Annotated in this window: 49 protein-coding genes and 1 pseudogene (2 of these 50 running past the window's edge); 28 read left to right on the top strand and 22 right to left on the bottom strand. The window is 68.1% G+C overall.

Annotated features, from left to right (window positions below; genetic code table 11):
* From C1737_RS25005 to C1737_RS24975, 7 genes are all read left to right on the top strand, one after another.
* Window positions 1-88, top strand: the 3' end of a protein-coding gene (locus C1737_RS25005) for an acyclic terpene utilization AtuA family protein (RefSeq protein ID WP_068098764.1). It extends 1,622 nt beyond the left edge of the window; only the last 88 of its 1,710 coding nucleotides appear in the window; its start codon lies off the left edge, out of view; it ends in the stop codon at window positions 86-88.
* The gene (locus C1737_RS25000; RefSeq protein WP_068098766.1) at window positions 85-1,233 is read left to right on the top strand and encodes an acyl-CoA dehydrogenase family protein; all 1,149 of its coding nucleotides are present in this window, start codon (window positions 85-87) and stop codon (window positions 1,231-1,233) included. The genes C1737_RS25005 and C1737_RS25000 overlap by 4 nt, the downstream gene beginning before the upstream one ends.
* Window positions 1,230-2,825, top strand: a complete 1,596-nt coding sequence (locus tag C1737_RS24995; RefSeq protein ID WP_102419718.1) for an acyl-CoA carboxylase subunit beta — start codon at window positions 1,230-1,232, stop codon at window positions 2,823-2,825. The genes C1737_RS25000 and C1737_RS24995 overlap by 4 nt, the downstream gene beginning before the upstream one ends.
* Window positions 2,826-2,830: 5 nt before the next feature.
* Complete coding sequence (locus C1737_RS24990; protein ID WP_102419717.1) at window positions 2,831-4,819, top strand: biotin carboxylase N-terminal domain-containing protein; 1,989 nt, start codon at window positions 2,831-2,833, stop codon at window positions 4,817-4,819.
* The gene (locus C1737_RS24985) at window positions 4,819-5,985 is read left to right on the top strand and encodes an acyl-CoA dehydrogenase family protein (RefSeq protein ID WP_067921423.1); all 1,167 of its coding nucleotides are present in this window, start codon (window positions 4,819-4,821) and stop codon (window positions 5,983-5,985) included. The genes C1737_RS24990 and C1737_RS24985 overlap by 1 nt, the downstream gene beginning before the upstream one ends.
* A 10-nt stretch (window positions 5,986-5,995) precedes the next feature.
* Complete coding sequence (locus C1737_RS24980; RefSeq protein WP_067921425.1) at window positions 5,996-6,775, top strand: enoyl-CoA hydratase family protein; 780 nt, start codon at window positions 5,996-5,998, stop codon at window positions 6,773-6,775.
* Window positions 6,776-6,881: 106 nt separating this feature from the next.
* Complete coding sequence (locus C1737_RS24975; protein WP_067921427.1) at window positions 6,882-7,484, top strand: DUF1707 domain-containing protein; 603 nt, start codon at window positions 6,882-6,884, stop codon at window positions 7,482-7,484.
* 2 nt (window positions 7,485-7,486) lie between these two features.
* Here the strand turns inward: C1737_RS24975 and C1737_RS24970 are convergent, their stop codons facing one another.
* The 7 genes from C1737_RS24970 to C1737_RS24940 all read right to left on the bottom strand — a co-directional run bounded on the left by C1737_RS24970 (window position 7,487) and on the right by C1737_RS24940 (window position 16,513).
* Complete coding sequence (locus C1737_RS24970) at window positions 7,487-8,335, bottom strand: aldo/keto reductase (RefSeq protein WP_102419716.1); 849 nt, start codon at window positions 8,333-8,335, stop codon at window positions 7,487-7,489.
* Between the two features lie 194 nt (window positions 8,336-8,529).
* Window positions 8,530-10,518, bottom strand: coding sequence for a VWA domain-containing protein (locus tag C1737_RS24965; RefSeq protein ID WP_067921431.1), 1,989 nt, complete (start codon window positions 10,516-10,518; stop codon window positions 8,530-8,532).
* Window positions 10,511-11,896, bottom strand: coding sequence for an ATP-binding protein (locus C1737_RS24960; protein WP_068098781.1), 1,386 nt, complete (start codon window positions 11,894-11,896; stop codon window positions 10,511-10,513). Before C1737_RS24960 ends, C1737_RS24965 begins: the two co-directional genes overlap by 8 nt.
* A 41-nt stretch (window positions 11,897-11,937) precedes the next feature.
* Complete coding sequence (gene purH / locus C1737_RS24955) at window positions 11,938-13,542, bottom strand: bifunctional phosphoribosylaminoimidazolecarboxamide formyltransferase/IMP cyclohydrolase (RefSeq protein WP_068098782.1); 1,605 nt, start codon at window positions 13,540-13,542, stop codon at window positions 11,938-11,940.
* Window positions 13,539-14,186: a phosphoribosylglycinamide formyltransferase gene (gene purN, locus C1737_RS24950; protein WP_102419715.1), complete on the bottom strand. Its 648-nt coding sequence runs from the start codon at window positions 14,184-14,186 to the stop codon at window positions 13,539-13,541. The genes purH and purN overlap by 4 nt, the downstream gene beginning before the upstream one ends.
* Window positions 14,187-14,197: 11 nt before the next feature.
* Window positions 14,198-15,580 (bottom strand): DUF6350 family protein, encoded by a 1,383-nt coding sequence (locus C1737_RS24945; RefSeq protein WP_102419714.1) that lies wholly within the window; start codon window positions 15,578-15,580, stop codon window positions 14,198-14,200.
* 48 nt (window positions 15,581-15,628) lie between these two features.
* Window positions 15,629-16,513 carry a DUF5336 domain-containing protein gene (locus C1737_RS24940; protein WP_067919646.1) on the bottom strand — a complete coding sequence of 295 codons (885 nt, stop codon included), beginning with the start codon at window positions 16,511-16,513 and terminating at the stop codon, window positions 15,629-15,631.
* A gap of 257 nt (window positions 16,514-16,770) precedes the next feature.
* On the opposite strand from C1737_RS24940, the gene C1737_RS24935 reads away from it, so the two are divergent.
* The 3 genes from C1737_RS24935 (at window position 16,771) to C1737_RS27580 (ending at window position 19,477) form a co-directional block, all read left to right on the top strand.
* The gene (locus tag C1737_RS24935) at window positions 16,771-17,619 is read left to right on the top strand and encodes an LLM class F420-dependent oxidoreductase (protein ID WP_102419713.1); all 849 of its coding nucleotides are present in this window, start codon (window positions 16,771-16,773) and stop codon (window positions 17,617-17,619) included.
* Window positions 17,620-17,894: 275 nt separating this feature from the next.
* Window positions 17,895-19,151, top strand: coding sequence for a PPE family protein (locus C1737_RS27455; RefSeq protein ID WP_199182927.1), 1,257 nt, complete (start codon window positions 17,895-17,897; stop codon window positions 19,149-19,151).
* Complete coding sequence (locus tag C1737_RS27580) at window positions 19,148-19,477, top strand: PE/PPE C-terminal domain-containing protein (protein WP_082975010.1); 330 nt, start codon at window positions 19,148-19,150, stop codon at window positions 19,475-19,477. Before C1737_RS27455 ends, C1737_RS27580 begins: the two co-directional genes overlap by 4 nt.
* 102 nt (window positions 19,478-19,579) lie before the next feature.
* On the opposite strand, the gene C1737_RS24920 is transcribed toward C1737_RS27580, so the two are convergent.
* From C1737_RS24920 to sucC, 3 genes are all read right to left on the bottom strand, one after another.
* Window positions 19,580-21,106, bottom strand: coding sequence for an acetyl-CoA acetyltransferase (locus tag C1737_RS24920; RefSeq protein ID WP_102419712.1), 1,527 nt, complete (start codon window positions 21,104-21,106; stop codon window positions 19,580-19,582).
* Window positions 21,107-21,217: 111 nt separating this feature from the next.
* Complete coding sequence (gene sucD, locus C1737_RS24915) at window positions 21,218-22,120, bottom strand: succinate--CoA ligase subunit alpha (protein WP_067921437.1); 903 nt, start codon at window positions 22,118-22,120, stop codon at window positions 21,218-21,220.
* Window positions 22,121-22,132: 12 nt separating this feature from the next.
* A complete protein-coding gene (gene sucC / locus C1737_RS24910; protein WP_102419711.1) occupies window positions 22,133-23,296 on the bottom strand; it encodes an ADP-forming succinate--CoA ligase subunit beta in 1,164 nt (387 codons plus the stop codon).
* 323 nt (window positions 23,297-23,619) lie between these two features.
* On the opposite strand from sucC, the gene C1737_RS24905 reads away from it, so the two are divergent.
* Both C1737_RS24905 and C1737_RS24900 read left to right on the top strand, forming a co-directional pair.
* Window positions 23,620-24,663: a M23 family metallopeptidase gene (locus C1737_RS24905; protein ID WP_067919403.1), complete on the top strand. Its 1,044-nt coding sequence runs from the start codon at window positions 23,620-23,622 to the stop codon at window positions 24,661-24,663.
* A 1-nt stretch (window position 24,664) separates the two neighbouring features.
* Window positions 24,665-25,243 (top strand): hypothetical protein, encoded by a 579-nt coding sequence (locus tag C1737_RS24900; RefSeq protein ID WP_067919401.1) that lies wholly within the window; start codon window positions 24,665-24,667, stop codon window positions 25,241-25,243.
* 126 nt (window positions 25,244-25,369) lie between these two features.
* Here the strand turns inward: C1737_RS24900 and pcrA are convergent, their stop codons facing one another.
* Window positions 25,370-27,703: a DNA helicase PcrA gene (gene pcrA / locus C1737_RS24895; protein ID WP_068097768.1), complete on the bottom strand. Its 2,334-nt coding sequence runs from the start codon at window positions 27,701-27,703 to the stop codon at window positions 25,370-25,372.
* Window positions 27,704-28,256: 553 nt separating this feature from the next.
* Here pcrA and C1737_RS24890 point away from each other — a divergent pair.
* Both C1737_RS24890 and pgi read left to right on the top strand, forming a co-directional pair.
* A complete protein-coding gene (locus C1737_RS24890) occupies window positions 28,257-28,583 on the top strand; it encodes a chorismate mutase (RefSeq protein WP_082973022.1) in 327 nt (108 codons plus the stop codon).
* Between the two features lie 62 nt (window positions 28,584-28,645).
* Window positions 28,646-30,310 carry a glucose-6-phosphate isomerase gene (pgi, locus tag C1737_RS24885; protein WP_102419710.1) on the top strand — a complete coding sequence of 555 codons (1,665 nt, stop codon included), beginning with the start codon at window positions 28,646-28,648 and terminating at the stop codon, window positions 30,308-30,310.
* 83 nt (window positions 30,311-30,393) lie between these two features.
* Here the strand turns inward: pgi and C1737_RS24880 are convergent, their stop codons facing one another.
* The 4 genes and pseudogenes from C1737_RS24880 to cobF form a co-directional block, all read right to left on the bottom strand.
* Window positions 30,394-31,143 carry an SDR family oxidoreductase gene (locus C1737_RS24880; RefSeq protein ID WP_068097763.1) on the bottom strand — a complete coding sequence of 250 codons (750 nt, stop codon included), beginning with the start codon at window positions 31,141-31,143 and terminating at the stop codon, window positions 30,394-30,396.
* A gap of 52 nt (window positions 31,144-31,195) precedes the next feature.
* Entirely contained in the window at window positions 31,196-31,663 is a 468-nt protein-coding gene (locus tag C1737_RS27340) for a zinc finger domain-containing protein (RefSeq protein ID WP_233214858.1), read from the bottom strand.
* A gap of 201 nt (window positions 31,664-31,864) precedes the next feature.
* Window positions 31,865-32,059, bottom strand: a pseudogene (locus tag C1737_RS27335) (DNA-formamidopyrimidine glycosylase family protein); the annotation flags it as partial.
* Window positions 32,060-32,064: 5 nt separating this feature from the next.
* Window positions 32,065-32,820: a precorrin-6A synthase (deacetylating) gene (gene cobF, locus C1737_RS24870; RefSeq protein ID WP_102419708.1), complete on the bottom strand. Its 756-nt coding sequence runs from the start codon at window positions 32,818-32,820 to the stop codon at window positions 32,065-32,067.
* 118 nt (window positions 32,821-32,938) lie between these two features.
* Here cobF and C1737_RS24865 point away from each other — a divergent pair, with 118 nt between their 5' ends.
* The 4 genes from C1737_RS24865 (at window position 32,939) to C1737_RS24850 (ending at window position 37,243) form a co-directional block, all read left to right on the top strand.
* Complete coding sequence (locus C1737_RS24865; RefSeq protein ID WP_068097756.1) at window positions 32,939-33,847, top strand: diiron oxygenase; 909 nt, start codon at window positions 32,939-32,941, stop codon at window positions 33,845-33,847.
* Window positions 33,848-34,089: 242 nt separating this feature from the next.
* A complete protein-coding gene (locus C1737_RS24860) occupies window positions 34,090-35,076 on the top strand; it encodes a DUF4873 domain-containing protein (protein WP_233214857.1) in 987 nt (328 codons plus the stop codon).
* 446 nt (window positions 35,077-35,522) lie between these two features.
* Window positions 35,523-36,287 (top strand): STAS domain-containing protein, encoded by a 765-nt coding sequence (locus C1737_RS24855; protein WP_102419707.1) that lies wholly within the window; start codon window positions 35,523-35,525, stop codon window positions 36,285-36,287.
* An 89-nt stretch (window positions 36,288-36,376) separates the two neighbouring features.
* Window positions 36,377-37,243 carry an LLM class flavin-dependent oxidoreductase gene (locus C1737_RS24850; RefSeq protein WP_068097750.1) on the top strand — a complete coding sequence of 289 codons (867 nt, stop codon included), beginning with the start codon at window positions 36,377-36,379 and terminating at the stop codon, window positions 37,241-37,243.
* Window positions 37,244-37,256: 13 nt separating this feature from the next.
* Here the strand turns inward: C1737_RS24850 and C1737_RS24845 are convergent, their stop codons facing one another.
* The gene (locus C1737_RS24845; protein ID WP_068097748.1) at window positions 37,257-38,063 is read right to left on the bottom strand and encodes an enoyl-CoA hydratase/isomerase family protein; all 807 of its coding nucleotides are present in this window, start codon (window positions 38,061-38,063) and stop codon (window positions 37,257-37,259) included.
* Window positions 38,064-38,138: 75 nt separating this feature from the next.
* Here C1737_RS24845 and C1737_RS24840 point away from each other — a divergent pair, with 75 nt between their 5' ends.
* Both C1737_RS24840 and C1737_RS24835 read left to right on the top strand, forming a co-directional pair.
* Window positions 38,139-39,056, top strand: a complete 918-nt coding sequence (locus C1737_RS24840) for an SAM-dependent methyltransferase (protein WP_068097746.1) — start codon at window positions 38,139-38,141, stop codon at window positions 39,054-39,056.
* Window positions 39,057-39,296: 240 nt separating this feature from the next.
* Window positions 39,297-40,091: a DUF4436 domain-containing protein gene (locus C1737_RS24835; RefSeq protein WP_067919052.1), complete on the top strand. Its 795-nt coding sequence runs from the start codon at window positions 39,297-39,299 to the stop codon at window positions 40,089-40,091.
* Between the two features lie 148 nt (window positions 40,092-40,239).
* Here C1737_RS24835 and C1737_RS24830 read toward each other — a convergent pair whose 3' ends face one another.
* Window positions 40,240-42,177 carry a fumarylacetoacetate hydrolase family protein gene (locus tag C1737_RS24830; RefSeq protein WP_102419706.1) on the bottom strand — a complete coding sequence of 646 codons (1,938 nt, stop codon included), beginning with the start codon at window positions 42,175-42,177 and terminating at the stop codon, window positions 40,240-40,242.
* Complete coding sequence (locus C1737_RS24825; RefSeq protein WP_233214816.1) at window positions 42,174-44,444, bottom strand: ATP-dependent DNA ligase; 2,271 nt, start codon at window positions 44,442-44,444, stop codon at window positions 42,174-42,176. The genes C1737_RS24830 and C1737_RS24825 overlap by 4 nt, the downstream gene beginning before the upstream one ends.
* Before the next feature lie 127 nt (window positions 44,445-44,571).
* On the opposite strand from C1737_RS24825, the gene C1737_RS24820 reads away from it, so the two are divergent.
* The 5 genes from C1737_RS24820 to C1737_RS24800 all read left to right on the top strand — a co-directional run bounded on the left by C1737_RS24820 (window position 44,572) and on the right by C1737_RS24800 (window position 50,418).
* Entirely contained in the window at window positions 44,572-46,089 is a 1,518-nt protein-coding gene (locus C1737_RS24820; RefSeq protein ID WP_068097736.1) for a mannitol dehydrogenase family protein, read from the top strand.
* Complete coding sequence (locus tag C1737_RS24815; protein WP_068097733.1) at window positions 46,086-46,952, top strand: HAD family phosphatase; 867 nt, start codon at window positions 46,086-46,088, stop codon at window positions 46,950-46,952. Before C1737_RS24820 ends, C1737_RS24815 begins: the two co-directional genes overlap by 4 nt.
* Before the next feature lie 110 nt (window positions 46,953-47,062).
* Window positions 47,063-48,475, top strand: coding sequence for a mannitol dehydrogenase family protein (locus C1737_RS24810; RefSeq protein ID WP_102419704.1), 1,413 nt, complete (start codon window positions 47,063-47,065; stop codon window positions 48,473-48,475).
* Window positions 48,472-49,398 (top strand): carbohydrate kinase, encoded by a 927-nt coding sequence (locus C1737_RS24805; protein WP_102419703.1) that lies wholly within the window; start codon window positions 48,472-48,474, stop codon window positions 49,396-49,398. Before C1737_RS24810 ends, C1737_RS24805 begins: the two co-directional genes overlap by 4 nt.
* A gap of 111 nt (window positions 49,399-49,509) precedes the next feature.
* Window positions 49,510-50,418, top strand: coding sequence for a Ku protein (locus C1737_RS24800; RefSeq protein ID WP_102420116.1), 909 nt, complete (start codon window positions 49,510-49,512; stop codon window positions 50,416-50,418).
* Between the two features lie 18 nt (window positions 50,419-50,436).
* Here the strand turns inward: C1737_RS24800 and pstA are convergent, their stop codons facing one another.
* The 4 genes from pstA to pstS (C1737_RS24780) all read right to left on the bottom strand — a co-directional run bounded on the left by pstA (window position 50,437) and on the right by pstS (C1737_RS24780) (window position 54,752).
* Window positions 50,437-51,345: a phosphate ABC transporter permease PstA gene (gene pstA / locus C1737_RS24795; protein ID WP_067919033.1), complete on the bottom strand. Its 909-nt coding sequence runs from the start codon at window positions 51,343-51,345 to the stop codon at window positions 50,437-50,439.
* Window positions 51,342-52,286, bottom strand: coding sequence for a phosphate ABC transporter permease subunit PstC (pstC, locus tag C1737_RS24790; protein WP_197516399.1), 945 nt, complete (start codon window positions 52,284-52,286; stop codon window positions 51,342-51,344). The genes pstA and pstC overlap by 4 nt, the downstream gene beginning before the upstream one ends.
* 57 nt (window positions 52,287-52,343) lie before the next feature.
* A complete protein-coding gene (gene pstS, locus C1737_RS24785) occupies window positions 52,344-53,456 on the bottom strand; it encodes a phosphate ABC transporter substrate-binding protein PstS (RefSeq protein ID WP_102419702.1) in 1,113 nt (370 codons plus the stop codon).
* 183 nt (window positions 53,457-53,639) lie between these two features.
* Window positions 53,640-54,752, bottom strand: coding sequence for a phosphate ABC transporter substrate-binding protein PstS (gene pstS / locus C1737_RS24780; protein WP_067919030.1), 1,113 nt, complete (start codon window positions 54,750-54,752; stop codon window positions 53,640-53,642).
* Between the two features lie 255 nt (window positions 54,753-55,007).
* On the opposite strand from pstS (C1737_RS24780), the gene C1737_RS24775 reads away from it, so the two are divergent.
* The 3 genes in view from C1737_RS24775 to C1737_RS24765 are tightly spaced (at most 40 nt apart) and all read left to right on the top strand, a layout consistent with a single transcriptional unit that may run on beyond the window.
* Window positions 55,008-55,799 (top strand): SDR family oxidoreductase, encoded by a 792-nt coding sequence (locus C1737_RS24775; RefSeq protein WP_067919029.1) that lies wholly within the window; start codon window positions 55,008-55,010, stop codon window positions 55,797-55,799.
* Window positions 55,800-55,822: 23 nt separating this feature from the next.
* Entirely contained in the window at window positions 55,823-56,899 is a 1,077-nt protein-coding gene (locus tag C1737_RS24770) for a diacylglycerol kinase (RefSeq protein ID WP_102419701.1), read from the top strand.
* A gap of 40 nt (window positions 56,900-56,939) precedes the next feature.
* Window positions 56,940-57,671: the 5' portion of an Nramp family divalent metal transporter gene (locus C1737_RS24765; protein ID WP_174813947.1), read on the top strand. 525 nt of this gene lie beyond the right edge of the window; the window shows 732 of its 1,257 coding nt (coding positions 1-732); the start codon lies at window positions 56,940-56,942; its stop codon lies beyond the right edge, outside the window.

Below are 57,671 nucleotides of genomic sequence, written 5' to 3'. Positions count from 1 at the left end.
CTACCAGGCGCGGTTCGATCCGCAGGCCAAGGGGCTGGGCGAATGGCTGCGCGGCCGGCACGTCGACATCCCCGAAAGGCTGTTATGAATCTCTGGACGACCCCCGAGCGCGAAGCGTTGCGAAAGACCGTGCGCTCCTTCACCGAACGCGAGATCCTGCCGCACGCCGACGAGTGGGAGGGCAGCGGCGAGCTGCCGCGCGACCTGCACCGCCGGGCCGGGGACGCCGGCCTGCTGGGCGCGGGCTTTCCCGAGGCGGTCGGCGGGGGCGGCGGCGACGGCGCGGACGCGGTGATCATCTGCGAAGAGGTGCATCAGGCCGGCGCACCGGGTGGGGTTTTCGCGTCGCTGTTCACCTGCGGCATCGCGGTGCCGCACATGATCGCCTCCGGCGATCAGCGGCTGATCGAAGAGTTCGTCCGCCCGACGCTGGCCGGCGACAAGATCGGCGCGCTGGCCATCACCGAACCCGGCGGCGGCTCGGACGTGGGACACCTACGGACCTCGGCGGTGCTAGACGGCGACCACTATGTGGTCAACGGCGCCAAGACCTACATCACCTCCGGGGTGCGCGCCGACTACGTCGTCACCGCGGTGCGCACCGGCGGTCCCGGCGCGGCGGGCGTCTCGCTGCTGGTGGTCGAGAAGGGCACGCCGGGTTTCGAGGTGAGCCGCAAGCTGGCGAAGATGGGATGGCGGTCCTCGGACACCGCCGAGCTGTCCTTCGTCGACGCCCGTGTGCCGGCGGCCAACCTGGTCGGCGCCGAGAACAGCGGCTTCCTGCAGATCGCGCAGGCGTTCGTCTCGGAACGCATCGGCCTTGCCGCGCAGGCCTATTCGAGCGCCCAGCGGTGCCTGGACCTGACGGTGCAGTGGTGCCGCGACCGCGAGACCTTCGGGCGGCCGCTGATCTCGCGGCAGTCGGTGCAGAACACGCTGGCCGAGATGGCCCGGCGCATCGACGTCGCGCGGGTCTACTCCCGCCATGTGGTCGAACGCCAACTGGCCGGTGAGGCCAACCTGATCGCCGAGGTGTGTTTCGCCAAGAACACCGCCGTGGAGGCCGGCGAATGGGTGGCCAATCAGGCCGTGCAGCTGTTCGGCGGCATGGGCTACATGGCCGAATCCGAAGTCGAACGCCAATACCGGGACATGCGGATCCTGGGCATCGGCGGTGGGACCACCGAAATCCTGACCTCGCTGGCCGCCAAGACGCTGGGATTCCAATCGTGAGCACACTGAAGTCCACGCTCGACCCGAACTCCCCCGCCTACGCCGACGCGGCGTCGACGGCGACCACCCGGCTAGAGGAGATCGACGCCGAGCTCGCCAAAGCGCTTGCCGGCGGCGGGCCCAAGTACGTCGAACGCCACCACGGGCGCGGCAAGCTGACCGCCCGGGAACGCATCGAGCTGCTCCTCGACCCCGACTCCCCGTTCCTCGAGCTCAGCCCGCTGGCGGCCTACGGCAGCGCGTTCACCGTCGGCGCCAGCACCGTCGACGGCATCGGAGTCGTGTCGGGCGTGGAGTGCCTGATCGTCGCCAACGATCCGACGGTCAAGGGTGGCACCAGCAACCCGTGGACCCTGAAAAAGATCCTGCGGGCCAATCAGATCGCGTTCGAAAACCGACTGCCCGTCATCTCGCTGGTGGAATCCGGCGGGGCGGACCTGCCCACCCAGAAAGAGATCTTCATCCCCGGCGGCCGGATGTTCCGCGACCTCACCCGCCTGTCGGCGGCCGGCATCCCCACCGTCGCGCTGGTGTTCGGCAACTCCACCGCCGGCGGCGCCTACATTCCCGGCATGTCCGACCACGTGGTGATGATCAAGGAACGCTCCAAGGTGTTCCTGGCCGGTCCCCCGCTGGTCAAGATGGCCACCGGCGAGGAATCCGACGACGAATCGCTCGGCGGCGCCGAAATGCATTCCCGAGTCTCCGGTTTGGGCGACTACTTCGCCGTCGACGAGCTCGACGCCATCCGCATCGGGCGCCGCATCGTCGCCCGGCTGAACTGGCGCAAACAGGGTCCCGCGCCGGGCCCGGTCGCCGATCCGTTGTTCGACGCCGAAGAGCTGATCGGCATCGTGCCCGCGGACCTGCGCATCCCGTTCGACCCGCGCGAGGTGATCGCCCGCATCGTCGACGGCTCGGAATTCGACGAATTCAAGGCCATGTACGGCTCGTCGCTGGTGACCGGGTGGGCCCGCCTACACGGCTATCCCCTGGGCATCCTGGCCAACGCGCGCGGCGTGCTGTTCAGCGAGGAGTCGCAGAAGGCCACCCAGTTCATCCAGCTGGCCAACCGCTCGAACACGCCACTGTTGTTCCTGCACAACACCACCGGATACATGGTGGGCAAGGACTACGAGGAGGGCGGGATGATCAAGCACGGCTCGATGATGATCAACGCCGTCTCCAACTCGACCGTTCCCCACATCTCGCTGTTGATCGGCGCCTCCTACGGCGCCGGCCACTACGGCATGTGCGGGCGCGCCTATGACCCGAGGTTCCTGTTCGCCTGGCCCAGCGCCAAATCCGCGGTGATGGGCGGCGCCCAGCTGGCGGGCGTCTTGTCGATCGTGGCCCGCGCCGCCGCCGAGGCCCGCGGCCAGCAGGTGGACGAGGAGGCCGACGCCGCGATGCGCGCGGCCGTCGAGGGCCAGATCGAAGCCGAGTCACTGCCGCTGGTGTTGTCCGGAATGCTCTACGACGACGGGGTGATCGACCCACGCGACACCCGCACCGTACTGGGAATGTGTTTGTCCGCCATCGCCAATGGCCCGATCAAGGGGACGTCGAACTTCGGCGTCTTCCGGATGTGAGCCCCATGGTTACTCGAGTGCTGGTCGCCAACCGCGGCGAGATCGCCCGACGGGTGTTCGCCACCTGCCGGCGGCTGGGCCTGGGGACCGTCGCCGTCTACACCGACCCGGACGCCGCCGCGCCGCATGTGGCCGAGGCGGACGCGCGGGTGCGGCTGCCGAAGGCCAACGACTACCTGAACGCCGAGGCGATCATCGCCGCCGCCCGCGCCGCAGGGGCCGACGCGGTACATCCCGGGTATGGGTTCCTCTCGGAGAACGCCGATTTCGCGGCCACCGTGCAGGGCGCGGGCCTGACCTGGATCGGGCCGCCGGTGGACGCGGTGCGCGCGATGGGCTCCAAGATCGAGTCCAAGAAGCTGATGGCCGCCGCCGGGGTTCCGGTGCTCGACGAACTCGACCCCGACGCCGTCACCGAGGCACAGCTGCCCGTGCTGGTCAAGGCCTCCGCCGGCGGCGGCGGCCGCGGCATGCGGGTGGTGCGCGAATTGTCCGCTCTCGCAAGCGAAGTGGAGGCCGCGCGCCGGGAGGCGCAGTCCGCGTTCGGCGACCCGACCGTATTCTGCGAGCGCTACCTGCCCACCGGACACCACATCGAGGTGCAGGTGATGGCCGACACCCACGGCACGGTCTGGGCCGTCGGCGAACGGGAATGCTCCATCCAGCGCCGGCACCAGAAGATCATCGAAGAGGCCCCTTCCCCCTTGGTCGAGCGCATACCGGGCATGCGGGCCAGGCTGTTCGACGCGGCGCGGCTGGCTGCCGGCGCGATCGGCTACACCGGCGCCGGCACGGTGGAGTTCCTCGCCGATGACGACGGCGAGTTCTACTTCCTGGAGATGAATACCCGCCTGCAGGTCGAGCACCCCGTGACCGAGGAAACCACCGGGCTCGACCTGGTGGAACTGCAGCTCTCCGTCGCCGCAGGCGACCGGCTCGACGCCGAACCGCCGGCCGCGCAAGGGCATTCGATCGAGGCCCGGCTTTATGCGGAGGATCCCGCCCAGGGCTGGCAGCCGCAGGCCGGCCGGGTGGACAACTTCGAGGTGCCGGCGGTCCGATCGCGATTCGGCACGCTGGGTCACCGGACGGGCATCCGCCTCGACTCGGGCATCGGCGCCGGGTCGACGGTATCGATTCACTACGACCCAATGCTGGCCAAGGTCATCTCGTACGCGCCGACCCGCAGGCAGGCGGCGCTGGTGCTCGCCGACGCGCTGGCCCGCACCCGGCTGCACGGCCTGCGCACCAACCGTGAGCTGCTGGTCAACGTGCTGCGCCACCCCGCGTTCCTCGACGGCGACACCGACACCGCGTTTTTCGACACGCATGACCTGACGAAACTGTCGGCCCCGCTGGCCGACGGCGCCACCGTCCGGCTGTCCGCGATCGCCGCCGCGCTCGCCGACGCCGCGCACAACCGCGCGACCGCGCCGGTCCTGGGATCGCTGCCCAGCGGCTGGCGCAACCTGGCGTCCGGCTATCAGGTGAAAACCTACCGCGACGCCGACGGCGGGGAGCATCGGGTCGAATACCGTTTCACCAGAACGGGATTGCTCCTGGCCGACCCCAACGTTGCTGAGCCGGTCCGGCTGGTCTCGGCGACGGCGGACGAGGTCGTGCTCGCCGACGGATCCGGGGTGGCGTGCGGCTTCGCCGTCGCGCGCTACAGCGACAACGTCTACGTCGACTCGGCGCGCGGGCCGGTCCACCTGGTGGCGCTGCCACGTTTCCCCGAGCCCGGTTCGGCCGTCGAGCAGGGCTCGCTGGTCGCGCCGATGCCCGGCAACGTGATCCGCCTCGGCGCCGAGATCGGCGACAACGTCACCGCCGGGCAGCCACTGATCTGGCTGGAGGCGATGAAGATGGAGCACACCATCACCGCCCCCTCCGACGGCCTGCTCGCCGAGCTCAACGTCGAAACCGGTCAGCAGGTCGAAGTGGGCGCCGTCCTGGCAAGAGTGGAAGCGCCCCAACCAGAAGGAGATTCGTAATGACCGACACCAGCTTCATCGAGAGCGAGGAACGGCAGGCCCTGCGCAAGTCGGTGGCCGCGTGGGCCGCCAACTACGGCAGCGAGTACTACCTGAAGAAGGCCCGCGCGCACGAGCACACCGACGAATTATGGGCGGAGGCGGGCAAACTCGGCTTCCTGGGAGTCAACCTGCCCGAGGAGTACGGCGGCGGCGGTGCCGGCATGTACGAGCTGTCGCTGGTGATGGAGGAGATGGCCGCCGCGGGCAGCGCGCTGCTGCTGATGGTGGTATCCCCGGCGATCAACGGCACCATCATCAGCAAGTTCGGCACCGAAGAACAGAAGAGGCGCTGGATCCCCGGCATCGCCGACGGCACCCTGACGATGGCCTTCGCCATCACCGAGCCCGACGCAGGCTCCAACTCCCACAAGATCACCACCACCGCCCGCCGCGACGGCAGCGACTGGATCCTCAAGGGCCAGAAGGTCTACATCTCGGGCATCGACCAGGCACAGGCCGTGCTGGTGGTGGGTCGCACGGAAGAGGCCAAGACCGGCAAGCTGCGGCCGGCGCTGTTCGTGGTGCCCACCGACGCCCCCGGATTCACCTACACGCCAATCGAAATGGAGCTGATCAGTCCCGAGCGGCAGTTCCAGGTCTTCCTCGACGACGTCCGGCTGCCGGCCGACGCGCTGGTCGGTTCCGAGGACGCCGCGATCGCGCAGCTCTTCGCCGGCCTGAACCCCGAGCGGATCATTGGCGCCGCCAGCTCGGTCGGGATGGGACGGTTCGCCCTCGAGAAGGCCGCCGACTACGTCAAGACCCGCCAGGTGTGGGGCACGCCGATCGGCGCGCACCAGGGGCTGTCGCACCCGTTGGCCCAGTGCCACATCGAGGTGCAACTGGCCAAGCTGATGATGCAGAAGGCCGCCACGCTCTACGACAGCGGCGACGACGCGGGCGCGGCCGAGGCCGCCAACATGGCCAAATACGCTGCGGCCGAGGCGGCTACCCGCTCGGTCGATCAGGCCGTGCAGTCGATGGGCGGCAACGGGCTGACCAAGGAGTACGGCGTCGCCGCCATGCTCGCCTCGGCCAGGCTCGGGCGGATCGCCCCAGTCAGCCGGGAGATGGTGCTCAATTTCGTGGCGCAGACATCGCTGGGTCTGCCTCGGAGCTACTGAAGCCGTACTGATGGAAACGCTGGTCGAATACGCCGGTCCCACCGAGACCGGGGGCCCGTTCGCGCGGCTGACGCTCAACTCGCCCCACAACCGCAACGCGCTTTCGACCGCGCTCGTCGAGCAGTTGCATCAGGGGCTGCGCGACGCGCAGGCGGACGCGGCGGTGCGGGCGGTCGTACTCGGGCATACGGGCAACACCTTCTGCGCCGGGGCGGACCTGAGTGAGGCCGGCGCGGGTGACCCCTTCGACATGGCCGTCGCGCGGGCCCGCGAGATGACCGCGGTGATGAGGGCCATCGTCTCCTCGCCGCTGCCGGTCATCGCCGCCATCGACGGGCATGTCCGCGCGGGCGGGTTCGGGCTCGTCGGTGCCTGCGACATCGCCGTCGCCGGGCCGCGCAGCACCTTCGCTCTGACCGAGGCCCGAATCGGCGTCGCCCCGGCGATCATCTCGCTGACGCTGCTGCCGAAGCTGTCGCCACGCGCCGCGGCGCGCTACTACCTGACGGGCGAGACGTTCGACGCCGCCACGGCGGCGGACATCGGACTGATCACGATGGCCGCCGAGGACGTCGACGCCGCGGTGGGCGGACTGCTCGCCGACGTGGGCCGCGGTTCGCCGCAGGGGCTGGCGGCCTCCAAGGCGCTGACCACGGCGGCGGTGCTGGAAGGGTTCGACCGCGACGCCGGACGGCTCGCCGAAGAGTCGGCCCGGCTCTTCGTATCCGACGAAGCCCGCGAGGGCATGCTGGCGTTTCTGCAGAAGCGCGCCCCGAGCTGGACGAGTTAGCCAGGTGTCAAACAAACCCCGCCGCCCGAACCGGCCGGCGCGGGTCAAGGTTGCAGTTTGACCAATCCTCTTGCGGCAATAGCCGGACGTCGTAGGCTCGTGGGTGATGAGCAACTCCGCGCAACGCGATGCGAACGACACGCGCGACGAATCGTCGCGCGCGGCCGACACTGATCGCATCCAGCTCGCGCAGTTGCTGGCGTACGCGGCCGAGCAGGGCCGGCTGCAGATGAAGGACTACGAAGACCGTCTGACCAGGGCGTATGCCGCGACCACGTACGCGGAACTGGACCAGCTGCGGGCCGATCTGCCGGGCGCACCCATCAGCCCGCGCCGCGGCGGCAAGCCCAACCCCGCACCGTCAACGTTGCTGCTGGCTCTGTTGAGCGGCTTCGAGCGGCGGGGCCGGTGGAACGTGCCCAAGAAGCTGACCACCTTCGCCTTGTGGGGCAACGGCGTGGTGGATCTGCGCTACGCCGACTTCACCTCGACCGAAGTCGACATCCATGCGATGTCGATCATGGGTGCGACGAAAATTTTGCTGCCGCCCGAAGTCAACGTCGAGATCCACGGCCGCGGCGTCATGGGCAACTTCGACCGCAGCGTCCTCGGGCAGGGCACCCCCGGCGCACCGAAGGTGAACATCCATGGCTTCTCGCTGTGGGGCGCCGTCGGCATCGTTCGCAAGGCCCGCCGGCCCCGCGGCTAACGTCAGCCGGGCACGTAATCGAACTTGTCGGGGTTGGGCCCGTTCCGACCCGCTTCACCCTTGTCCAGGGCTGAGATCGCGTCCATGTCGGAGTGATCCAATTCGAAATCGAAGATCTCGAAGTTCTCCTTAACCCGTTCCGGGGTCACCGACTTGGGGAAGACGATGTCGCCGCGCTGAATGTGCCAGCGCAACACCACCTGCGCCGCCGTCCTGCCCCGCGCCTCGGCGACGCGGTTGATCACCGGATCGTCGAGCACGTTGCCCTTCGCGATCGGTGCCCACGCCTCGGTGACGATGCCGTGTTCGCGTCCGTACGCCCGGACCTGTTCGTTACCGAAGTAGGGATGAACCTCGATCTGATTGACCGACGGGACGGTGTCGGTTTCGTTTGCGAGCCGAACCAGGTGCGGGACTTGGAAATTCGAGACGCCGATGCTGCGGGCGCGCCCGTCGCGGGCGAACTCTTCCAACACTTTCCAGGTCGAGACGAAGTCGCCGTCATAGAGCGTGGGCAGCGGCCAGTGGATGAGGAACAGGTCCACGTAGTCGGACCCGAGGGCCTTGAGCGTTCCGTCGAAGGCGCGGCGCGCGTCGTCGGGTTTGTGGAACCCGTTGTTCAGCTTGCTGGTGATGAACACGTCGCCGCGATCGAGACCCGCGTCCCGGATGCCTTGACCGACTTCGGATTCGTTGCCATACATCTCGGCGGTGTCGATGTGCCGGTAGCCGATCTCGAGCGCTGTCTTGACCGCCGCCGCGGTCTGGTCGGGCTTGATCTGGAACACGCCGAAACCAAGCTGCGGAATGCCGGCACCATTGTTGAGTTCGATCGTTGGAACCTTGCTCATGCATCTCCTCCTTCGTGAAGTCCTATACCCGGTCGGCCACGGTCCTATCGGCGGCGACGAGCATCCCGGTACCAGGGCGCACCCGGTACCCCAGCCTGGCCGAGGCCGGACGTGCGTGTCTTCGCCGCTGGCGTCCATTGACGCTGCGGGCCACCGCCAGTGAGCGCATGCCGGCTAGCCGCAACCCGCGCGGGCTAGCGGCGGCGCGACCGCAGGTAGTCGCCCACCACGGCCGCGCCCAGGCCGTCGAGGTCGGGCACCACGACGCGTCCCTCGACGCGCCGGGCGACCTGGTCGATGAACCGGGCCAGGCCGGGGTCGCTGCCCAGCCGGAAGATGGTGATCTGCGCGCCCAGGCGGGCCATGTCGTCGAAGCCGCGCACGGTATGGGCGATGGTCCGCGGGTGCGGCGGGTAATCGAAAAACACGGTGGTGCCGTCACCGTCGAAGTCCTCCAGGTGGGCGGTGGGCTCACCGTCGGTCACCACCAGGACGACGGGCTGCGCGTTGGGGTGCCGCCGGAGGTGCCGGCCGGCCAAGGCCAGCGCGTGATGAAGGTTGGTGCCCTGCTCGTAGACGCCCTCCAGGCCGGTGAGCTCGGCGGCGGTCACCGTCCGGGCGTACCGGCCGAACGCGATGATCTGCAAGGCGTCGGAACGAAATCGCGTGCACACCAGGTGATTGAGCGCCAGCGCGGTCTGCTTCATCGGCAGCCAGCGATTCTCCATCACCATGGAGAACGACGTGTCCACCAGCAGGGCGACCGCGGCCTGGGTGCGCGTCTCGGTCTCGGAGACCTCGACGTCGTCCACGGCGATCTTCAGCGATCCGGTACCGCCGTCCAGGGTGGCCGTTCCCGCCTGCCGCAGCACCGCGTTGGTCAGCGTTCGGGAGATGTTCCACGGCTCGGTGTCACCGAACTGCCACGGCCGGGTGGCGCCGGTGAGTTCGCCGGCCGCTCCCGCGCGCCGATGGTCGCGCTCGCCGCGCCGACCGGAAAGCTGTTGCGCCACATCGCGCAGGGCCGTCTCGCCCAGCCTGCGCATGGCCTTCGGGGAGAGCCGCCACTGGCCGTCGGAACCCCGGTCCAGGAATCCCTGATTGACCAGCGCCCGTTCCAATTCGGCGAGCGTGCGCGCGTCGACGGCGGCCTGGTCACCGAGCTGGCGGGCCAGCGCGTCGAGATCGACGTCGTCCATGGTGGCGCCCGGGTAGCTTTGCGAGAGTTGTTCGGCCAGCTGCTCGAGCTCGGCGACGTCGGCCAGCGCCTGCGTGCCCTCGCCCATGCCGAACGGGTTGTCGCCGGAGAACTGCTCGGACCCGGTCCAGTCCTCCCCCGGCCGGGCGGCCTGCAGATGCGCGTCGAGCCGGTTCAGCGCCTGCATCAGCGCGGGCGACCCGAATGCCTGCTGCGCCAACGCATCCAGCTCCGCCCGCTGGTCGGGGCTCAGGCTGTTGCGGAAGCGTTGCGCGGCCGCGGCGCGCTTGGCCAGCGAGTCCAGCAGCTCGTCGACGTTGCGCGGGTTCTCCGGGAAGAACTCGCCGTGCTTACTCATGAAATCCTGGAAGTCCTGCTGGGTGTCCTCACCGCGGGAATGCTTGTCCAGCAGATCGTTGAGGTCGTTCAGCATGTCGTTGACGCGCTGGCGGTCCTCGTCGGTGGCGCCCTGCAGGGCCTCCTTCATTCCGGCGAAGCGCTGGTCGAGCATCTCGCGGCCGAGGAGATCCTTGATCTGGTCGTACTTCTCACGCGCCTCGTTGCTGCGCCAGTTGTAGTCGGAGAGCTCCTGAACGGCCTTGGCCGGCGATGCCGGCAGGGCGTCGAGCTGGAGTTCGCCGAAGCGGGCGTCGTCGTCGAGCGCGCGGGCCAGTTCTTTGCGTTCGGCCAGCACCGCCTCGTCGAGCAGCTTCTTGATCTCCTGCAGGGTGCCGTCCAAGTTGTTGCGGCGCAACAATTCCCGTCGGCGTCGGTTCGCCTCGGCCGCCAGCCGGTCGGCGCCGGGCATGTTCTTGGTGCCGCGGCGCAGCAGCTCGGACAGCGCGCGGCGCGGTGAGGTGCCGGCCATGACGTCCTGCCCGATCTGCTCGAGGGCCTCGCGCAGGTCCACCGGCGGGGCCAGCGGGTCCGGCCCGCCGGTGTACGCCGAGTACCGTAGGCGGTGCCCCTTAAAGGGTTCAGCCATAGACCGTTTGGCCCTCCCCGGACACCTTGTCGATCCGCTTGGCCAGATACAGGGCCTCCAGCGCGAGCTCCAGCGCGGCGGCGCGCTCGCCCTCGGACTGGGCGTTGACCTTGGCCGCGATCTTGTCCACCACGGGCAGGGCCGGAACCGCGGCCAGCACATCCTTGGCCGACACCCGCTCGCCCGTCGTGACCGCCGAACCGCCCTCGACCGCGGACACCAGCGACCCCACGTCGATGCCGCCGAGCACCCGCGACGCGGTGTCGGCCGTGGCCCGGCGCAGCAGGTGCTCCAGCACGGCTTGCTCGCGGCCCTCCTCACCGGACTCGAATTCCAGCTTGCCGCGCAGGACGTCGATCACCGTGCCGAGGTCGACCACCCGGGCCACCGGGTCGGTCTCCCCGAGCACCGCGCCGCGGTGCCGGGCGGCGGCCGCTACCGTTTCGGCCGCGGCGATCGCGAACCGCGCCGACACCCCGGAGCGCTGGTCGACCGAACTGGACTCCCGCAGATACCGGGCGAACCGGGCGATCACCTGCATCAGGTAGTCGGGCACCAGCGCGGACAGGTGCGCCTCCTGCACGATCACGCCCACCTCCGCGTCGAGCTCCAGCGGGTAGTGGGTGCGGATCTCCGCGCCGAACCGGTCTTTGAGCGGGGTGATGATGCGACCGCGGTTCGTGTAGTCCTCGGGGTTGGCGCTGGCCACCACCAACACGTCGAGCGGCAGGCGCAGCGTGTACCCGCGCACCTGGATGTCGCGCTCCTCCATCACGTTGAGCATCGACACCTGGATGCGCTCGGCGAGGTCGGGAAGCTCGTTGACCGCGACGATGCCGCGGTGCGCGCGCGGGATCAGGCCGTAGGCGATGGTCTCGGGGTCTCCCAGGCTGCGGCCTTCGGCGACCTTGATCGGGTCGATGTCGCCGACCAGGTCCGCGACGCTGGTGTCCGGCGTGGCCAGCTTCTCGGTGTAGCGCTCGCTGCGGTGCTTCCACTCCACCGGCAGGTCGTCGCCCAGGGTGGCGGCCTTGCGGATGGACTCCGGTGTGATCGGTGAGTAGGGGTGCTCGCCCAATTCCGCCCCGGCGATCACCGGCGTCCACTCGTCGAGCAGCCCGACCAGCGCCCGCAGGAGCCGCGTCTTGCCCTGGCCCCGCTCGCCGAGCAGGACGAAGTCGTGTCCGGCGATGAGCGCCCGCTCCAGCTGGGGCAGGACGGTGTCGTCGAAACCCAGGATCCCGGGCCAAACCTCGTCGCCCTCCGCCAGCGCGGTCAGCAGATTTTCCCGGATTTCCTGTTTGACTCCCCGCTCACGGTGGCCGGCGGCACGCAGCTCGCCGACGGTTCGGGGCAGATTGCTGGGTGATGGCACCACTCCACGCTACGCGTTGGCCAATCGCCGCACGCGCCGAACGTTCAGTGCGCGAAGTGACGGGCCCCGGTCAGATACAGCGTGATGCCGGCGTTGGCCGCCGCCGCGGTCACCTCGTCGTCGCGCACCGACCCGCCGGGGTGCACGATCGCCTTCACGCCGGCGGCCGTCAGCGTCTCGAGCCCGTCAGGGAACGGGAAGAACGCGTCGGATGCGGCCACTGCGCCGCCGACAGCTCTGACCCGATCGCCGCCGCGCGCATTCCCTCTTTCAACGGCCAGCCGGGCGGCGTCCACCCGGTTCACCTGTCCCATGCCGACGCCGATGGTGGCCCCGCCGCCGGCGATCACGATGGCGTTCGACTTCACCGCGCGGCACGCCCGCCACGCGAAGACCAGGTCGGTCAGCGTCGCCGGATCGGCCGGGGACCCCGTAGCCAAGGTCCAGTTCGCCGGGTTGTCGCCGTGCGCGTCGAGCTCGTCGCGCTGCTGCACCAGCAGCCCACCGCTGATCGGCCGCAGCTCGGTGCCGCCGGTCAGCGGCTCGGAGGCCAGCAGCACCCGGATGTTCTTCTTGCGCGTCAGCGCCTCCAAAGCCTCCGGCGCGTAGGCGGGCGCGATGATGACCTCGGTGAAGATGGTGCTCACGTACTCGGCCATCTCGAGGCTGACCTCGGTATTGGCCGCGATGACGCCGCCGAAGGCGCTCAGCGGATCGCATTCGTGGGCCTTGCGGTGCGCGTCGGCCACCGATTCGGACGAGATGGCGATCCCACACGGGTTGGCGTGCTTGATGATCGCGACGCAGGTCTCTTCGTGGTCGAAGGCGGCCCGCCATGCCGCGTCGGCGTCGGTGAAGTTGTTGTACGACATCTCTTTTCCGTGCAGCTGCTCGGCTTGCGCCAGTCCCGGCCATGCGGCCGGGTCGCTGTAGAGCGCCGCCTGCTGGTGCGGGTTCTCGCCGTAGCGCAGCATCGCCGTGCGGGTCCAGCTGCGCCCCAGCCACTTGGGGAACGCGGTCGGCGGGTGCTCCGGCGCCAGCGTCGACTCCATCCAGCCCGCGACGGCGATGTCGTATTCCGCGGTGTGCTGAAACGCCAGCGCGGCCAGCTTCTTGCGCTCGGCGAGGGTGAAGCCGCCGTGCCGCACCGCGGCGAGCACGCCGTCGTAGCCGCGCGGGTCGGTGATCACCGCCACGCTTGGATGGTTCTTCGCGGCTGCGCGGACCATCGACGGCCCGCCGATGTCGATCTGCTCGACGCACTCGTCGAGGCTGGCGCCCGAGTCCACGGTCTCGCTGAACGGGTAGAGGTTGACGACGACGAGTTCGAAGGCGGCGATCCCGAGTTCCTCGAGCGCCGCGGCGTGCTCGGCCTTGCGAAGATCCGCGAGCAGCCCGGCGTGCACCCGCGGGTGCAGCGTCTTGACCCGGCCGTCGAGCACCTCGGGGAAGCCGGTCAGCTCCTCCACCCGGGTGACCGGAATCGCTTTGTCGGCTATGGTCTTCGCCGTCGACCCGGTCGACACGATCTCGACGCCCGCGTCCGCCAGCCCTTGGGCGAGTTCGACCAGGCCGGTCTTGTCGTAGACGCTGATCAACGCGCGGCGGATCGGCCTTTTCGCCGTTTCCGGCCAGTCGTCGGTGCTCATCGGTTGCTCGCCTTTCGTCCGATCGTCGCTGTTCTCCCGACCAGGGTCAGGCCGCCGGTCGCGATCCCGGCCACCACGTCCACCAGGAGCTTCCGCTCGGTGACCTTGATGCGTTCGTGCAGGGTCTCGACGCTGTCGCCGTCGAGCACCGGCACGGCCTGCTGGGCCAGGATCGGCCCGGTGTCCGTCCCGGCGTCCACCAGGTGCACCGTACAGCCTGTGACCTTGACGCCGTAGGCCAACGCGTCGGCGACCCCGTGCGCCCCGGGGAACGCCGGCAGCAGCGCCGGATGCGTGTTGACGATCCGCCCGTAGAATCGGGAAAGAAATTGCGGCCCAAGTATTTTCATGAACCCCGCCGACACCACCAGGTCGGGCGAGTTGGCCGCCGTGGTCTCGGTGATGGCCGCGTCCCAGGCGGCGCGGTCGGGGTAGTCGCCGAGGCGGGCGGTGAAGGTCGGCAGTGCGGCCCCAGCGGCGATCTCGAGGGCCGGGCAGTCGCGATCGGCGCCCACCGCCACCACCCGGGCCGGGTACTCGCCGGCCGCGGCGTCGAGCAGGGAGCTCAGCAGCGACCCGGTGCCCGACGCCAGCACCACCACCCGCGCCGGCGCGCTCGGGGGCACATGGAGCGATTCGGGCACAGGGAGAAAGCCTAGTGGGGGTACTCGTCGTGGTCGCGGTCGGTCGCGGTCGGCTCCGCGTCGCCGGGGGGCGCCGCGACCTCGTCGCCGGTGATCGCCGCGTCGTCGTCGCTGACGGGCGCGTCGTCAGCGGCGACCTCGTCGGGATCGGCGAAATCGGCCGGGGGCTCGTCGATCGGCTCGCCGTCCGGCTCGTCGAAGATCTCCGCAAAGTCCGCGGGCGCGGCCGCGGCGGGCGCGGGCTTGGGCTTGGGCCGTCGGGGCCGCGCCCGGACGCCGCCGGTCATGAACAGCGTGATCCCGCCCACGACCGAGAACCAGAAGAACACCCCGGCCAGCAGGGCGCCCTGGTCGACGCCGACATCGCCGAAGTTTCCCAGCCGGCCGCTGCCGCCGTAGGCGAGCAAGGACATCGCCAACGCCCCCGCGGCCGAGGCGATCAGCAGCTTGGCCATCGCCGGGATCAGCGGCAGCGCGCGCCGAGCGCACTGTTGCCCGACCGCCACCCCGGACGACGCCCCGATGATCAGCAGCGCGACCCATACCGGCCCGAGCGGCGGCCGGGGGGCGGCGGCCAGGATCGGCAGCGCCGGGATGTCGCCGCCGAACACGGTGAACGAACTGAACGTCGCGAATCCGAGGTGGGCGCTGGACCCGACGGCCATCGCCGAGGTGCCGACGATGACGTTGGGTGCGTACAAGATCGACAGCACCGTGAGGCTGAACTGCCCGAAGATCGAATCGGTGATCCCGTAGAGGTCTTGCATGGTCGCCCAATGCACCACCAGCGAGGCCGCCGTGACCATGCCGGACAGCCCGAGCAACGCCAGCACACCCGCGGACGCGGCCCGCAGGGCGTCGCCCAGCCACGGCGGCAGCGACGACGCCGCCAGCGCCCGTCGTCCCACCCGGGACCACACGCCGATCGCGGCGCCGACGGCATGCACGACCAGAACGCTGGCGAACGCGCGCAGGGCGCTGGGCGTCTGCAGCTCGGTGATCACCGACGACGCGTCGTGGATGACGGCCAGGGCGATCGCCGCGATCAGCAGGGGGCCGCCCAGCGCGGACGCGACGACCCAGCGGACCACCAGCCACGAGGAATACGGGGAGATGGCCCGCGCCGTGCTGCGCGCCGTGGCCCAGATCATCAGCAGCACCGGCAGTAGCGGCATGACGCCCAATTCGCGGCCGCCGATGGAAATCGGCACCTGGTGCACGCCGAGCCACATGCTGGCGATCGCGCCCAGCGCCCCGGTCATGTCGCTGTTGGCGATCAACAACTGCAGCAACGTGACCGCGGCGATGATGACCAGGGCCACCACCGCCGGTCCGAACGCAACTCGGACTAGGTCACGCGCCTGGCGGGCGCCCGCTGGCCGGCCGTTTTCCACCCGTGTCACTCTTGGCGCACGTCCCCGACTAGGCGCGCAGGCGCGCCGTTAGGACGGCGCTGGGCCAGACTGCGACGAAGGCGACTGCTGCTCCTGGCCGTAGGGCTGCTGGCCCCCGGCCTGGTTGGAGTAGTTGGACGACGAGCCCTCGGAGCCGGCACCGGCCGCAGGGGGCGGGCTGAAGCTCGGGAAGCCGGTGGGCGGCGTGGACGGACCTTGCTGCGCGGCCTGCTGAGGCCCGGACTGCGGCGCGGGCTGGGCGCCGAAACCGCCGGTCGGAACCGCGGTTTGGGTCGGGCCCTGGCCGGCCCCGTATCCGCCGTACTGCGACCCGTACCCGGGGTGCTGCGGCGATTGCTGCTGGCCGTAGTAGGGCTGCTGGCCGTACTGCCCGTATTGGCCGTACTGACCGTACTGGGCGTACGGGTCGTATTTCGGCCGCGGCGTCGGCGCCGTGATGACACCCGCTTCCAAGAGAACGACGACGACGGCGGCGATCGCCTGGAGCACGGCGCAGGCCACCAGAGGCCACATCGCCCAGCCGACCGAGACGCCGGCGGGCAGGTTGATGGTCTCGGTGATGGCGAGCAAGCCACCCAGGACCGCGATGACCGCGACGATTCCCGCGTAGCTCTTGGCCTTGGGCACCAGGCTCAGGCCCGCGAGCAGCGCCGCCAGCACCGCGACGATGACGGCCGTGCCCGCGTCACCGGCGCGGCCGCCGACGCCCGGGCCGAGGTCGGCGCCAATCGTGAAGGTCGGCCCGAAGTTCAGCAGGTACACCGCGAGTCCGAGGACGATCACCGCGATGTTCAGGTAGAGCGGGAGCTTGCTGGCGCCGTCATCGTCCTTGGTGAACGACGGTGTGCTGCCTGCGTAGGAGCCGCCAGGCGGCGCGGTCGGGTATCCGGGGCTGCCGGGCGAGTAGGTCATGGCTCCTCCTGTTGCTTCCAGTGCCTTTGAAGTGCCTTTGCGGGCGCCACAGTTGCGTCGCGACCCTGTGCTTGCGGGCGCGCCGTTCCATAACCGCCGTGCCCGGCGCTTGCGTTGCGACGCGATCGATCAACCACGCTAGCGCACTTCGCGATGCCGGTGCCGTGGCGACCGGCACGGACACCGGAGCGCCGCCGATCCGTGCCGCCGCGACGGGAGCTTGCCCAGCGGAGGTAGAACACGTTCTAATTCACCCCATGGATTACGGGCTTGTGCTTTTTACCAGCGACCGCGGCATCTCTCCGGCGTCGGCCGCGAAACTTGCCGACGAACACGGCTTCACGACCTTTTACGTGCCGGAACACACCCACATCCCGATCAAGCGCGAGGCGGCGCACCCGACGACCGGCGACGCGTCGCTGCCCGACGACCGCTATATGCGGACGCTAGACCCATGGGTAAGCCTGGGGGCGGCCTGCGCCGTCACGTCGCGGGTCCGGCTGTCCACCGCGGTGGCGCTGCCCGTCGAGCACGACCCGATCACGCTGGCGAAAAGCATTGCGACCCTCGACCATCTGTCCGGCGGGCGCGTCAGCCTCGGCGTCGGATTCGGCTGGAACACCGATGAGCTCGCCGACCACGGCGTGCCGCCCGCCCGCCGCCGCACCATGCTGCGCGAATACATCGAAGCCATGCGCGAGCTGTGGACCGAGGAGGAAGCCGCCTACGACGGCGAGTTCGTCAAGTTCGGGCCCAGCTGGGCGTGGCCCAAACCCGTTCAGCCGCACATTCCGGTGCTGGTCGGCGCAGCCGGAAACGAGAAGAACTTCAAGTGGATCGCCCGCAGCGCCGACGGCTGGATCACCACGCCCCGCGACTTCGACATCGACGAGCCGGTGAAGTTGCTGCAGGACACCTGGGCGGCCGCCGGCCGCGACGGTGCCCCGCAGATCGTCGCCCTGGACTTCAAGCCGGTGCCCGAGAAGCTCGCCAAGTGGGCCGAGCTCGGCGTGACCGAGGTGCTGTTCGGCCTGCCGGACAAGCCCGACGACGAGGTCGCCGCTTATGTGGAGCGGCTGGCCGGCAAGCTGGCGGCCCTCGTCTGACAGCCCTTCGTATCCGCCAGACATAAACCACGGCGACCGGCACCGGCGTGTCGTTCACGTGGTTTATGTGTCGCGGAACTTTGTATGAACCAGCGGTTGCGATAGCCGAAAGATGGCACGTCCCAGACGTTTTCACTGAGTAGGCAGCGCGGCAACGCGCCTATAGGACTTTAGACCCTATATACGTAATTACACGATTTCAGAACATAGCTATGTGGTTTGAGGCGCTGTCGAGATCAGTTCGACGATTACGAATCTGAATAGGGAAAAAGGCTATGGACTTCGCATCGCTGCCGCCAGAGGTCAATTCCGGTCTGATGTATGCCGGCCCCGGAGCCGGTCCAATGCTGGAAGCCGCGGCGGGCTGGGACGCCCTGGCCGCCGAGTTGGAGTCCACAGCCAGCGACTACTCGTCGGTGGTCGCGGGGTTGACCGGGCAAGCGTGGTCGGGTCCGTCGTCAATGCTGATGACGGCCGCGGCCACACCCTATGTGGAGTGGCTATCTCTTACCGGCGCTCAGGCCGGGCAGACCGCCGCCCAGGCCTACACGGCGGCGGCGGCCTACGAAGCGGCGTTTGCGATGACCGTGCCCCCGCCGGTGATTGCGGCCAACCGAGCGCAGTTGATGGCCTTGATCGCAACCAATTTCCTCGGCCAGAACACCCCGGCGATCGCGGCCACCGAGGCCCAGTACATGGAGATGTGGACCCAAGACGCCGCCGCGATGTACGGCTACGCCGCTGCTTCGGCGCCCGCGAGCACCCTGACGCCGCTTAACGAGCCCCCGCACACCACCAACCCTGCCGGGCAGGCTGACCAGGCCCGCGCGGTGGCCCAGTCCGCCGGCAACGCCACCGGCGCCCGCACGCAATCAGTGGTGCAGATGGCCTCAACCAACGCCTCCCAGCAGCTGAGCTCGACCAACGCCGGCGCCGACCCGCCCCTCCCGCCAGGCCAAACCGTCACCGTCCCGTCCGGCACCACTATCAACCTCGGGAGCAGCACTACCCTGAAGATCACCAGCGGAACAATCACCGTCACCGGCAACGGCTCCACCATCGCAAATCCCGGCACCGTCATGGTCAACGCCGCCAGCTCTGTAAAAACGATCATCCCCTGCTACGTGAACGGTGTGTTCACCCCCGGCGGCGTTGTGGTCTCCGGCCCCGCCACCCTCACCCAAAACGGAGTGACCTCGGTCGTCGTCTCGCTCCAAGGCGGCTCCGCCACCTTCACCAGTGGTGGAGGGATGGGAGCGACCGTGACAACAACCACAAACACCGCCACCGCGACCGCCATCGCCGACACCACGATCACCAACATGTCCGGCACCATCTTCTACACCCTCCCCGCGCCCGTTACCCCCAGCTCGTCTGGCGGATTGGGGGTGGCATCGGCGGCAGGCGGGCTGAGCAGCTCGCCGGGGCTGGCGGGAACCTCCGGGATTCAACCTCAGCTCAATGCGGAAGGGCTCGCGGAATGGGCTCGTAGCCTGTCCGGTGTTGACCTGGCTGCTGCTGACCTCGGATGACGGGGGACGTCCCCGAAGCGTTGCGACACGTCAATCCCCGGCCCTGGCTGGACGCCCTGACTGATGGTCGGCTGGTGTGTGCCGACGTGGGCAAAGCGGGCGTGCTCGGGTCGTTGTCGGTCCCCCCTAGCTGGGTGACGGCCAGCCCCCAGACGGAGCCATTCCCGGATTCGCGGCCACCTGACAGCCTTGATGCCAGAGGCGTCCGCCGTGGAAGAACGTTCCAACATGGGTTGATGGCAACGATAAACCAGTGCGGCGCAACGACGTACGACGACGAAAGAGACGAGAGCGGCAACGACGAGACGCAAGTAGAAGAGCACTAGGCCGGCCGTCTAGCTGCCGCTTCACATCCGCGAGACGTAAACCACGGCGACGGTTTGCGGCGTGTCGTGTGCGTGATTTACGTGTCGTGGATGGGCCAGGCCTCAGGCCAGCGCGGCCCGGTTGTCCTTCTCCGTCGACCGCACCACGATCGAAGCCCCTAGCGGCTCGCCGTTGCTGAGCAGCCCGACCAGATCGGGGTCCTCGCTCAGTGCCAGGAAGCGGCTGCCGTCGCCGTCGAGACGGCCGACGATGAGGCCGGTGTGTACCGGCCAGTCGTAGCGGACGGTGTAGGTCTCGATGGTTGCCGGACCGTCGGCCTTGACGGTCACCGGCATCTTGGGACGGGCGGCGACCTCGGCACGCAGCGCGGCGCTGTTGTCGGGCTTCCAGTTCACCGGGGTGGTCGAGTACACCCCGACCGAGTACTTGCTCATGATCCCGCCGTTGGCGGCGACCAGGCCGAATTGGCCTGGCCGGTCGCGCATTTCGCTGACCGTTTCGGCGATGCCGTGCAGTGAGTAGTTGTTGCCCGGCCCGCCGAAGTACGGCAGGCCCCCGGTGAGCGTCAGCCCGCGCGGGTCGTCGGTGGCCAGGCCCGTCCCGTCGCAGAAGTTGAACACCGGCACCGGGAAGCAGCTGTAGAGGTCGAAGGTCGAGATGTCATCGATGCCGACGGCGGCGCCGGCGAGTGCTTCCCGGACCGCCAGCACCGAAGCCGAGTTGTGCGTCAAGTCGAGGCGGTCGAGCAGCGGCTGATCCACCATGTCGGCGTGGCCGTGCAAGAACACCCAGCGCTCCTCGGGCACGCCGAGCCTGCGGGCCGCGGCCACCGACATCAGCAGCGCGGCCGCACCTTGATTGACCTGGTCACGGGCCACCAGCAGCCTCGGGTACGGATCACAGATCATCCGGTTGGACGCGGTGACGGTGATGAGCTCGTCGTCGGTGCGCTCCACCGGGGAGGATGCGAACGGGTTCTTCGCCGCCACCTTGGTGAACGGAGCGAACAACTCACCCATCTGGCGCCGGTAGTCCGAGACGCTCAAGCCCAGTCGGGCACGGCGCGCGTTCTCCAGCAGCCCGTACTGGGCCGGCGCACCGACCAAGCCATGCGCGACGGTGTAGTCGTCGAACAGGCCCTCGTAGCCGAAGCCCCGGTCTTCGAGGGAGCCCTCGACCGTGTCGGAATGGTCCGGCTTCTCCCGGTCGGCGAAATACCGGATGCTGGAAGTGTTCTCGGAGCCGAAGATCATCACGACCTCGGCCGCACCCGAGGCGATGACGCCGGCGAACTCAGTGACCAGATGCTGTGGGCCCTGGCCGCCGATGGGTTCGAGAAGCGCGCGGGCTGGTGCAGCACCGATGCGCTGGGCCACCGAACGCGGGTAGTTGTTGGACTTGCCCATCGGCGCGGGTGTGCGCCCGGAGAGTTCGAACTGCCGGATCGCGGCGACGGTGTCGATGGACGCGGCGACGGAGGTGGCGTCGGCCCCACAGTCATGCAGTGCGGCCCGCGCCGCCGCGGTGGCCAGTTCCACCGAGGACATCCCGCGGTAGCCGGAGTCCTCGATGCGCTCGGTGAACTGCCCCACACCGACGATGACCGGCGTGTTCGGGTCGAGATTCATAGAACCACTATCTACCTGGGACAGGGCCCCGGCCAAATCCGGGGCCCTCGCAGCCTCGACGGTGGCGACCCGCCTCGCCCGGCGACGCCGCGCTCCCGATCGCCACAGCCCCTACAGGCTTTGCAGGATCTCCCGGGCCAGGGCGGCGGTCTCCGACGGGGTCTTGCCCACCTTGACGCCGGCCGCCTCCAGGGCTTCCTTCTTGGCGGCCGCGGTGCCCGACGAACCGGACACGATGGCGCCGGCGTGGCCCATCGTCTTGCCTTCCGGCGCAGTGAATCCCGCGACATAGCCGACGACCGGCTTGCTCACGTTGGCCTTGATGTAGTCGGCCGCACGCTCCTCGGCATCGCCGCCGATCTCGCCGATCATCACGATGACCTTGGTGTCGGGATCCTTCTCGAAGGCCTCGATGGCGTCGATGTGGGTGGTGCCGATCACCGGGTCACCGCCGATGCCGATCGACGTGGAGAACCCGAAATCGCGCAGCTCGTACATCATCTGGTAGGTCAGCGTGCCGGACTTGGACACCAGGCCGACGGGCCCGGGGCCGCTGATGTTGGCGGGCGTGATGCCGGCCAACGCCTCACCCGGGGTGATGATGCCGGGGCAGTTCGGCCCGATGATGCGCGTCTTGTGGCCCTTGTCCAGGTTGTACGCCCACGCATATGCGGTGTCCTGCACCGGGACTCCCTCGGTGATGACCACCAGCAGCGGGATCTCGGCATCGATGGCCTCGATCATGGCGTCCTTGGCGAACTTCGGCGGCACGAAGCCGACCGACACGTTGGCGCCGGTCTCCTTCATCGCCTCCGCGACGCTGCCGAACACCGGCAGCTCGACGTCCTTGCCGACTGGGTCGACGTGCGAGACGGTGGTGCCCGCCTTGCGGGCGTTCACCCCGCCCACCACCTGCGTGCCGGCTTTCAGCATCAGCGCGGTGTGCTTGGTGCCCTCGCCGCCGGTGATGCCCTGGACGATGACCTTCGAGTCCTTGTTCAGGAAGATCGACATTCGTTGGCTCCCTTACTTGTTCGCCAGCTCGGCGGCTTTGTCGGCACCGGCGTCCATGGTCTCGGCCTGGATCACCAGCGGGTGGTTGGCTTGGGCCAGGATGCGGCGTCCTTCGTCGACGTTGTTGCCGTCGAGCCGCACCACGAGCGGCTTGTTGGCCTCGTCACCGAGCATGTTCAGGGCGGTCACGATTCCGTTGGCAACGGCGTCGCACGAGGTGATACCCCCGAACACGTTCACGAACACGCTCTTGACCTGCTTGTCGTTCAGGATGACGTCCAGCCCCGCGGCCATGACCTCGGCCGACGCGCCGCCGCCGATGTCCAGGAAGTTGGCCGGCTTGACGCCGCCGTGCTTCTCCCCGGCATACGCGACGACGTCGAGCGTGGACATCACCAGGCCCGCACCGTTACCGATGATGCCTACTGCGCCATCCAGCTTGACGTAGTTGAGGTCGTGCTCTTTGGCCTTGAGTTCCAGCGGGTCGGTGGACGCGCGGTCCTCGAACTCGGCGTGCTCCGGGTGGCGGAAGTCGGCGTTGGCGTCCAGCGTGATCTTGCCGTCCAGCGCCAGGATTTGGTCCTTGGGGTCGCGCACCAACGGGTTGACCTCGACCAGGGTGGCGTCCTCGGCGACGAACAGCTCCCACAGCTTGTTGATGGTCACCGCCGCGGCGTCGAGCACCTCGGCGGGCAGGTGGCCTTGCTCGGCGATCGAGCGCGCGGTCGCCAGGTCGACACCGGTGACGGCATTCACCGGAACCTTGGCCAGCCGCTCGGGCTTGGTGGCGGCCACCTCTTCGATTTCCATCCCGCCCTCAACCGAGCACATGGCCAGGTAGGTGCGGTTGGCGCGGTCCAGCAGGAAGGAGATGTAGTACTCCTCGGAGATGTCGCTGGCCTCGGCGACCAGCAGCTTCTTGACGATGTGACCCTTGATGTCGAGGCCGAGGATGTTTTTGGCGTGTTCGTAGGCGTCTTCCGGTGTCGCCGCGTACTTGACCCCACCCGCCTTGCCGCGGCCGCCGACCTTCACCTGCGCCTTGACCATGACCGGGCGACCGATTTCGGCGGCGATTTCCCGAGCGCCCTCGGCGGTGTCGGTCACGCGCCCCGGCGTAGTCGGTACGTTGTGCTTGGCGAACAATTCTTTTGCTTGATACTCGAAAAGGTCCATGGACTCTCTGTCTTCGCTCGACTCAACTGCTAGGCCTCTTGATGGGCGGTGCCGCGTTCGGCAACTCGCACGGACGAACTGTATCCACTGGCCAACCCGCCCTTACGGGCGCGTCCGGCGATGTGGCACAGCTCACGACACCCCCGCCCACCGGCGTCGTGACCCAAATCACAATTTCGGCCGGATTGCGCGACGAGGTTGCCAGTGCCGCGAGTTAGCGGATACCTTCCTAGGGTCCAGATAACGTTATGGTCACGATACGAGGACATTTCAGCTTGTCCCAGCACCGTTTAGCTCCTTCAACTGCCGAAACGGCAGGCGTGGTGAGGGTTGGCCGCGCGGCGGGCGGCCGGGGAACCGAGCCCCATCGCAACGAAGTCACCGAAATCCTCCCGCTGGATGGCTTCGACTTCGATGACCTGGATTGGCGCGACGACGCCCGCGATCTCGGCGACCTCGACTACAGCAACGACTCCACGTTCGACAACGCCGCGCAGGTGCTGCTGGCTCCAGAACTCGACGACCTGAACGAGGCCGACGATCCGGCCCCGCTGTGGCTGGCCGCGCCGGTGACCGAGGTGCTCCCGCGGGTGGTCGTCGGGCCCGAGCGGCCTTCGGCTCGCCCGCACGCCACCGATGTCGTCGGCGCGGCGCGCCGCGGCGGGCAGCATCGCAAGCAACCGACCAGCGCGGCCAGGGGCCGCCTGATGATCTCGGCGATGGCCGCCGGCGCGGCCGCCGCGGCGGCCCACACCGCCACCAGCCACGCCGACACCCCCAGGACCGAGGCCGTGCTGACCGCGAACGCGTCGGCGCTCACCGGCGGGTCGGGCAGCAACACGATCCGCGGCGCGCAGGTGGTCGCGCTCGAGCCGGCGGCGACCGCCGCCGTGCACAACCAGGAGCTCGCCAAGGGCGTCGCGTTCGCCAACGATCGCGCCCAGCGTGAGGCGCGGCTGCAGCAACCGCTCTATGTGATGCCGACAAAGGGCATCTTCACGTCCAACTTCGGCTACCGCTGGGGCGTGCTGCACGCCGGCATCGACCTGGCCAACTCGATCGGGACACCGATCTACGCGGTGTCCGACGGCGTCGTCATCGACGCGGGGCCCGCCGCCGGCTACGGGGCGCTGGTCAAGCTCCGCCACGCCGACGGCACCGTGACGCTCTACGGCCATGTCAACACGACGCTGGTCAGCGTCGGGCAGCGCGTGATGGCCGGCGACCAGATCGCCACCATGGGCAACCGGGGCAACTCCACCGGCCCTCACCTGCACTTCGAGGTGCTTCAGGGTGGCACCGAACGCATCGACCCCGTCCCGTGGCTGGCTAAGCGGGGTCTTATGGTCGGTAACTACGCTGGTTGAGGTGACCGCGCCGAATCAACCACCTCCCGGTCCGCAACCGCCCGAGTCCGCCTCGCCGTCGGACTCCAAGACGCGCATCATCCGCCGGGCACCCACCGGCCCCGTCCCCGTGGCGCCGGAATCCCCGACGACCCACATCCCGTCCCAGCCGCCGCCCTATCCGGCCGCTTCTCGCCCGGGAAGCCGCGTTGCCTACGGCACGCCGGGCGACGAGCCAAGCGACCGGACGGCCGTCGCCGCCTGCGCCGTCAGCATCGTCAGTGGGTGGGCCACGTCGGTGGTCGCCACCGACCTGATCGCCGGTTGGTGGCGATCCGACCGCTTGTTCTGCATCGCCGTCGCATTCCTCGCCCTGGTCTTCGCGGCGGCCACCATCTCGGGCGTGATCATGCTGCTGCAGCACCGGCCCGTCGGGCGCCATCTCATCGCGGTCGGCGCCGTGGTCGCCGTGCTGACCTACCTGGGTGTGTTCATCGCCGGTGCCCGTGTCGCGTGGATCGTGCACCTGCTGCCGTTGCTGCCGCTCGCCAGCGTGGTGCTCGCGATGCACCCGCGAACCAAACGCTGGCTGGAGGCCTGACCCGCCACCCGGGCCCGGCCGACCGTGAGGCGCCGTCGGCATCTGATATCGCCCGCGATATCAAGTTTCCGGATCACTGCATGGTGCCGAAGGCCGTCCGCCGCAGCCAGCCGGAGGCCGCACTGGCTAAAGCTTGCTGATCGGCGCGTGGTTGTGCATCAGCTTGACCCGCCCCGCGCTGCCGAAATCGATGAGTGACATGGCGGATTCGCCGACCCCGGAGACTTCTTCGACCCGTCCGAGCCCGTACTTGTCGTGGGTCACCCGGTCGCCCGGCTCGAGCACCAGCAGTGGGCGCTTGCCCGCGGCCGAGCGGGTCGGGGCCGCGCGCGGCGTACCGAACCGGCCGGCGCCGCTCACGGGTGCGCTGAACGACGGGGCCGGCGCGGTGCGCCGCCACTCGATGAGTTCCTGCGGAATCTCCCGCAGGAAACGGGATTCGGGGTTCAGCATCGGCTGCCCCCAGGAGGACCGGACGATGGCCCTGCTCAAGTAGAGCCGCTGACGGGCGCGGGTGATGCCGACGTAGGCCAGCCGCCGCTCCTCGGACAGTTCAACCGGGTCGTCCAGCGCCCGCATGTGCGGGAACATCCCGTCCTCCCAGCCCGTGACGAACACCACCGGGAACTCCAGCCCCTTGGCGGTGTGCAGCGTCATCAGGGTGACCATGCCGGCGTCGTTCTCGGGGATTTCGTCGGTGTCGGACACCAGCGAGACGCGTTCCAGGAATTCCGCGAGCACACCGGTGTCCGGCACGTCTTCGTCCTCCGGGGCCTGCAGCGACTCGCCCAGCGCGGCGGCGTTGGCCCGGTCGGTGCTGAATTCGTGTGCCACACTGACGAGTTCGTTGAGGTTGTCCAGGCGGGCCAGGTCCTGGGGATCGGTGGAGGATTCCAGCTCTCGCCGGTAACCCGTCCGTTCGAGCACCGACTCGACCAGGTCGCCGAGATCCTCGTCGAGGCGGCCCCTGAGCTCGTCGAGCAACTCGACGAAACCGGCGATCGCCTTCTCCGCGCGCGAATTGAGCATCGGCACTTTGCCTTCGGCGGCGGCCACCAGCGAATCGGCGAAACTCGCCCCGGTGTTCTCGGCGTACACCGCGACGCAGGCCTCGGCACGATCCCCGATGCCCCGACGCGGGGTGTTGAGGATGCGCCGCATGCTGACCGCATCGCCGGGGTTGTCCAGCACGCGCAGGTAGGCGACGATGTCGCGGATCTCCTTGCGCTCGTAGAAGCGCACTCCCCCAACGACTTTGTAGGGAATCCCGGCGCGGATGAACACCTCTTCGAACGACCGCGACGAGTTGTTGGTGCGGTAGAACACGGCGACGTCGTTGTAGGTGATCTCGCCCCGATCGGCGAGCGCATCGATCTCCTCGGCCACGAACCTGGCCTCGTCGTGCTCGTTGTCCGCGACGTAGCCGACGATCAACTCCCCGGCGCCCGCATCGGTCCACAGGCGCTTGTCCCGGCGACCGGCGTTGCGGGCGATCACCGAGTTGGCCGCCGACAGGATGTTTTGCGTCGAGCGGTAATTCTGTTCCAGCAGAATGGTTGTCGCGTCCGGATAGTCGCGCTCGAAGTCCTCGATGTTGCGGATGGTGGCGCCGCGGAACGCATAGATCGACTGATCGGCGTCACCGACCACGCACAATTCGGCCGGCGGCACATCGTCCGGCGATTCGGCGACGTCGTGACCGACCAGCTCCCGCACCAGCACGTACTGCGCATGGTTGGTGTCCTGATACTCGTCGACCAGGACGTGACGGAACCGCCGCCGGTAGTGCTGGGCGATCTGCGGGAAGGCCCGCAGCACCGCGACGGTCTCGCCGATCAGGTCGTCGAAGTCCAATGCGTTCGCCGCGCGCAGCCGCCGCTGGTACTCGCCGTACACCGAGGCCACGGTGCGGACCAGGTCGTCGGAATCGTCCGTCAGTCTGGCCGTCGCCTCGGCGGGGTCGATCAGCTCGTTCTTCAGGTTGGAGATGGCGTTGGCCAGCAGCCGGGGCGAGTAGCGCTTGATGTCGAGCCCCATGTCGCGCCCGATCATCTGCAGCAGACGACGGGAATCGTCGGCGTCGTAGATCGAGAAGTTGGAATTGAGGCCTTCGATCAACGACGCCTGGTTGCGCAGGATGCGCACGCACGTCGAGTGGAAGGTGGACACCCACATGGCGCGGGCACGGTTGCCCACCAGCCGCACCACGCGTTCGCGCATCTCGGCCGCGGCCTTGTTGGTGAAGGTGATGGCCAGGATCTGGCCGACCCCGACGCCCCGCGCCGCGATCAGGTAGGCGATGCGGCGCGTCAGCACCGCGGTCTTGCCCGAGCCGGCCCCCGCGACGATCAACAGCGGCGAGCCCTGGTGCACCACCGCTTGGCGCTGTTGCGGATTGAGGCCGTCAAGCAGCTGATCTGCTTCGGAGCTCAGATTGGCATCGGTTACGTACACACTCATGTTGGTCCAAACTTACCGCCGGCCACCGACGCAACGCGCCAAGACGCCCGACCGGGTTGGCGCCGCGGCGGCGCGTCGCAGCGCCAAACCCCGTCTACAAAATGCGTCTTTCGCAATCCAATAGGCGGCCGGTTTGAAAATGCCTGCCAATTACACCCACGTCTAAAAAGACGGTCATAATCGCGCCGGACTTTGCGGCTTCGTCAAATCTTTCACCATCTGCGATAACACTCAATTTCGCCGCCGTTAGCGAATTCCACACACCGGCACGCAACCGCGGCGCGGGCATCGGCCGGGTGACCACCGGGGCTTGCCGCCCACCGCGACGCCGGGTTGGCCAGCGCACGAAGACGTTTTTGCGCCGGACCTGTTTCTAATGGCACACTCGTTTTGTGCTCGACGCGCAGCGCCATCGGCAGCTCGGCACCCCGAACTGCCGCCGATTTTTCTACGGGTACCGGTTAGCGGTCCCCGTGGTCTAACTGCTTTCGCCAGAGCCCCGTGGTCCGCTTCCGGAGATCGGGGCTCGTCTCGTTGTGAGGCCCGAAACCGGATGAGACCACAACCCCCACATCCCGACAATGCGGAGTTAGCAGAGATGAAGGTTGAGACGGTGGACACCCCACAGGCCGCCGACGAGTTGAGCATCGACGAGTTGCGCCACGAGATCGACCGCCTGGACGCCGAGATCCTCGCCGCGGTGAAGCGGCGCACCGAGGTGTCCCAGGCGATCGGCAAGGCGCGGATGGCATCCGGCGGCACGCGGCTCGTCCACAGCCGCGAGATGAAGGTGATCGAACGCTACAGCGAGCTCGGTCCCGACGGTAAGGACCTGGCGATCCTGCTGCTGCGGTTGGGCAGGGGCCGGCTCGGTCACTGAGGCCTGCCCTCGCGACGTCGCTGAGGTGCCCCCAACGCCGCGCACGCGATTAGGGTCGAACTATGACCTCCGTGCCAAGCCTCCCCGACATCACCGCCACCCCAGCGTGGGATGCCCTGCTCAGGCACCACGAACAAATCGGCACGACCCATCTGCGCCAGTTCTTCGACGAGGATCCCGACCGCGGCCGCGAGCTCACCGTCTCGGTCGGCGACCTCTACATCGACTACAGCAAACACCGCGTCACCCGAGAAACCCTGCGGCTGCTGATTGATCTCGCGCGCGCGGCTAACCTCGAAGAGCGCCGCGACCAGATGTTCGCGGGCGCTCACATCAATGTGTCGGAGGACCGGGCGGTGTTGCACACCGCGCTGCGCCTGCCCCGTGACGCCGAGTTGATTGTCGACGGCCGCAACGTCGTCGAGGACGTGCACGCCGTGCTGGACCGGATGGGCGACTTCACCGACCGGTTACGCAGCGGTGAATGGACCGGGGCCACCGGAAAAAGAATCAGCACCGTGGTCAACATCGGCATCGGCGGATCGGATCTGGGTCCGGTGATGGTCTACCAGGCGCTGCGCCACTACGCCGACGCCGGCATCTCGGCCCGCTTCGTCTCCAACGTCGACCCGGCCGACCTCATCGCCACCCTGGCCGACTTGGACCCCGCCACAACGCTTTTCATCGTGGCATCGAAGACGTTCTCCACGCTGGAAACCCTGACCAACGCGACCGCCGCGCGCCGCTGGCTGACCGACGCGCTCGGCGACGCCGCGGTGGCCAAGCACTTCGTGGCCGTTTCCACCAACAAGCGCCTGGTCGACGACTTCGGCATCAACACCGACAACATGTTCGGCTTCTGGGACTGGGTCGGCGGGCGGTACTCGGTCGACTCGGCGATCGGCCTGTCGGTGATGGCGGCCATCGGCAAGGAGGCCTTCGCCGATTTCCTGTCCGGCTTCCACCTCGTGGACCGGCATTTCAGGACCGCCCCGCTGGAGTCCAACGCGCCGGCGCTGCTCGGGCTGATCGGGCTGTGGTACTCCAACTTCATGGGCGCCCAGTCGCGCGCGGTGCTGCCGTATTCCAACGACTTGGCGCGATTCGCGGCCTACCTACAGCAGCTGACGATGGAATCCAACGGCAAGTCGACGCGCGCCGACGGCACCCCGGTCACCACCGACACCGGCGAAATCTTTTGGGGCGAGCCGGGAACCAACGGCCAGCATGCCTTCTACCAATTGCTGCATCAGGGCACCCGGCTGGTGCCGGCCGACTTCATCGGCTTCAGCCAGCCCCTCGACGACCTGCCCACCGTCGAGGGCACGGGCAGCATGCACGACCTGCTGATGAGCAACTTCTTCGCCCAGACCCAGGTGCTGGCGTTCGGCAAGACGGCCGAGGAGATCGCCGCCGAAGGCACGCCGGCCGACGTCGTGCCGCACAAGGTGATGCCGGGCAACCGGCCGTCGACCTCGATCCTGGCCGACCGGCTCACCCCCTCGGTGCTGGGCCAGCTGATCGCGCTCTACGAGCATCAGGTCTTCACCGAGGGCGTCGTCTGGGGCATCGACTCGTTCGACCAGTGGGGCGTGGAGCTGGGCAAGACCCAGGCGAAGGCGTTGCTCCCGGTGATCACGTCCGACGACTCGCCTGCGCCGCAGTCGGACAGCTCGACCGACGCGCTGGTCCGCCGATACCGCACGGAACGCGGCCGCACCAGCTAACAGCCCTCAACCGCGAGCGTCCACATTTGCACGCGTGAGCCCGGCGTGTCGCGTACAGACACGGACGCTCGCGGGCAGCGAAGCTAGGCGAACCACTTGGTGAGCGGGGGCGGCAGCACCCGCATCACCTGCACCAGCGGCGCCCACGGCCACCACGGCACCGCCGCGCGGCCGGGCTCGCGTTCCATCGCGGCGACCAGGGCGTTGACGCCGGTCGCGTTGTCCACCATCAACATCGTGCTGTTCGACTTGGCCGTCATCTCCGACTCGATGTAGCCCGGCTCGATGACCGAGACCTTGATCGGACCCTTGGCGTACTCGGCGCGCAGGGATTCACCCAGCGAGCTCAGCCCGGCCTTGCTGGCCGCGTAGGCGGCCTTGACGCCCGGTACCCCCTTGTTGCCGAGCACCGACGAGATCAGCACCAGATGGCCCGACCCGCTCTTGTGGAACATCTCCAGCGCGGTCTCGATCTGCACCAGCGCGGCCACCAGGTTGGTCTCGATGGTCGCCTTATTCGCCCACAGCTTGCCCGAGCCCAGCTTGGCCCCCTTGCCGATGCCGGCGTTGACGATGACCCGGTCGATGCCGCCGAGCTCGTCGCTGAGTTCGCCGAAGACCTTCGGCACCTGCTCGTGGTCGTTCACGTCCAGCGCGGCGACGGCGATCTTGATCCCCGGATACTTCTGCGAGAGTTCGGCTTTCAGCTCGTCGAGTCGGTCGGTGCGACGGGCGCACAACGCCAGGTCGCGACCCTTGGCGGCGAACGCGCGGGCCATGCCGGCGCCCAGCCCGGAGCTGGCGCCGGTGATGAGGATCTTCTGGCGAGTCACCCGGGCAGCATATCGACAGGTGTCAAGTCCCGGAGCATCGCCTTGTTGAGGCCTACTTGAGCAGCCGCGACATCCGCCGGTCGGCCAGCACCTTGCCGCCGGTCTGGCATGTCGGGCAGTACTGAAAAGACTTGTCCGCGAAGGCAACTTCCCGCACGGTGTCCCCACACACCGGGCAGGGCAGCCCGGTGCGCGCATGCACCCGCAGCCCGGAGCGTTTCTCCCCCTTGAGCGTGGCCGCCCCCTGCCCCACGGATCGACTCACCGCGTCGCGCAGGACGGACACCATCGCGTCGTGCAGGGCGGCGAGCTGCTCGTCGGTCAGTTTCCCGGCCGTCGCGAACGGGGAGATCTTGGCGACGTGCAGGATCTCGTCGCTGTAGGCGTTGCCGATGCCGGCGATCACCTTCTGATCCGTGATGACGGTCTTGATCCGGCCGGTGTTGCCGGCCAACAGCCCGCCGAGATCGTCGGCGCTCAGTTCCAGCGCGTCGGGGCCCAGGGCGGCGATCCCGGGCACCGACTGCGGATCGCCGACGAGCCACACGGCCAGCCGCTTCTGAGTGCCCGCCTCGGTGAGGTCGAAGCCGGGCGCCTCGCCGGGCGTGCCCAGGTGCACCCGCAGCGCGATCGGGCCCTTGCCGGGGCGCAGCGGCGCCGCGGCCAGCCTGTCCGACCAGCGCAGCCAACCCGCCCGCGACAGGTGGGCGATCAGGTACAGCTCTCCGGCCTGCAGCCCGAGGTATTTGCCCCAGCGGTGGGCCCCCGTCACGGTCCGCCCGTGCAGCGCGCTGGGCGGCGGGTCGAAGGTTTTCAGCACGGACAGCGCGGCGACGTCGACGCGGCTGATCGTCAGGCCGACGGCGTGGCGGCGCAGATGGTCGGCCAGCGCTTCGACCTCGGGCAGTTCGGGCACGCCTTTCAGTCTGCCGGTCTGAGCAAATAGGTGTCCATGATCCAGCCGTGCCGCGCCCGGGCCTCGGCCCGCAGTGCCGCAATGCGGGTGCCGACCTCGCCGACGGTGCCCGCCACGAGCAGCTCGTCGGCGGTGCCCAGATAGGCACCCCACCAGATTTGGGTGTCGGGCGGGCACGCCTGAAACGAGCAGTCGGCATCGAGCATCACGACCGCCGCCCCGGACAGCCCCTGCTCGCGCAGCTTCCTGCCGGTGGTGATCAGTACCGGTTCCCCGACCTCGTTGAGCGGGATGCGGTGCCGGGCCGTGAGCGCCTGCACCGCCGTGATGCCCGGGATGACGTCGAAGGTGAACTCGAGCTGCCCCCCGATGGCGTCCAGGATGCGCAGCGTGCTGTCGTACAGCGCCGGGTCGCCCCACGCCAGGAACGCGCCGACGCCGTCGGGACCCAGCTCGGCGGCGATGGCCGCCGCCCAGACCCGCGCCCGCGCCGCGTGCCAGTCCGACACGGCCTCGCGATAGGCGCCCTCAGAGCCGCCGTCGGCCGACCGTTGGGGATCGGGCAGCTCGACGAATCGGTAGCCGGGCTCGCGGATGAACCGGGCGCAGATCTGCCGCCGCAGCGCCACCAGGTCGCTTTTCGCCTCGCCCTTGTCCATCGCGAAGAAGACCTGGGTGTCGTTGAGCGCGTCGATCGCCTGGACGGTCACGTACGCGGGATCGCCGGCGCCGATGCCGATGACGTGGATGTGCCGGCCCAACAGACCTCCTCGTTGCGTGAATCAGCTTGCCGAATTGCAACCTAAAGGGCCTAGTCCGGGCCGAAAGTACCCAGTACCATGGGTACCGTCTGCAGGACCCAATGAAGGGACGCCAGCGATGACCACCACTGCGGTCAAATCGAGCGGGCCGAGTCGTGAGGAGTTTTCCGACCGCCTGCTCAAAGGCTCGGTGAAAAAGTCCTACGAACCCGTCGTCGACATCGACTGGGATGCGCCGCTGGACCCGGACAAGTTCTATCTGCCGCCGCGGCTGGTGTCGCTGTACGGGACGCCGATGTGGGACGAGATGACCCGCGAACAACAGATCGAGCTCTCCCGCCAGGAGCTGGTCAACACGCTCTCGGCCGGCATCTGGTTCGAGAACATGCTGAACCAGTCGCTGTTGCGCACGATCCTGCACGAGGACCCCACCAGCTCCTCGACCCACTACAAGCTGACCGAGCTGGGTGACGAGACCCGCCACATGGTGATGTTCGGCAAGGCCATCGAGCGTATCGGCGCAAAGCCGGTGCGGCCGCGGCTGTTCCACCGGATGATCATCAACGCCCTGCCGCTGGCGTTCCAGCGGGGCTCGATGCTGTGGGTGGCGGCGTTGATCGGGGAGGAAATTTTCGACTCGCTGCAACGGCAGATGATGGACGACCCGGAGTTACAGCCAATCATCCAGCGACTCATGCGGATTCACGTCACCGAGGAGGCGCGCCACATCCAGTTCGCCCGCGACGGCGCCCGCAAACGCGTCGCCGAGATGCCCCGGTTCAACCGCTGGTTCATGGCAAACATCAACGGTCTGGGCGGGTACTTCTTCAACTACCTGTTCAGTAACCCGATCCCCTACGCGCGTACCGGCCTGGACCCGAAGCGGGCCCGGCGGATCGCGCGGACCAGCCCGCATCGCCGCGACATGCAGGTCGCCGGTTTCGCCCCGCTGGCGACGTTCCTGACCGAGGTGGGCCTGCTGGGCCCCATCGCCCGCCGCGGCTGGAAGCGCAGCAGGTTTCTGTGACGCGGCCGCGCGACCCCGCCGAGCCCCGCCACCCCATCGCCGTCGTCGGCGCGCACCCCGGCGCCCGGTCGGTGTTGCTGGCCGCCGGCGTCACCGATTTCGTGGTCCTCGACGGGCCGGCCGCGGACCTGCGGTCGAGGTTCGACGACAGCACCGACACCTGGCTGCTGACGACGGCCGGCGGCGAGGGCCTGCGGGCGAGGGCGGTCATCGCCGCCGGCCGGCCGCCCTTCGTTCCGTGGCTGCCGGACATCGCGGGCCGCGACGACTTCCTCGGCGAGTCGTTTCACGCGGCCGCCTGGGCCCCCGGCTTCGATCCGTCCGGCAAGCGCATCGCGGTCGTCGGCTGCGACGCCGCCGCCGGCCACCACATGCGCCGGCTGATCGAGGCGGCGGCGTCGGTCACCGTCTTCGCCCACGGACCGCGCCGGGTGGTCACCGAGATCCCGTTGTGGTCCACGCGGGCCAAGCGCCGGCTGCGCCGGCGCATCGCGCCGCCCGCCGAGCGCCGTTCGGTCACGGTGGCCGGGTCGGCGATCGAGGCGGTGACCGTGTCGGGCATCCGCACCCGCGATGGCGCCGAGCGCCGCGTCGACGCCATCGTCTACGGCACCGGGTTCTCGGTCCCCGACGAGCCGGGCGACGCGACGCTCGTCGGTGCCGGCGGGCTGCCCATCCGGCGGGCGTGGCACGACGGCATGGAGCCGTTCTACGGGGTGGCCGTTCGCGGGTTCCCCAACTACTTCTTCCTCACCGGTCCGGACGCCGAGGCTCGGGCGCGCTACATCGCCGAGTGCCTGCGCGTGATGGATCGCACGGCCAGCGGCCGCATCGAGGTGCGCGCCAGCAGCCTGCGGGTGTTCAACGAGCGAGCCCGGCTCACACCCGACCAGGCGCCGCCGGTGGCGTCGGCCTTCGACCTGTCGTCCGCCGCGCCCGAGCGTGACGACACCTACGACGGCGCGGCGACGCTGGAGATCGCCGGCGGCATCCACCCGGTGCGAGTCCGGCTCACCGGCCACCTGGACCCGATCGACGGCCGCTACCACTGGCAGGGGACGCTGTTCGGTTCGCCGTCGCGGCCGTTACCGGACGAGGCGCTCAGGCAAACCCGGACCGCGACCTTGACGGTGGGCGGGCGCAGTGCCGCCGCGCGGATCGTCGAGCAGACGCCGTGGGGGACGCATTCGGTCGCCGGGGTGGGTGCTCCGCCGTACGCGCTCACCTGACCGGCCGCTTTTTGCGCTGCTCATCGAACCATTTCCGGGGGCATCCGGGCGTTCGGACCGCCCCGGAAGGTGGTAGCTTCGGGACATGCGCGTGCTGCGCAGCGGATTCGAACGTCAGGTTCGGTGCGGTAGAGGCGGGGGCCTCGAACGGGTGGGGACGGGCACGCGCCTCACTCCTACCGCGCCGCATGCCGCGCGCGTCCGGGACATGACCCTTGTGGGCTGCGCATTCCGGCGGCTTGCAGGCCGCTCGACCCGCATTCGACTTTTGCCGCTGAGGGCGGATACTCAAGCAGTTGGCCCGGCGGTAATTCGAGGAGCAGCGATGGAACCGGACGGCAAGACCCCGCTGGGCAGCCGGATTGTGACGTCTCCTCGGTTTCTGCTCCAGCCGGGAATCCCAGCACATCGACACCGTAGGCCCCCTGCGGAGAAGGGGTCGCGCGGTGAGCTCGGTCGCTGAATCCCCCAGCTCACTGGCCGTCGCGACGCGGACGGATCAATCCGTGGCCATCCTGACCGTCGACGGTGCGCTCGACACGACCAACTCCGCGGCGCTCCGCGACCACATCCTGCAGGCCACGCTGGGCGAGCCCGCCGCCGTCATCGTCAACATCTCCGCGCTCAAGGTGCTCGCCGACTCGGCGTGGTCCACGTTCATCGGCGCGTACTGGCAGATCCGCAGCGATCCCCATGTTCCGGTCGTCCTGGTGTGCGCCCACCGCGGGACACGCGAGACGATCACCCGCAACGGCGTCGCCTACTTCATGCCGGTGTACTCGACCGAGAAGGCGGCGACGAAGGCGCTCAGCCAGCAGAGCCGGCGTGCCGTGCGTCGTGCCGACGCGCAACTGCCCGCCGACCTGACCAGCCTGCGCGAGTCACGCCGCCTGGTCCGCGAGTGGCTCACCGCCTGGTCGCAATCCACGCTCATCCCCGTCGCGTTGGTCGTGGTCAACGTCTTCGTCGAGAACGTGCTGGAACACACCGCAAGCGTCCCCGTGGTGCGGATCGAGAGGCATGGCGCGACGGCGACGATCGCCGTGTCCGACAGCAGCCATGCCCCCGCCTTGCGGCTGCCGTCCCCGGCGAACGGCATCGACGTATCCGGCCTGGCGATCGTCGGCGCGCTCTCACGCGCGTGGGGCAGCACTCCCACCGCGACCGGCAAGACGGTGTGGGCGGTGATCGGCCCCGAAAACCAGCTCTGACGCCTTATTGTGCTGGGAACCCGCGCACGGGTAGAACTAGAACACGTTCTAATCTCGTGTGACGACCCGTTTCCAGGAAGGCAGATGACGTGCGGTTCACCTACGCGGAGGCGATGACCGATCACCGGTACTACATCCCGCTGGCCCAGGCGGCCGAGGCGGCCGGGTACCACGCGATGACGATCGCCGACAGCATCGCCTACCCCTTCGAGTCCGACTCGAAATACCCCTACACCCCCGACGGCGATCGCGAGTTCCTGGACGGCAAGGAGTTCATCGAAACCTTCGTGCTCACAGCGGCATTGGGCGCGGTGACGACCAAGCTGCACTTCAACTTCTTCGTCCTCAAGCTGCCCATCCGGCCGCCGGCGCTGGTGGCCAAGCAGATCGGTTCGCTGGCGGCATTGACCAACAACCGGGTGGGCTTCGGCGTCGGCACCAGCCCATGGCCGGAGGACTACGAACTGCTGGGCGTCCCATTCGCCAAGCGCGGCAAGCGCATGGACGAATGCATCGAAATCATCCAGGGACTCACCAGCGGCGACTACTTCGAATTCCACGGCGAGTTCTACGACATCCCCAAGACCAAGATGGCGCCGGCTCCCACGCAGCCGATCCCGATCCTGGTCGGCGGGCATGCCGACGCGGCCCTGCGCCGCGCGGCCCGGCTGGACGGCTGGATGCACGGCGGAGGCGACCCGGAAGAACTCGACGGGCTCATCGCCAAGCTCAAGCGGTATCGCGAAGACGCCGGCAAGACCGAGCCCTTCCAGATCCACGTCATCTCGGCCGACGCCTACACCGTGGACGGCATCAAACGCCTGGAAGACAAGGGCGTCACCGACGCGATCGTCGGCTTCCGCATCCCCTACATCAAGGGCAAGGACACCGAGCCACTGGAGAACAAGATCCGCAACCTCGAGATGTTCGCCGAGAACGTCATCGCAAAGGTCTGACCTTCACTGACCGTCACAGCGGATCCCATTTCGGGGCGCGCTTTTCCCGGTGCGCCTTGGCCGCCTCGACCGGGTTGTTGGTGAAGCCGGTGAGGATCTGGGTGCGGTTCTCGATCTCGATGGCATGCCGCAGGCTGGGCGCATCCAGTGCCGCGTTCAGACCGATTTTGGTCTGCCAGACGCCGTAGGCGTTGTTCTCGGCGATCGAGCGGGCCACCTTCAGCGCGGCCGGCATCAGCTCGTCGGGGGCCACCACCTCGTGCACCAGCTTGATGCGGTAGGCCTCGGCCGCGTTGATGATGCGGCCGGTCAGCATGAGTTCGCGCGCCACTCCCGCGCCGACGATCTTGGGTAGCAGGTAGCTGGTGCCCATGTCCATCGACGAGAAGCCCGCCTTGATGAACGCCGAGGAGAACCGCGCCCGGTCGGAGGCGACGCGGACGTCGCAGACCAGCGCGAAGGCCAGCCCGCCCCCGACGGCCACGCCGTTGACCGCGGCGATCACCGGAATGGGCAGCTCGTAGATCCGCGTGAACAGGTCGGCGAGGCGGACCTGGGAGTCGTAGTTGACCTTGAACGCCGGGGTGGATGGCCTGGGCTTGGTCCACGGCTCGCCGGTGCCGCTCAGGTCGGCCCCCGCGCAGAATCCGCGTCCGGCGCCGGTCAGGATCGCCACCCTGAACTCGCCGTCGCCGAGCGCGTCCAGGGCGTGGTCCACGCCGTCGATCAACGCGCCGTCGATGGCGTTGAGGCGCTCGGGCCGGTTCAGGGTGATGCGGGCGATGCCGTCTTCGACGGTTTCCAATTCCACTGCGGGCATGGCTGAAACGGTAGGCGACGCGGATTTCACCGACGGGGCATACCGTGGTTTGGCCGCCACATCGAAGGAGAAGCCATGGCACGAACCGAAGGTGACAGCTGGGACCTGGCCAACAGCGTGGGAGCGACGGCCACCATGGTCGCCGCCGCCAGGGCCGCCGCGAGCAAGCGTCCGCAGCCGGTCATCACCGACGACTTCGCCGAGCCGCTGGTGCGCGCCGTCGGGTTGGACGTGTTCACCAGGCTGGCCAGCGGCGAACTCGATCCCGACGACCTCGAGCGAAGCGTCGGGTTTGCCCGCATGGTCGACACGTTCGCCGCCCGCGCGCGGTATTTCGACGACTATTTCGCGGCGGCCGGGCAGGCGGGCCTGCTCCAGGTGGTGATCGTGGCCTCGGGCCTGGATTCTCGCGCCTACCGGCTGCGCTGGCCGATCGGGACGATCGTGTACGAGATCGACCAGCCCGAGGTCATCGCGTTCAAGGCGGCGACGATGTCGGAGATCGGGGCGGCGCCCACCGCCAAGCTCCGCGAGGTCGGCGTCGATCTGCGCGACGATTGGCCGGCGGCGCTTCAGGAGGCGGGCTTCGATCCGGCCCATCCCACCGCATGGCTGGCCGAGGGCGTGCTCATCGGATGGCTGCCGCCGGAGGCCGAGATTCGGCTGCTGGACTCCATCATCCCGCTGTCGGCCGAGGGCAGCCGGTTCGCCGCCGACTACGGCACGGTGACCGGCACGTCGCCGGCAGCCCGGGAGCAGGCCAGGCTCATGACCGAAGGCTGGCGACGACACGGGCTCGAGATGGACCTGACCAGCTTGACGTATCCGGGCGAGCACACCGACGTCGCCGCGCATCTGCACGAAAACGGCTGGGAAACCACCGAATCCCGGCTCACCGACCTGTTCTCCGCCGCCGGGCTGCCGGAGTTGGGGCCCGCCGCGGAGCAGGTCCCGGCGACCACGATCAAATTCGTTCGGGCCGTGCGGCTTTAACTCCGGGGGTGCGCTCTCGGGGTTAAGAGGCCCGGACCGGTGGGCGGCCACCCGGTGCGGGGTGTCCGGCGCCGGTTCCGTGACCAAGCACCGAGGCTCACTCACGGCTACAATCCCTGCACGGAAACACATGCCATAGGGGAGGCGCTGTTGTCGGCGGATAAGCCTTTACGTGCAAGGCCATCCCTCAGGACGTTAGGCATCGTCGGTGTCGTGATCCTCATCGCCGCCTATGTCGGCATGATCATGTTGTATGCCAGCGCAGGTATGGGCCAACCTCGTCGAGTCGTCGATGGTTACCCGGCGTCCGATGGAACCACGGTGACCATCGGCCTCAAAGAAGTTCACTCGATCGATGGCGAGTTGATCGCCGACCTGGCCGTATCGCCCGGGCCGGGGCTGCTGGATCCCTCAACCCATGACCTCACCCAAGACCTCAGTGTCATAGTGACATCTGCGGTAACACCGACCAAACGCACGTGGTCAAAAGGTATGCTGCCCGGCGTTTTTCCGGTCACGTTGAATCTCACTGGTGACGTGCGGCATTGGCCGTTCGATGACTACCATTCGGGCCCCATCACGGTCGAACTCTTCCGGGGCGCTGGGGCAGAACCACAGCGGGCGTCGGTGACTTTTATCGACCGTCTTCGCGGCTGGAGGGTTGACGTCCCCGCCACCAGCCAGGCCGGTAAGCCGGCACCGTATCGAGTGGTCTTGCACCGGTCGCCAACGACCGGAGCTTTTGCTGCCGCAATCCTCGGTGTATTGATCCTGCTTGCAGGTCTGGGATTGATCGTTGCAGTGCAGACCGTGCGTGGTCGCCGAAAGTTCCAGCCGCCGATGACGACTTGGTATGCGGCAATGCTCTTCGCGGTAGTACCGCTGCGAAATGCCCTCCCCGACTCGCCACCGATCGGATGGTGGGTTGACGTCACAGTGGTGCTCTGGGTGATCGTCATACTGGCGATTTCGATGGCGATCTACATCTACTGCTGGTGGCAGCACCTCAGACCCGACGCCGAGACGCCGACCTGAGCCACACAAGCTCCAGCGTCACGGTTATCAATTTCAGCGCACGTCCCAGGCGCCTCTCGCATGATCAAGCCAAGCCGGCAACCGCGGCAGACCGAGCCTGCCCGCGCCACGCCGAGAGCTGTCGTGTCCTTGGATTTCCCGCGGGGTTTCAGGACCGCTTGGCCAGCCACTCGGCCTGCATCACCAGCAGGGCCATCACCTCCAGCTGAGGGGTCTCCGGGTCCAGTTCGCGGTACCGCTGATAGACGTTGACGACGACGCGCTCAGCGTCCAGCCAGGTCGCGTACTCGCCGAGGTCGATGGTGTCGGCCGCCTCCGACCACGACAGCCCGCGGCGGTAGGCGGCCTCGGCTTGGTCGGAGACGTGGGCGAGATAGCCACGCACGGCGCGGATTCCGTCGGGGTCGCTGACGGGGCCGTGGCCGGGCACCACCGTCGGCGCGTCCAGCGCGATCATCGCGTCGCACGCGGCGATCCAGTTGGCGATCGGGCCGGCCCACACGATGGGGGTGCAGCCGATGAACAGCAGGTCGCCACCGAAGAGCACACCCGCGTCGGGCACGTGCACCACCGAATCCGCGGCGGTGTGCGCGGGGCCCAAGTTCAGCAGGTCGATGCGCCGCCCACCCACCTCGATGGTCAGCTCGCGGTCGAACGTCTGATCCGCGTTGCGCACCGTGATGCCGCTGAAGTCGAAGTGCCCGAAGCGGTCTCGGGTGTAGGGGGTCGCGACCGGGCCCAGGTTCGCAGTCTGCGCCATCGCCAGCATCTCGGGCGCCATCCCGTGCGCGATCTCGTCCGCCGTGCCCCGCGCGGCGATGATCCGAACCGACGGATCGAGCAGCTGGTTGCCGTGGGTGTGGTCGCCGTTGGAGTGGGTGATCAGCGCGTCGGTGATGGGTGCGGCGGCGGTGATGTCCCGCATCGCACTGAGCATTTCGCGGGTCAACGCCAGGTCGAACAGCGTGTCGACGAGCAGCGACGCGTCGTCGCCGGCGACCAGCCCGGCGTTGCTCCACCCGTAACCGCCGTCGGGCAGCGTCCACGCCCAGACCCGGTCGGCGACCTGGTGCAGGCCGCGCGTGTAGGGCACCTTCGCGGGCGCCCGATTCACCCGCGGCGCCGCGGGCGCGGCGTCGGGATTGGGTCGGGCCGCCAACGGATGCGGTGCGGCACCGGCGCGCACGGTCTGTCGGGTCTCCCCGAGTCCCTCGACCCGCAGCGTGACGACGTCGCCGTCGTGCAGCCAGCCGGGGAAGGAGTCCAGCGCCGTCGGGTTCAGGTGTTCGACCAGCGTGCAGGTCGGCACCGTTCCGGAGCCGATGACGTCGCCCGGGGCGAGCGTCACGCCTCGCGAGGCGTAGGAGATGACTTCGCCGAAGGTCCAATCCATTTGGGCGGTCGAACCCGACCCGATCACGGCGTCGTTGACCAGCGCGGTCACCCGCAGGTCCAGGCTGCCGTCCCGCCGGTACGGCTCGAGTTCGTCGGGTGTCACCAGGTAGGGGCCCAGGGTGACGCCGCTGTCTTTGCCCTTGCCCTGTCCGATGCCCAGTTGGCTCTCCAGTTGCTGCAGGTCGCGTGCCGACCAGTCGTTGAAGATGGTGTAGCCGATGATGGCCCGCTCGGCTTCATCGACGGTCAAGTCCCGCCCGCCGGTGCCGATGATCGCGGCGATCTCCAATTCGAAGTCCTGCCAAGCGCTTCCGGGCGCGGTGGGGGCATCGTCGTAGGGCCCTAAAACCGTTGCGGGGCAGGCGAAATAGAACGCCGGTATCCGGTACCAGGTGTCGGCGAGCGTCCGCCCGGCGCCCAGCGCGGCCTGGCAGTTGCGCATGTGATCGAGAAAGCACAGCGAATCGCGGATGGACGGTGGGCGCGGGATCGGCGCCAGCAGCCGCACTTCCCCCAGGGGCACCGTCGCCGCCGGGGCGCGCAGCGCCTCCTCGCCTGCCGCGCGCAATCCGTCGGTGCCGCGGCCGACCAGGTCGAGCAGCGTCACGCCCGCGGGCATCGCGTGGATGGCGTCACCGGAGAGCACCCCGGTGCGTTCACCGTCCGCGCCAAGGTAGGTCACCCATTTCATTCGCGCACCACCTCACTCGGTTCCTTGTCCGGCCGCAGCCCACGCCAACTCGATTGGCGCAACCGGTCATCCGGGGTCCATTCGCTGTAGCGCACTTCGCCCACCAGCACCGGCTCGACGTACGTCACGCCCTTGGCCTCGCTGCGGGGAAGCGGCGGGGTGAAGGGGGATTCGTCGGTGTGCAGTGGCGCCAGCGTCTTCTTCAGGCTCGCCAGGTCACGCTCGGTGAACCCGGTACCGACCCGCCCGGCAAAGTGCAGCCCCCCGTCGGCGGGGATGCCCATCAGCAGCGACCCGATGCCGCTGCTGCGGCCGCCCTCCCCGGCCTTCCAGCCGCCGATGACGACTTCCTGTGTGTTCCAATGCTTGTCCTTGATCCAGGACGCCGAGCGCCGGCCCGGCTGATAGGTGGAGTCGCGTTTCTTGGCGACCACGCCCTCCCAGCCGTGCTCGCGGGAGTGCTCCAGTGCCTGTTTCCCGTCCCCCGGCAACAGCTCGGGGACGATGAGGTCACTGCCACCGGCCAGCGTCTCCAACAGTTTTCGGCGGTCTTGGTAGCGGGCCCGCAGCAGCGAACGGCCGTCGAGATACAGCACGTCGAACGCCCAGAACTCCACGCGGCTGCCGCGGCCCCGGTTCTGCATCGCATGAAAGCTCGGCACCCCGGAGGCGTCCAGGACGACTGCTTCCCCGTCGAGCACCACGTGATGGTCGGCGAGATCGGCTGCCAGAGCGCGCAATTGGGGGTATTCGCCGGTGACCTCCCGGCCCCGCCGGGACCGCACCCGCAGGTCTCCGTGGTCGATCTCGACCAGCAGCCGGTAACCGTCCCACTTGCCTTCGAAGGCCCACTGGCCCGCCTTGCACCCCGCGACCGAGCCGTGGGTGGCCAGCATGGGCGCGATTCCGTCGAAGTCGAAGACCTTCTGGTCCTTCATCCGGTGCGCCAGCCACTGGTCACCCTTGGTTTGGATCAGCGCATAGCGCCCGGAGACCTTGCTGCCGCGCAGGTTGACGATGACCTCCCCTTTTTCGGCGGAGTCATTGAACTTCTCCGCCTCATAGGTGCCGGAGTCCCAGATGATGACCTTCCCGGCCCCGTATTCCCCCTTGGGGATGTTGCCCTCGAAGGCGGCGTATTCCAGCGGGTGATCCTCGGTGTGGACCGCCAGATGGTTCACCGAGGTGGTTTCGGGCAGGTTCTTCGGCACCGCCCACGATACCAGCACGCCGTCGCGCTCCAGCCGGAAGTCGTAGTGCAGCCGGCGGGCGTGGTGTTCTTGAATCACGAACGTATTGCCTTGCCCCGTAGTGGGTTTCGTCCACGGGACGGGTTCGGGGGTCTTCGATGCGTCCCGCATGCCGCGGTACCTGGTCAGCCGGTCCGGGACGGCGACGTCGTTGTCCAGGGCCGCCAGCAGGTCGCCGTCGCGAGCGACACGGGCCAGCACCTCGTCGTAGCGCAATTGGCGCAGCGACGCCGGGTCCTCGATCTCCGCCCAGGTCCGCGGCGCTGCGACCGTCGGGTGTTCGCGTCCGCGCAGGGAGTACGGCGCAATGGTCGTTTTCGATCCGTTGTTCTGGCTCCAGTCGAGGAAGATCTTGCCCGCCCGCAAGCTGCGGGTCATGGTGGACGTGACCAGCTCGGGCATCGACTTTTCCAGTTGCTGGGCAACCCGTTTCGCCAACACCGTCGCGCCCTTGCTGCTCACCGGTTCCGCCAGCGGCGCGTAGAGGTGCAGACCCTTGCTGCCACTGGTGAGCGGGAACAGGGTCAGCCCGATCCCGTCGATCAGGTCGCGCACGGCATGGGCCACCTCGGCCAGCTGGGCCATGCTGACGCCCTCGCCGGGGTCGAGGTCGAAGACCAATCGGGTCGCCGGGCCGGGCTTGAGTTCTTCGGCCTTGCTCCGGGTCCACTGGGCGACGAACCGCCACTGCGGCACGTGCACTTCCAGCGCGGCCTGTTGCGCGATCCACGCCAGCCCCTCGGGGCTGTCGATGATCGGATAGGTCGTGGTCCCGGAGCGGTGCGTGACGCTGGCGCGCGGCAGCCAGTCCGGCGCCGACGCGGCCAGCTGCTTTTCGAAGAAGGCGTCCTGCTCGACCCCGTTGGGCCAGCGCTTGCGGGTGGCCGGGCGCCCCGCGATGTGCGGGATCATCACCTCGGCGATGCGGGTGTAGTAGTCGAAGACGTCCCGCTTCGTGGTCCCGGTGGCGGGATAGAGCACCTTGTCGGCGTTGGTCAGCTTCACCCGCGGTGCCATGAGAGTCAACTTACGCGTGTGAGCAGCGCTTACTCGTTCCCACCACTGCATATGTCTCAAACGTAAATTTTTGTGACGTCAACCACGAAGGGGTTAGACGCGCCGAAAGGCCGGGCACCGAAGACGGATGCGCATATTGTCCCGGCGTCCAGAATGTGGCGTCCCCCTCAGCAATGCCACCCTCCGACTGCACTCCCGGCGAATCGCCGTACCTACATACGAGAGATCGGCCCTCCAGCGTGGTGTCGTTCACATCGGCGCGGGTAATTTCCACCGCGCGCATCAGGCCGTCTACTTCGATGACCTTGCCCGCGCGGGCATTTCGGATCGTTGGGGGGTTACCGGCGTCAGCCTGCACTCCCCGACCGCCAAGGACTTGCTGTCCGCGCAGGATGGGCTCTACACCGTGGTGCAGCGCGGCCACGACCGCCAGAGCGCCCGCGTCGTCGGCTCGATCGGCTCCGTGCACTACGCACCGAACGATTGCGCGACGGTGCGCGCCGCCCTGGCCGATCCCGAGACCCGTATCGTCAGCCTGACCATCACCGACACCGGATACTTCCTGGATCCGGTCACCGACGAGTTCGATGCCCATCACCCCGACGTCCGCGCCGACCTCGTCGCGTCCGGTGGTTATGCCACCGCGTGGGGATATCTGGCCGAAGCTCTCGACCGGCGCCGCCGCGCGGGCGTGGCGCCATTCACCGTGCTGTGCTGTGACAACGTTCCCGGCGACACGCGGCCGGCGAGAACCGCGCTGGTGTCGTTCGCCGCCTTGAAGGACCCCGGCCTCGCCCGCTGGATCGAAAAGCATGTCGCGTTCCCGTCGACCATGGTCGATCGCATCACCCCGCAAACCTCGAAGTCGGAGCGCAAGTTCGTCGAGCAGACGTTCGGCGTCGCCGACAGGTGTCCGGTGGTGACCGAGCCGTATCGCCAATGGGTGATCGAGGATTCCTTCAGCAACGGGCGACCGCCGCTCGACGAGGTCGGTGCCGAATTCGTCGCCGATGTCAGCGACCACAAGCTGATCAAGACGCGTCTTCTCAACGGCACCCATATCGCGCTCGCGTGTTTGGCCATCTTGGCCGGTTACCAGCGCACCGACGAAGCGATGCAGGACCGCGTGATATTCGATTACGTCGAGAGGCTCTTGCGCGACGAAATTCAGCCACTGCTGCCCGCCGTCCCCGGGATGAACACACCCGAATACCGGGCCAGCCTGCTCGATCGGCTCGGCAATCCCCAGATGAGTGACCAATTGTCGCGGCTGGCCAGGCGGGGAACGAGCAAGATCACGTCGTTTGTGCTGCCCTCCCTGCAGGATGCGATCGCGCAGGGTAGGCCGCATACGCTGCTGATGTTGGCCGTTGCCGGCTGGGCCCGGTACATGCGCGGGCACGACCTGCAGGGGCGCAAGCTCCGCCTGGAAGACTCCCAGGCGATACCGGTGGGCAGGTTGGCCAACATGGCAGGCGACAAACCTGATCCGCTGCTGCGGCATGCGATGTTCGCCGAGCTACGCCCGGTGCCGGGGTTTGCGGAGCGCCTTGGGGAGATGATCAGGCGTATCGACACGCGCGGTGTGGTGCCCACGCTGCGTGACGGGATGCGCAACGACGAGCGGGAGTTGGTGTCACGATGAGCGATGAACTCTCCGGGCTAACCTTTGTGCGCACATTCGACCCTGCGCCGATCACGACCTTGCTGTGCGACGCCGACGACAACCTGTTCGCCTCGGAAAGGCCGGCGTTCGAGGCGTCGACGGAGGTGATGAATCGCTTCCTGGCCAGGTTCGGCGTGACCGCTCCGCTCGACTCGGAGGAGTTGCGTAAGCGGGCCGTCGGCAAGAACTTCCGCGCCATGGCTCTGGACCTGGCCGTCCAGTGCCGCCTGCCGCTCGATCAGACGTTGGCCGGCGGCCTTCCCGACGCGGTGGTCGCCTCGGCCGGTGACGTCGCGACGGGAAACGCGTTGTGCGCCGACGAACTCGAGCAGTGGGTGCGCGAAGAGCGCGAACGGGTCACTGCGCATCTGGCGGTGACACTGACGCCCGACCCGCGGGTGCTGGAACCGCTGCGAGACCTCGCGCCGCACTACGCGCTGGCGGCCGTCAGCTCCAGCGCCACCAAGCGCCTGCGTGCCTGCTTCGCCGCCACCGGCATCGACTCGCTGATAGCCGAAGCGGTGACCTTCAGCGCCGAGGATTCACTGCCGACGCCCACCAGCAAACCCGACCCGGCGGTGTATCTGCATTCCGGTCAGGTGATGGGGGTCGCGGCCGAACACGGGCTGGCCATCGAAGACTCCGTGGCCGGCGTGCGTTCCGCGGTCGCAGCCGGCTATCCGACCGTCGGCAACCTCATGTTCGTGCCACCCGACGAACAGGATTGCCGCCGAGCGGATTTGATCGATGCCGGCGCGGTCGCGATAACCGATTCGTGGCGTGCTCTTGCCGATGTCCTGCTGTTGTCGGCCGTGCCGACCGGGGGATCCCCGCTCACATAGGGCAGCGAAGGGCCGTTTGTCGCTGGGCTTCGGCCCGCGGCTGTCATACCGTCGAGAGGTGCCACCGCCCCGGTGACGATCCGGGCGGTGGCCCGGTGAGGAGTTGGCCAATGGTGGCTAGCGCGATCAGCCTGAGCAACGCGTCGCTTTCCGCACTGCCGATCGAGGCGCCGAACTATGACCGGGGCAGCGTGACCGTCGGCATCGCCCATATCGGGGCCGGGCACTTCCACCGGGCGCATCAGGCCGCCTACATCAACCTGCTGATGCAGCAGGGCCTGGCACTCGACTGGGGCATCTGCGGGATAGGGGTGATGCCCTCCGACTGGACCATGCGCGACGTCCTCAACGGTCAGGACGGGCTGTACACGCTGATCTTGGAGAACCCCAACGGCAGCCGGGACGCCCAGGTGATCGGCTCGATCGTGGATTACCGCTACGCCCCCGACGACCCGGAATCGGCGTTGGAGGTGATCACCGCGGCGTCCACCCGGATCATCTCACTGACCATCACCGAAGGCGGGTACCGCGACCCGGACGGGCCCGCGTTCACGTTGATCACCGAGGCGCTCGCCAGGCGGCGCGATCGCGGAATTCCCGCGCCGACAATCGTCTCCTGCGACAACATCGAGAACAACGGTGAGGTCGCCAGGCGCACCGTGCTCGCCAGCGCCGAACGCGTGGATCCCACGCTGGCCGAATGGGTGGCGGAACACGCCCGCTTCCCCAATTCGATGGTCGACCGTATTACTCCCGCAACGACTTTGGAGATGGCCGCGGAGGTGCGGCGCGATTTCGGAGTCGACGACCGGTGGCCGGTGGTGGCCGAGCCGTTCAGCGCCTGGGTGATCGAGGACGACTTCGCCGACGGCCGTCCCCCGCTGGAGCGGGCAGGGGTGCTGCTGGTCGAGGATGTACGCCCGTACGAGCTGATGAAGCTGCGGCTGCTCAACGCGGGGCATCAGTGCCTGGCCTACTTCGCACACCTGTGCGGCTTCCAGTACGTCCACGAGGCGGCCCGCGATCCGCTGATCGCCGAATTCCTGCTCGCCTACTTCGACAACGAGGCCATCCCCACGCTGCCGCCAGTACCGGGAATCGACCTCCACGAATACGCCCGCACGCTGGTCGAGCGGTTCGCCAATCCGGCCGTGCGTGACACCGTCGCCCGGCTGTGTGCCTACTCGTCCGACCGCATCCCGAAATGGCTGTTTCCGGTCATCTGCGACAACCTTGCCGCCGACGGACCGGTTCGGCTCGCGGCCGCGGCGGTGGCCAGCTGGGCGCGCTACGCCGAGGGCACCGACGAATGGGGTAGGCCGTACGAGGTCGTGGATCAGCTTGCGGATTCGCTCATCCCGATCGCCAGGTCGCAATACCAGAACCCCACCGCGTTCATCGAGGTCACGGCGATGTTCTGCGATCTCGCCCACCAGCCACGGTTTGTCGAGGCGTACCGCTGGGCGCTGGATTCGTTGCACAGCAAGGGAGCTCGGGCGACGCTGGAGGCTTTGGTGCGATGAACCGCGGGCTGGTGATCGGCGAGTCGCTGATCGATATCGTCGAGGGCGACGAGCATGTCGGCGGCAGTCCGCTCAACGTCGCCGTCGGACTCGCACGGCTGGGCCGCGAGGTCGACTTCCTGACCCACATCGCCGACGACCCGTACGGCCGGCGCATCGCCGAGTACGTGAAAGCTGCTGGCGCGCACCTTGTTTCGGGTAGCATTGCGGCCACCCGGACACCGACGGCCGTGGCGGCCATCGCCGAGGACGGCTCGGCCGACTATGTGTTCAATCTGGACTGGCGACTCTCCGGCGCACCCGCGGGTCCGCCGCCGCTGTTCGTGCACACCGGGTCGATCGCCGCCACCCGCGAGCCGGGCTGCCTCGCGGTCGCGGCGTTGATCGACACCTACCGCGATTCCGCCACGGTCACCTTCGACCCGAACGTGCGCCCGTCGCTGACCGCCGACCCCGCGTTGGCGCGTGCGCGGATCGAGCACCTCGTCACGCGCAGCGACATCGTCAAAGTCAGCGACGAGGACCTGCGCTGGATCGAGCCCGATCACGAGCCGGAACGAACGGCGAGGGCGTGGTTGGCAGCGGGACCTGCGGTCGTCGCGGTGACCATGGGGGCCCGCGGTTCGCGGGCGTTCTGCGCGGCCGGCGAGGTCCAGGTCACGGCGAAACCGGCCAGGGTGGTCGACACCGTCGGTGCCGGCGACGCCTTCATGGTCGGCCTGCTCGACTCGCTGTGGGAGATGAACTTGCTGGGCGCCGACCGGCGGGCCGCCCTGGCCCGGATCGAGCCCGACGCCCTGACCGCCGCCCTCGGGACGGCCAGCGCCGTGTCGGCTTTGATAGTCGCCCGGGCCGGCGCCGACCTGCCCGACCGGGCCGCCCTCCGGGCTCAATTGACCTCTGCCCCTGGCGATTTCACGTAGTCCAAGACCGGGGCAATCCGGCCCGTCGCATCCCGGCGGAAAGCCGCAGAATCCCAGGTCATCGGCCTGTCAAGGTGTTTTCCCAGCGTCGGTGTGGGCATACTGACTTACATGCGCTCCATCTGGAAGGGCTCGATCGCGTTCGGGCTGGTCAATGTCCCGGTCAAGGTGTACAGCGCCACCCAGGACCACGACATCAAGTTTCATCAGGTGCACGCCAAGGACAACGGCCGCATCCGCTACCAGCGCGTCTGCGAGTTGGACGGCGAGGTCGTCGAATACCGCGACATCGCCCGCGCCTTCGAATCCGACGACGGTCAGATGGTCATCATCACCGACGACGACATCTCCACCTTGCCCGAAGAACGTAGCCGCGAAATCGAGGTGCTGGAGTTCGTTCCCGCCGAGGAGGTCGATCCGATGCTGTTCGACCGCAGCTACTTCCTGGAGCCGGACTCCAAGTCGTCGAAATCCTATGTGCTGCTGGCGAAAACACTCGCCGAGACCGATCGGATGGCGATCGTCCACTTCACGCTGCGCAACAAGACGCGACTGGCGGCGTTGCGTGTCAAGGACTTCGGCAAGCGGGACGTGATGATGGTGCACACCCTGCTGTGGCCCGACGAGATCCGCGACCCCGACTTCCCGGTGCTCGACAAGGAGGTCGAGATCAAGCCCGCGGAATTGAAGATGGCCGGCCAGGTCGTGGAGTCGATGGCCGAGGACTTCAACCCCGACCGCTATCGCGACACCTACCAGGAGCAGCTGCAGGAGCTGATCGACGCGAAACTCGAAGGCGGCGAGGCGTTCACCACCGAGGAGCAACCGAAGGAGCTCGACGAGACCGAGGACGTCTCCGACCTGCTGGCCAAGCTGGAAGCCAGCGTCAAGGCGCGCTCCGGCGACGGCAAGGCGCCGGCCAAGAAGGCACCGGCCAAGAAGGCCAACGCCACGAAGACCACGGCGAAGAAAACCACGGCGAAGAAGGCACCGGCCAAGAAGGCCGCATCCAAAGCGTGACGCGCACCCCGCGCGTGCTCAGCGTCTGCGGGTGGCGAAGAAGCGGGTGGCCCCCGCGATCAGGTTGATCACCGCGACGATGAGGATCAGGCTCAGGGCCGCACCCCAGATGCGCAGGAAGCCGGCGTGCTCGGGATTGGTGAGCTCGGTGTAGATCAGCAGCGGCAGCGAGGCCATGTTGCCGTGGAAGATGTCGGTGTTGATCGATCGGCTGTAGCCGACCAGCACCAGCACCGGGGCGGTTTCGCCGATCACCCGCGCGACCGACAGCAGGATGCCGGAGATGATGCCGGGCATCGCGATCGGGAACACGATCCGCGTGATGGTCTTCCATTTGGGAACGCCGAGCGCATAGCTGGCCTCCCGCAGATCGTCGGGCACCAACCGCAGCATCTCCTCCGCGGACCGGACCACCACGGGCAGCATCAGCAGGACCAGCGCCAGCGACACGGCGAACGAGCTCTGCTGGAATCCGAGGGTGGCGATCCAGAGGCTGAAGATGAACAGGGCCGCCACGATCGAGGGCACCCCGGCGAGCACGTCGACCATGAACGTCGTGAGACGCACCAGCCGGCCGGAGCCGTATTCCACCAGGAAGACCGCGGTCATCAACCCCAGCGGGACGGACAGCAGGGCGGCCACCCCCGCCTGCACCACGGTGCCGTACAGGGCGTGATAGACGCCGCCGGCGAATTGCTCCGGCAAGATCCCGCGCAGCGAGTGGGTCCACCACGTCGACCGGGTGACCGCGTACCAGCCCCGGGCCACCACCACCGACAGCACCCAGACCAGCGGCACCAGCGCGCCCAGGAAGGAGGCGACGAAGAAGGCGGTCGCGGCGTTGTTCGTGAGCCGGCGCCGGATGCTGACGGGCCGGAACGCCTGGGCTTTGACCGGCCGGTCAAAGGTTTCGACCGCGGAGCTCATCCGTTGACCTTTCCGCCGGCGATGGCGCGAGCCAGCGCGTTCACGACGAATGTCAAGACGAACAACGCGAACCCCGCGGCGATGTAGGCCCCGGTGGGCAGTGGTGCACTGAATTCGGCCGCCGCGGAGGCGATCTTCGAGGCGAACGTGTACCCGCCGTCGAACAGCGACCAATTCCCCGGGCGCGCGGCGGAGCGCAAGATGATCAGCACCGCCACGGTCTCACCGAGCGCGCGTCCCAGCCCCAGCATCGACGCCGCGATGACACCGCTGCGACCGAACGGCAGCACGGTCATCCGCACCACCTCCCACTTGGTGGCACCCAGCGCCTGCGCCGCTTCCATCTGCATAGGCGGGGTCTGCCGGAACACCTCGCGCGAGACCGACGTGATGATCGGCAGGATCATCGCCGACAGCACGACGCCCGCGGTGAAGATGGTGCCGCCACCGGCCAGTGACACGTTGCCCTGCTTGAACAGGAAGAACCAGCCCAGGTTGCGGTTGAGGAACGCCGCGATGGGTTCGATGTTGGGCGCCAGCACGAAGATGCCCCACAACCCGAAGATGATGGAGGGCACCGCGGCCAGCAGGTCCACGATGGCCCCGAACGGGCGGGCCAGCCGCTTGGGCGCGTACTGGGTGAGAAACACCGCGATCCCGACCGCCACCGGCACCGCCACCACCAGGGCGGTGAGCGAACTGAGCACGGTCACCATCAACAGGTCGCGGATGCCGAACTCGAGCTTCCCCGGGTCGGTGGTGCTGAACTGCGCGCTGGTGAAGAAGTTCGCGTGGTTGGCCCGCAGCGACGGAACGGCGCGAATCAGCAGGAACAGAGCGATCAGCAGGATCGCGACCACGATCGTCGACCCGGCAGCGGCAGCCGCGAGTTTGAACAGCCGGTCGCCCCCCCGAGTCGACGGCGCACTCAGCGTCTTCAGCTCGGGTTTTTGGGTCGACGGGCTGGCTACCGCTCCACGGGTCACGACCACCTCAGATCACGTGATGGCGTTGATTGAGGCCGACAGTCTCGACTTGAACGAATCCGGGATGGGGATGTACCCATTGTCGGCCAGGCCATTTTGCCCCGCACCGATCGTACTTTCCAGGAACGCCTTCACCGCGGTGCCGACCTGGGGATCGGGATACTTCGAGCACACGATCTCGTACGTCGCCAGCACGATCGGGTAAGACCCCGGCTGGGTGGGCTTGTAGAACGAGAGCGTGTCGAGGACCAGGTCGTTGCCCTGCCCGCTGATCTTGGCCCCGGAAATCGTCTTGCCGACCGAGTCAGCGCTGATCGCCACGGCGTCCGGACCGGCCGACGTGACGACCTTGGCCACGTTGAGCTTCTGCGCCTGGGCGAACGACCACTCGTTGTAGGTGATGGATCCCTCGGTGGCCTTGATCGCCGCCGACGTGCCGTCGTTGCCCTTGGCGCCCTCGCCGACACCGCCCTTGAACGTCTTGCCGGTGCCCTTGCCCCAGGCTCCGTTGGAGGCGGCGTCGAGGTACTTCTGGAAGTTGTCCGTGGTGCCGGATTCGTCGTTGCGGAACACCACGTGGATCGGCTCGGCGGGCAGCGTGACACCGGGGTTGAGGGCCGCGATGGCCGGGTCATTCCAGGTCGTGATGGCGCCGTTGAAGATTTTCGCCGCCGTGGGACCGTCGACGCTCAGCGAACTCAGGCCCTTGACGTTGTAGGTGATCGCGATCGGACCGAACACGACCGGCAGATTCCATGCCGGCGAGCCGCACCGCTGCTGCGCCGCGGCGTATTCCTTGGGGGCAAGCGGCGAGTCAGACCCACCGAAATCGGTTTGGTTGCCGTTGAATTCACTGATTCCCGCGCCTGAGCCGTTGGCCGTGTAGTTCAACGTCTGGCCGGGGCAGGCCTGCTCGAACGCGTTCACGAAGCGGGTCATCGCGTTGGCCTGGGCGGTCGACCCGCTGGCCTTCAACGTCTTCTTCCCGCCGCAGCTGACCTTGCCCGCCGACGAACCGCTGGTCGTGTTTCCGCTACTGGCGTTGTTGTCGCTTCCGCAGCCCGACAACACCAGCGCACCAGCGGTCACGACGCTCAGCGCGGCACCGAATCGGTTGAGTTTCAAGTCACTTCCTAACGGTAGGGATGAAACATGATTGTCGACGTTCTGCTGGCCGCTGTCGGCGGCCAGTCGTCGCTCGCAGCAAGGAAGCTAACAGCACGAAGGTTAACGCCGGGCAAATTGCTGTCGGCTGATTGTCGCTGGCCAGGACGGCTTTGCGGGGGGTCGCAGGCGCTTGCGAGGAGCTCACGAGATGGCGTTGATCGCCGCGGACAACCGGGACCTGAACGAGTCGGGGACGGGAATGTAGCCGTTGTCCGCCAGACCGTTCTGCCCCGCGCCGATGGTGCTCTGCAGGAAGGCCTTCACGGCCGCGCCGACCTGGGGATCGGCGTACTTCGAGCAGACGATCTCATACGTCGCCAGCACGATCGGGTAGGAACCGGGCTGGGTCGGCTTGTAGAAGGAGTAGGTGTCGACGACCAAGTCGTTGCCCTCCTCGGTGAAGTCGGCGCCGGCGATCGTCTTGCCGACCGAACTCGCGTCGATCGCCACCGCGTCGGGACCGGCCGACGTGATGACCCTGGCCATGTTGAGCTTTTGCGCCAGGGCAAAGGACCACTCGTTATAGGTGATCGCCCCTTGGGTGGCCTTGACCGCAGCCGACGTGCCGTCGTTGCCTTTGGCGCCCTCGCCGACACCGCCGTTGAACGTCTTCCCGATGCCTTTGTCCCAGGCTCCGTTGGCGGCCGAGTCCAGGTATTTCTGGAAATTGTCCGTGGTACCGGACTGATCGTTGCGGAAGATCACGCGAATGGGCTCGGCGGGAAACGCGACGCCCGGGTTCAATGCCTGAATCGCGGGGTCGTTCCATGTGCTGATGGCGCCCTTGAATATTTTGGCGGCTGTCGGGCCGTCCAGATTCAGTGACGTCACCCCCGCAACGTTGTAGGTAATCGCGATGGGGCCGAACACCACCGGCAAATTCCACGCCGGCGAACCGCAGCGCTGCTGTGCCGCGAAGTACTCGATGGGGGCCAGCGGTGAGTCCGATCCCGCGAAATCCGTCTGCTTGCCGGTGAATTCGCCGATCCCGGCGCCAGACCCGTTGGGCGTGTAGTTCAGCGTCTGGCCCGGGCAGGCCTGCTCGAACGCCTTGATGAAGCGGGTCATCGCGTTGGCCTGGGCGGTCGAGCCGCTGGCCTTCAGCGCCTTCGTCCCACCACAGCTGACCCTGACAGGCGACGTGCCGGGCCCGGCGCTTTTCCCGGCCGCGTTGTCGTTGGTCCCGCAGGCCGCCCCCAAAACGGCAACAACGGTCAGGACACTCAGCGCAGCGCCAAAGCGATTCAGGCCCAATAGAATCCCCAACGGGAAACATCAAACACGATTGCCACCATTCAATAGCCGCTGCGCAGACCAAAACGGTCAGCACTAAGGCTAGCGCCGGGTGGATGTTCTCGCAGTGGACGCGAGATACCGCCCGGAACTGGGCGTGGGGCGTTACATCGGCCCACCCATATGCAAAAGTAGAACCTGTTCCAGAAATGCCGCATCCGAGACGGCGGGGCTTGCTACCGTGTCGGCTGACAACTTGGGCGAAGAGAGGCCGCAATGATCCTTGACAGATTTCGTCTCGATGACAAAGTCGCCGTCATCACCGGTGCCGGCCGCGGCCTCGGGGCGGCCATCGCGCTGGCTTTCGCCGAGGCGGGCGCCGACGTCCTCATCGCCTCACGGACGCAATCGCAACTAGAAGGCGTCGCCGAGCAGGTCCGGGCCGCCGGTCGCCGCGCGCACATCGTGGCCGCCGATCTGGCCCATCCGGAGGTGACCGCGGAGCTGGCCGGCCAGGCCGTCGACGCCTTCGGGAAGTTGGACATCGTCGTCAACAACGTCGGCGGGACCATGCCCAACACGCTGCTGACCACCTCGACCAAAGAGCTCAAGGACGCGTTCACCTTCAACGTCGCCACCGCCCACGCGCTGACCGTCGCGGCGGTGCCCCTGATGCTCGAGCACTCTGGTGGCGGCAGCGTCATCAACATCACCTCGACCATGGGCCGGCTGGCCGGCCGTGGCTTCGCCGCCTACGGCACCGCCAAGGCCGCGTTGTCGCACTACACCCGGTTGACCGCCCTCGACCTGTGCCCCCGCATTCGGGTCAACGCGATCGCGCCGGGGTCCATCCTCACCTCCGCGCTGGACGTGGTGGCCTCCAACGACGAGCTGCGCGCGCCGATGGAGAAGGCCACCCCCATGCGCCGCCTCGGTGATCCCGTCGATATCGCCGCCGCCGCAGTGTATTTGGCGTCCCCGGCGGGCAGCTTCCTGACCGGTAAGACGCTGGAGGTCGACGGTGGCCTCACCTATCCCAACCTCGACATCCCCGTCCCGGATCTGTGACCCCCGACCGCTGAGGAGCCGTCATGGCAATACCCGTCGTCCAGTTGGGCACCGGCAACGTCGGTATCCACGCCCTGCGGGCGCTCATCACCAACCCGGCGTTCGAGCTCACCGGCGTCTGGGTGTCGTCGGACGCCAAGGCCGGCAAGGACGCGGCAGAACTCGCCGGGCTCCCCGATTCGACCGGCGTGCGGGCCAGCACCGACCTGGACGCCGTCCTGGCCACCGGGCCGCAGTGCGCCGTGTACAACGCGCTGGCCGACAACCGGTTGCCCGAGGCGCTGGAGGACTACCGGCGCGTCCTGGCCGCGGGGATCAACGTCGTGGGTAGCGGACCGGTGTTCTTGCAGTATCCGTGGCAGGTGATTCCCAAGGAGCTGATCAGGCCCATCGAAGACGCTGCGCGCGAAGGCAATTCGAGTGTGTTCGTCAACGGGATCGACCCCGGCTTCGCCAACGACCTGCTGCCGTTGGCGCTGGCCGGCACCTGCCAGAACATCCAGCAGATCCGCTGCATGGAGATCGTCGACTACGCCACCTACGACAGCGCCGCGGTCATGTTCGACGTGATGGGCTTCGGCAAGCCCCTCGACGAGATCCCCATGCTGCTGCAGCCCGGCGTGCTCAGCCTGGCGTGGGGGTCGGTGGTTCGGCAACTGGCGGCCGGCCTGGGCATCTCGCTCGACTCGGTCGCGCAGGAATACGTCCGCGTGCCGGCGCCCGAGGACTTCGACATCGCGTCGGGGCATATACCGAAGGGCAGCGCCGCGGCGCTGCGGTTCGAGGTGTTCGGCATGGTCAACGGCGACCCCGTCGTGGTCCTCGAACACGTCACCCGGCTGCGCGAGGACCTGTGCCCCGAGTGGCCCCAGCCCGCCCAGCCCGGCGGGTCCTACCGCATCGAGGTGACCGGCGAACCGTCCTACGCCATGGACGTCTGCCTGAGCAGCCGCAAGGGTGACCACAACCATGCCGGGCTGGTCGCCACCGCGATGCGGGTGGTCAACGCGATCCCCGCGGTGGTGGCCGCCCCGCCGGGCATCGTGACGACGCTGGACCTGCCCCTGATCACCGGCAAGGGCCTCTACCTGCCCGGGTGAGCAATGGGCGCGTCGAGTCTTCGGCTAACCTCACTTTCTTATTCGGCCGGATGAATCGAGGGGCGCCACGTTGACGCAGAGCAGCCAGGACTCGCTGAAAAGCAGTTGGTATCTGCTCGGGCCCGCCTTTGTCGCCGCGATCGCCTATGTCGATCCCGGCAACGTCGCCGCCAACGTCAGCTCCGGGGCACAGTTCGGCTACCTGCTGCTGTGGGTCATCGTGGTGGCCAATGCGCTGGCCGGGCTGGTGCAGTATCTGTCGGCAAAGCTCGGCCTGGTGACCGGGCGCTCGTTGCCGGCGGCCGTCGGCAAGCGAATGAGCCGGCCGGTCCGGCTGGTCTACTGGGCCCAGGCCGAGCTGGTGGCGATTGCCACCGATATGGCCGAAATCGTCGGTGGGGCAATCGCTTTGCGGATCCTGTTCGATCTGCCGCTGTTGGTCGGCGGCATCATCACCGGGCTGGTGTCGCTGCTGCTGCTGGCGATCCAGGACCGGCGCGGGCAGATCATCTTCGAGCGCGTCATCACCGGCCTGCTGCTCGTCATCGCCGTCGGGTTTGCGGCCAGCTTCTTCGTCAAGACGCCGCCGCCCGGAGACGTGCTCGGCGGGCTGGTGCCGCGATTCCGGGGCACCGAAAGCGTGCTGCTCGCCGCCGCCATCCTGGGCGCCACCGTGATGCCGCACGCGGTGTACATGCATTCCGGGCTGGTCCTCGACCGGCACGGGCATCCGGCGGAGGGCGCGCATCGACGCCTGCTGCTGCGGGTCACC

This window comes from Mycobacterium sp. 4858 (assembly GCF_900240975.1).
GTDB lineage: Bacteria > Actinomycetota > Actinomycetes > Mycobacteriales > Mycobacteriaceae > Mycobacterium.
This window is presented reverse-complemented; position numbering and strand designations above follow the sequence as displayed.

Excerpts from the sequence above, each read along its gene's own strand:
- C1737_RS25000 (WP_068098766.1), top strand. The coding sequence starts at position 85 with ATGAATCTCTGGACGACCCCCGAGCGCGAAGCGTTGCGAAAGACCGTG.
- C1737_RS24990 (WP_102419717.1), top strand. The coding sequence starts at position 2,831 with ATGGTTACTCGAGTGCTGGTCGCCAACCGCGGCGAGATCGCCCGACGG.
- C1737_RS24985 (WP_067921423.1), top strand. The coding sequence starts at position 4,819 with ATGACCGACACCAGCTTCATCGAGAGCGAGGAACGGCAGGCCCTGCGC.
- C1737_RS24980 (WP_067921425.1), top strand. The coding sequence starts at position 5,996 with ATGGAAACGCTGGTCGAATACGCCGGTCCCACCGAGACCGGGGGCCCG.
- C1737_RS24975 (WP_067921427.1), top strand. The coding sequence starts at position 6,882 with ATGAGCAACTCCGCGCAACGCGATGCGAACGACACGCGCGACGAATCG.
- C1737_RS24970 (WP_102419716.1), bottom strand. The coding sequence starts at position 8,335 with ATGAGCAAGGTTCCAACGATCGAACTCAACAATGGTGCCGGCATTCCG.
- C1737_RS24965 (WP_067921431.1), bottom strand. The coding sequence starts at position 10,518 with ATGGCTGAACCCTTTAAGGGGCACCGCCTACGGTACTCGGCGTACACC.
- purH (WP_068098782.1), bottom strand. The coding sequence starts at position 13,542 with ATGAGCACCGACGACTGGCCGGAAACGGCGAAAAGGCCGATCCGCCGC.
- C1737_RS24940 (WP_067919646.1), bottom strand. The coding sequence starts at position 16,513 with ATGACCTACTCGCCCGGCAGCCCCGGATACCCGACCGCGCCGCCTGGC.
- C1737_RS24935 (WP_102419713.1), top strand. The coding sequence starts at position 16,771 with ATGGATTACGGGCTTGTGCTTTTTACCAGCGACCGCGGCATCTCTCCG.
- C1737_RS27455 (WP_199182927.1), top strand. The coding sequence starts at position 17,895 with ATGGACTTCGCATCGCTGCCGCCAGAGGTCAATTCCGGTCTGATGTAT.
- C1737_RS27580 (WP_082975010.1), top strand. The coding sequence starts at position 19,148 with ATGACGGGGGACGTCCCCGAAGCGTTGCGACACGTCAATCCCCGGCCC.
- C1737_RS24920 (WP_102419712.1), bottom strand. The coding sequence starts at position 21,106 with ATGAATCTCGACCCGAACACGCCGGTCATCGTCGGTGTGGGGCAGTTC.
- sucD (WP_067921437.1), bottom strand. The coding sequence starts at position 22,120 with ATGTCGATCTTCCTGAACAAGGACTCGAAGGTCATCGTCCAGGGCATC.
- sucC (WP_102419711.1), bottom strand. The coding sequence starts at position 23,296 with ATGGACCTTTTCGAGTATCAAGCAAAAGAATTGTTCGCCAAGCACAAC.
- pcrA (WP_068097768.1), bottom strand. The coding sequence starts at position 27,703 with ATGAGTGTGTACGTAACCGATGCCAATCTGAGCTCCGAAGCAGATCAG.
- C1737_RS24890 (WP_082973022.1), top strand. The coding sequence starts at position 28,257 with ATGAGACCACAACCCCCACATCCCGACAATGCGGAGTTAGCAGAGATG.
- pgi (WP_102419710.1), top strand. The coding sequence starts at position 28,646 with ATGACCTCCGTGCCAAGCCTCCCCGACATCACCGCCACCCCAGCGTGG.
- C1737_RS24865 (WP_068097756.1), top strand. The coding sequence starts at position 32,939 with ATGACCACCACTGCGGTCAAATCGAGCGGGCCGAGTCGTGAGGAGTTT.
- C1737_RS24845 (WP_068097748.1), bottom strand. The coding sequence starts at position 38,063 with ATGCCCGCAGTGGAATTGGAAACCGTCGAAGACGGCATCGCCCGCATC.
- C1737_RS24840 (WP_068097746.1), top strand. The coding sequence starts at position 38,139 with ATGGCACGAACCGAAGGTGACAGCTGGGACCTGGCCAACAGCGTGGGA.
- C1737_RS24835 (WP_067919052.1), top strand. The coding sequence starts at position 39,297 with ATGATCATGTTGTATGCCAGCGCAGGTATGGGCCAACCTCGTCGAGTC.
- C1737_RS24830 (WP_102419706.1), bottom strand. The coding sequence starts at position 42,177 with ATGAAATGGGTGACCTACCTTGGCGCGGACGGTGAACGCACCGGGGTG.
- C1737_RS24825 (WP_233214816.1), bottom strand. The coding sequence starts at position 44,444 with ATGGCACCGCGGGTGAAGCTGACCAACGCCGACAAGGTGCTCTATCCC.
- C1737_RS24820 (WP_068097736.1), top strand. The coding sequence starts at position 44,572 with ATGCGCATATTGTCCCGGCGTCCAGAATGTGGCGTCCCCCTCAGCAAT.
- C1737_RS24815 (WP_068097733.1), top strand. The coding sequence starts at position 46,086 with ATGAGCGATGAACTCTCCGGGCTAACCTTTGTGCGCACATTCGACCCT.
- C1737_RS24810 (WP_102419704.1), top strand. The coding sequence starts at position 47,063 with ATGGTGGCTAGCGCGATCAGCCTGAGCAACGCGTCGCTTTCCGCACTG.
- C1737_RS24805 (WP_102419703.1), top strand. The coding sequence starts at position 48,472 with ATGAACCGCGGGCTGGTGATCGGCGAGTCGCTGATCGATATCGTCGAG.
- C1737_RS24800 (WP_102420116.1), top strand. The coding sequence starts at position 49,510 with ATGCGCTCCATCTGGAAGGGCTCGATCGCGTTCGGGCTGGTCAATGTC.
- pstA (WP_067919033.1), bottom strand. The coding sequence starts at position 51,345 with ATGAGCTCCGCGGTCGAAACCTTTGACCGGCCGGTCAAAGCCCAGGCG.
- C1737_RS24775 (WP_067919029.1), top strand. The coding sequence starts at position 55,008 with ATGATCCTTGACAGATTTCGTCTCGATGACAAAGTCGCCGTCATCACC.
- C1737_RS24770 (WP_102419701.1), top strand. The coding sequence starts at position 55,823 with ATGGCAATACCCGTCGTCCAGTTGGGCACCGGCAACGTCGGTATCCAC.